General features: G+C 62.4%; 64 protein-coding genes (1 of these 64 only partly in view). 33 read left to right on the top strand and 31 right to left on the bottom strand.

Going from position 1 to position 53,577, the window contains the following annotated elements; genetic code table 11:
• Window positions 1-384: 384 nt before the first annotated feature.
• From DEVEQU_RS13320 to DEVEQU_RS13330, 3 genes are all read left to right on the top strand, one after another.
• Window positions 385-735, top strand: coding sequence for a hypothetical protein (locus tag DEVEQU_RS13320; RefSeq protein ID WP_126151088.1), 351 nt, complete (start codon window positions 385-387; stop codon window positions 733-735).
• A 100-nt stretch (window positions 736-835) separates the two neighbouring features.
• Window positions 836-1,345, top strand: a complete 510-nt coding sequence (locus DEVEQU_RS13325; RefSeq protein ID WP_223214223.1) for a pyridoxamine 5'-phosphate oxidase family protein — start codon at window positions 836-838, stop codon at window positions 1,343-1,345.
• A gap of 92 nt (window positions 1,346-1,437) precedes the next feature.
• Window positions 1,438-1,794 carry an SH3 domain-containing protein gene (locus DEVEQU_RS13330; protein ID WP_126151089.1) on the top strand — a complete coding sequence of 119 codons (357 nt, stop codon included), beginning with the start codon at window positions 1,438-1,440 and terminating at the stop codon, window positions 1,792-1,794.
• A 6-nt stretch (window positions 1,795-1,800) separates the two neighbouring features.
• Here the strand turns inward: DEVEQU_RS13330 and hemH are convergent, their stop codons facing one another.
• The 3 genes from hemH to DEVEQU_RS13345 form a co-directional block, all read right to left on the bottom strand.
• The gene (gene hemH / locus DEVEQU_RS13335) at window positions 1,801-2,823 is read right to left on the bottom strand and encodes a ferrochelatase (RefSeq protein WP_126151090.1); all 1,023 of its coding nucleotides are present in this window, start codon (window positions 2,821-2,823) and stop codon (window positions 1,801-1,803) included.
• A 105-nt stretch (window positions 2,824-2,928) separates the two neighbouring features.
• The gene (locus DEVEQU_RS13340; RefSeq protein ID WP_126151091.1) at window positions 2,929-4,641 is read right to left on the bottom strand and encodes a HoxN/HupN/NixA family nickel/cobalt transporter; all 1,713 of its coding nucleotides are present in this window, start codon (window positions 4,639-4,641) and stop codon (window positions 2,929-2,931) included.
• Between the two features lie 46 nt (window positions 4,642-4,687).
• Window positions 4,688-5,587, bottom strand: a complete 900-nt coding sequence (locus tag DEVEQU_RS13345) for a LysR family transcriptional regulator (RefSeq protein ID WP_126151092.1) — start codon at window positions 5,585-5,587, stop codon at window positions 4,688-4,690.
• Window positions 5,588-5,802: 215 nt separating this feature from the next.
• Between DEVEQU_RS13345 and DEVEQU_RS13350 the strand changes: the two genes are divergently transcribed.
• Together DEVEQU_RS13350 and DEVEQU_RS13355 are read left to right on the top strand one after the other, a co-directional pair.
• Window positions 5,803-6,225: a MarR family winged helix-turn-helix transcriptional regulator gene (locus DEVEQU_RS13350; protein ID WP_126151093.1), complete on the top strand. Its 423-nt coding sequence runs from the start codon at window positions 5,803-5,805 to the stop codon at window positions 6,223-6,225.
• Window positions 6,226-6,352: 127 nt separating this feature from the next.
• The gene (locus DEVEQU_RS13355) at window positions 6,353-6,799 is read left to right on the top strand and encodes an SH3 domain-containing protein (RefSeq protein WP_164550395.1); all 447 of its coding nucleotides are present in this window, start codon (window positions 6,353-6,355) and stop codon (window positions 6,797-6,799) included.
• Between the two features lie 39 nt (window positions 6,800-6,838).
• Here the strand turns inward: DEVEQU_RS13355 and DEVEQU_RS13360 are convergent, their stop codons facing one another.
• The 3 genes from DEVEQU_RS13360 to DEVEQU_RS13370 all read right to left on the bottom strand — a co-directional run bounded on the left by DEVEQU_RS13360 (window position 6,839) and on the right by DEVEQU_RS13370 (window position 8,651).
• Complete coding sequence (locus tag DEVEQU_RS13360; RefSeq protein ID WP_126151095.1) at window positions 6,839-7,273, bottom strand: hypothetical protein; 435 nt, start codon at window positions 7,271-7,273, stop codon at window positions 6,839-6,841.
• Between the two features lie 67 nt (window positions 7,274-7,340).
• Window positions 7,341-8,264, bottom strand: coding sequence for a DMT family transporter (locus tag DEVEQU_RS13365; protein WP_126151096.1), 924 nt, complete (start codon window positions 8,262-8,264; stop codon window positions 7,341-7,343).
• Window positions 8,265-8,330: 66 nt separating this feature from the next.
• Complete coding sequence (locus tag DEVEQU_RS13370) at window positions 8,331-8,651, bottom strand: hypothetical protein (RefSeq protein ID WP_126151097.1); 321 nt, start codon at window positions 8,649-8,651, stop codon at window positions 8,331-8,333.
• Between the two features lie 152 nt (window positions 8,652-8,803).
• Between DEVEQU_RS13370 and DEVEQU_RS13375 the strand changes: the two genes are divergently transcribed.
• From DEVEQU_RS13375 to DEVEQU_RS13385, 3 genes are all read left to right on the top strand, one after another.
• Window positions 8,804-9,592 carry an SDR family oxidoreductase gene (locus DEVEQU_RS13375; protein ID WP_126151207.1) on the top strand — a complete coding sequence of 263 codons (789 nt, stop codon included), beginning with the start codon at window positions 8,804-8,806 and terminating at the stop codon, window positions 9,590-9,592.
• Window positions 9,589-11,469, top strand: coding sequence for an excinuclease ABC subunit UvrC (uvrC, locus tag DEVEQU_RS13380; RefSeq protein ID WP_126151098.1), 1,881 nt, complete (start codon window positions 9,589-9,591; stop codon window positions 11,467-11,469). Before DEVEQU_RS13375 ends, uvrC begins: the two co-directional genes overlap by 4 nt.
• Before the next feature lie 77 nt (window positions 11,470-11,546).
• Window positions 11,547-12,077 (top strand): DUF3060 domain-containing protein, encoded by a 531-nt coding sequence (locus tag DEVEQU_RS13385; RefSeq protein ID WP_126151099.1) that lies wholly within the window; start codon window positions 11,547-11,549, stop codon window positions 12,075-12,077.
• A 30-nt stretch (window positions 12,078-12,107) separates the two neighbouring features.
• On the opposite strand, the gene DEVEQU_RS13390 is transcribed toward DEVEQU_RS13385, so the two are convergent.
• On the bottom strand, window positions 12,108-12,452 hold the full coding sequence (locus DEVEQU_RS13390) for a hypothetical protein (RefSeq protein ID WP_126151100.1): 345 nt from the start codon (window positions 12,450-12,452) through the stop codon (window positions 12,108-12,110).
• Window positions 12,453-12,751: 299 nt separating this feature from the next.
• Between DEVEQU_RS13390 and DEVEQU_RS13395 the strand changes: the two genes are divergently transcribed.
• The 4 genes from DEVEQU_RS13395 (at window position 12,752) to DEVEQU_RS13410 (ending at window position 15,264) form a co-directional block, all read left to right on the top strand.
• Window positions 12,752-13,825 (top strand): 3-deoxy-7-phosphoheptulonate synthase, encoded by a 1,074-nt coding sequence (locus tag DEVEQU_RS13395; RefSeq protein WP_126151101.1) that lies wholly within the window; start codon window positions 12,752-12,754, stop codon window positions 13,823-13,825.
• A gap of 179 nt (window positions 13,826-14,004) precedes the next feature.
• Window positions 14,005-14,571 (top strand): CDP-diacylglycerol--glycerol-3-phosphate 3-phosphatidyltransferase, encoded by a 567-nt coding sequence (gene pgsA / locus DEVEQU_RS13400; protein WP_126151102.1) that lies wholly within the window; start codon window positions 14,005-14,007, stop codon window positions 14,569-14,571.
• Entirely contained in the window at window positions 14,568-14,819 is a 252-nt protein-coding gene (locus DEVEQU_RS13405; RefSeq protein WP_126151103.1) for a MoaD/ThiS family protein, read from the top strand. The genes pgsA and DEVEQU_RS13405 overlap by 4 nt, the downstream gene beginning before the upstream one ends.
• A gap of 1 nt (window position 14,820) precedes the next feature.
• Window positions 14,821-15,264, top strand: coding sequence for a molybdenum cofactor biosynthesis protein MoaE (locus tag DEVEQU_RS13410; RefSeq protein WP_126151104.1), 444 nt, complete (start codon window positions 14,821-14,823; stop codon window positions 15,262-15,264).
• A 191-nt stretch (window positions 15,265-15,455) separates the two neighbouring features.
• Here the strand turns inward: DEVEQU_RS13410 and DEVEQU_RS13415 are convergent, their stop codons facing one another.
• On the bottom strand, window positions 15,456-16,346 hold the full coding sequence (locus tag DEVEQU_RS13415; protein WP_126151105.1) for a branched-chain amino acid aminotransferase: 891 nt from the start codon (window positions 16,344-16,346) through the stop codon (window positions 15,456-15,458).
• 213 nt (window positions 16,347-16,559) lie between these two features.
• Between DEVEQU_RS13415 and DEVEQU_RS13420 the strand changes: the two genes are divergently transcribed.
• The gene (locus DEVEQU_RS13420) at window positions 16,560-16,997 is read left to right on the top strand and encodes a MarR family winged helix-turn-helix transcriptional regulator (protein WP_126151208.1); all 438 of its coding nucleotides are present in this window, start codon (window positions 16,560-16,562) and stop codon (window positions 16,995-16,997) included.
• A 137-nt stretch (window positions 16,998-17,134) separates the two neighbouring features.
• On the opposite strand, the gene DEVEQU_RS13425 is transcribed toward DEVEQU_RS13420, so the two are convergent.
• The 5 genes from DEVEQU_RS13425 to DEVEQU_RS13445 form a co-directional block, all read right to left on the bottom strand.
• Window positions 17,135-17,572 (bottom strand): hypothetical protein, encoded by a 438-nt coding sequence (locus DEVEQU_RS13425; protein WP_126151106.1) that lies wholly within the window; start codon window positions 17,570-17,572, stop codon window positions 17,135-17,137.
• A gap of 119 nt (window positions 17,573-17,691) precedes the next feature.
• Window positions 17,692-18,513 carry a pyrroline-5-carboxylate reductase gene (proC, locus tag DEVEQU_RS13430; protein ID WP_126151107.1) on the bottom strand — a complete coding sequence of 274 codons (822 nt, stop codon included), beginning with the start codon at window positions 18,511-18,513 and terminating at the stop codon, window positions 17,692-17,694.
• On the bottom strand, window positions 18,513-19,013 hold the full coding sequence (locus DEVEQU_RS13435) for a type III secretion system chaperone family protein (protein ID WP_126151108.1): 501 nt from the start codon (window positions 19,011-19,013) through the stop codon (window positions 18,513-18,515). Before DEVEQU_RS13435 ends, proC begins: the two co-directional genes overlap by 1 nt.
• A gap of 318 nt (window positions 19,014-19,331) precedes the next feature.
• On the bottom strand, window positions 19,332-20,054 hold the full coding sequence (locus DEVEQU_RS13440) for a metallophosphoesterase family protein (protein ID WP_126151109.1): 723 nt from the start codon (window positions 20,052-20,054) through the stop codon (window positions 19,332-19,334).
• A 3-nt stretch (window positions 20,055-20,057) separates the two neighbouring features.
• Window positions 20,058-20,312 carry an accessory factor UbiK family protein gene (locus DEVEQU_RS13445; protein ID WP_126151110.1) on the bottom strand — a complete coding sequence of 85 codons (255 nt, stop codon included), beginning with the start codon at window positions 20,310-20,312 and terminating at the stop codon, window positions 20,058-20,060.
• A gap of 125 nt (window positions 20,313-20,437) precedes the next feature.
• Between DEVEQU_RS13445 and lgt the strand changes: the two genes are divergently transcribed.
• The 5 genes from lgt (at window position 20,438) to DEVEQU_RS13470 (ending at window position 24,708) form a co-directional block, all read left to right on the top strand.
• The gene (lgt, locus tag DEVEQU_RS13450; RefSeq protein ID WP_126151111.1) at window positions 20,438-21,262 is read left to right on the top strand and encodes a prolipoprotein diacylglyceryl transferase; all 825 of its coding nucleotides are present in this window, start codon (window positions 20,438-20,440) and stop codon (window positions 21,260-21,262) included.
• A 49-nt stretch (window positions 21,263-21,311) separates the two neighbouring features.
• A complete protein-coding gene (locus tag DEVEQU_RS13455; RefSeq protein WP_223214225.1) occupies window positions 21,312-22,391 on the top strand; it encodes a class I SAM-dependent methyltransferase in 1,080 nt (359 codons plus the stop codon).
• Window positions 22,388-23,143, top strand: a complete 756-nt coding sequence (gene pgeF / locus DEVEQU_RS13460; RefSeq protein WP_223214226.1) for a peptidoglycan editing factor PgeF — start codon at window positions 22,388-22,390, stop codon at window positions 23,141-23,143. Before DEVEQU_RS13455 ends, pgeF begins: the two co-directional genes overlap by 4 nt.
• A 114-nt stretch (window positions 23,144-23,257) precedes the next feature.
• Window positions 23,258-24,190, top strand: a complete 933-nt coding sequence (locus tag DEVEQU_RS13465) for a ribose-phosphate pyrophosphokinase (RefSeq protein ID WP_126151112.1) — start codon at window positions 23,258-23,260, stop codon at window positions 24,188-24,190.
• Window positions 24,190-24,708, top strand: coding sequence for a GNAT family N-acetyltransferase (locus DEVEQU_RS13470; protein ID WP_126151113.1), 519 nt, complete (start codon window positions 24,190-24,192; stop codon window positions 24,706-24,708). Before DEVEQU_RS13465 ends, DEVEQU_RS13470 begins: the two co-directional genes overlap by 1 nt.
• Here DEVEQU_RS13470 and DEVEQU_RS13475 read toward each other — a convergent pair.
• Window positions 24,694-25,131, bottom strand: a complete 438-nt coding sequence (locus DEVEQU_RS13475) for a hypothetical protein (RefSeq protein WP_126151114.1) — start codon at window positions 25,129-25,131, stop codon at window positions 24,694-24,696. The two genes, DEVEQU_RS13470 and DEVEQU_RS13475, sit on opposite strands and share 15 nt — an antisense overlap.
• 239 nt (window positions 25,132-25,370) lie before the next feature.
• On the opposite strand from DEVEQU_RS13475, the gene DEVEQU_RS13480 reads away from it, so the two are divergent.
• The 3 genes from DEVEQU_RS13480 (at window position 25,371) to DEVEQU_RS13490 (ending at window position 28,921) form a co-directional block, all read left to right on the top strand.
• On the top strand, window positions 25,371-25,988 hold the full coding sequence (locus tag DEVEQU_RS13480) for a 50S ribosomal protein L25/general stress protein Ctc (protein ID WP_126151115.1): 618 nt from the start codon (window positions 25,371-25,373) through the stop codon (window positions 25,986-25,988).
• Between the two features lie 70 nt (window positions 25,989-26,058).
• Entirely contained in the window at window positions 26,059-26,781 is a 723-nt protein-coding gene (pth, locus tag DEVEQU_RS13485) for an aminoacyl-tRNA hydrolase (RefSeq protein WP_126151116.1), read from the top strand.
• 580 nt (window positions 26,782-27,361) lie between these two features.
• Window positions 27,362-28,921, top strand: coding sequence for a sensor domain-containing phosphodiesterase (locus DEVEQU_RS13490; protein ID WP_126151117.1), 1,560 nt, complete (start codon window positions 27,362-27,364; stop codon window positions 28,919-28,921).
• Between the two features lie 392 nt (window positions 28,922-29,313).
• Here the strand turns inward: DEVEQU_RS13490 and DEVEQU_RS13495 are convergent, their stop codons facing one another.
• Complete coding sequence (locus tag DEVEQU_RS13495) at window positions 29,314-30,102, bottom strand: CPBP family intramembrane glutamic endopeptidase (RefSeq protein WP_164550396.1); 789 nt, start codon at window positions 30,100-30,102, stop codon at window positions 29,314-29,316.
• 4 nt (window positions 30,103-30,106) lie between these two features.
• On the opposite strand from DEVEQU_RS13495, the gene DEVEQU_RS13500 reads away from it, so the two are divergent.
• Window positions 30,107-30,643 carry an AAA family ATPase gene (locus DEVEQU_RS13500; protein ID WP_164550410.1) on the top strand — a complete coding sequence of 179 codons (537 nt, stop codon included), beginning with the start codon at window positions 30,107-30,109 and terminating at the stop codon, window positions 30,641-30,643.
• A 272-nt stretch (window positions 30,644-30,915) separates the two neighbouring features.
• On the opposite strand, the gene melA (DEVEQU_RS13505) is transcribed toward DEVEQU_RS13500, so the two are convergent.
• The 5 genes from melA (DEVEQU_RS13505) to DEVEQU_RS13525 all read right to left on the bottom strand — a co-directional run bounded on the left by melA (DEVEQU_RS13505) (window position 30,916) and on the right by DEVEQU_RS13525 (window position 38,443).
• Window positions 30,916-32,283 carry an alpha-glucosidase/alpha-galactosidase gene (gene melA / locus DEVEQU_RS13505; protein ID WP_126151120.1) on the bottom strand — a complete coding sequence of 456 codons (1,368 nt, stop codon included), beginning with the start codon at window positions 32,281-32,283 and terminating at the stop codon, window positions 30,916-30,918.
• 19 nt (window positions 32,284-32,302) lie between these two features.
• Window positions 32,303-33,967 (bottom strand): ABC transporter ATP-binding protein, encoded by a 1,665-nt coding sequence (locus DEVEQU_RS13510; RefSeq protein ID WP_126151121.1) that lies wholly within the window; start codon window positions 33,965-33,967, stop codon window positions 32,303-32,305.
• 10 nt (window positions 33,968-33,977) lie between these two features.
• Window positions 33,978-35,165 carry an ABC transporter permease gene (locus tag DEVEQU_RS13515; RefSeq protein WP_126151122.1) on the bottom strand — a complete coding sequence of 396 codons (1,188 nt, stop codon included), beginning with the start codon at window positions 35,163-35,165 and terminating at the stop codon, window positions 33,978-33,980.
• A complete protein-coding gene (locus DEVEQU_RS13520) occupies window positions 35,162-36,172 on the bottom strand; it encodes an ABC transporter permease (protein WP_126151123.1) in 1,011 nt (336 codons plus the stop codon). The genes DEVEQU_RS13515 and DEVEQU_RS13520 overlap by 4 nt, the downstream gene beginning before the upstream one ends.
• Window positions 36,173-36,418: 246 nt before the next feature.
• A complete protein-coding gene (locus DEVEQU_RS13525; RefSeq protein ID WP_126151211.1) occupies window positions 36,419-38,443 on the bottom strand; it encodes an ABC transporter substrate-binding protein in 2,025 nt (674 codons plus the stop codon).
• 213 nt (window positions 38,444-38,656) lie between these two features.
• Here DEVEQU_RS13525 and DEVEQU_RS13530 point away from each other — a divergent pair, with 213 nt between their 5' ends.
• From DEVEQU_RS13530 to DEVEQU_RS13540, 3 genes are read left to right on the top strand one after another with little or no spacing between them, the layout of a single operon-like run.
• Window positions 38,657-39,577, top strand: coding sequence for a helix-turn-helix domain-containing protein (locus DEVEQU_RS13530; RefSeq protein ID WP_126151124.1), 921 nt, complete (start codon window positions 38,657-38,659; stop codon window positions 39,575-39,577).
• A gap of 48 nt (window positions 39,578-39,625) precedes the next feature.
• Window positions 39,626-39,862, top strand: a complete 237-nt coding sequence (locus DEVEQU_RS13535) for a ribbon-helix-helix domain-containing protein (RefSeq protein ID WP_126151125.1) — start codon at window positions 39,626-39,628, stop codon at window positions 39,860-39,862.
• On the top strand, window positions 39,862-40,149 hold the full coding sequence (locus DEVEQU_RS13540; protein WP_126151212.1) for a type II toxin-antitoxin system RelE/ParE family toxin: 288 nt from the start codon (window positions 39,862-39,864) through the stop codon (window positions 40,147-40,149). Before DEVEQU_RS13535 ends, DEVEQU_RS13540 begins: the two co-directional genes overlap by 1 nt.
• Before the next feature lie 314 nt (window positions 40,150-40,463).
• Here the strand turns inward: DEVEQU_RS13540 and ychF are convergent, their stop codons facing one another.
• From ychF to melA (DEVEQU_RS13575), 7 genes are all read right to left on the bottom strand, one after another.
• Window positions 40,464-41,561 (bottom strand): redox-regulated ATPase YchF, encoded by a 1,098-nt coding sequence (gene ychF / locus DEVEQU_RS13545; protein ID WP_126151126.1) that lies wholly within the window; start codon window positions 41,559-41,561, stop codon window positions 40,464-40,466.
• Between the two features lie 61 nt (window positions 41,562-41,622).
• Window positions 41,623-43,164, bottom strand: coding sequence for a tryptophan halogenase family protein (locus DEVEQU_RS13550; RefSeq protein WP_126151127.1), 1,542 nt, complete (start codon window positions 43,162-43,164; stop codon window positions 41,623-41,625).
• Window positions 43,165-43,284: 120 nt separating this feature from the next.
• The gene (locus DEVEQU_RS20320; protein WP_126151128.1) at window positions 43,285-43,575 is read right to left on the bottom strand and encodes a type II toxin-antitoxin system RelE/ParE family toxin; all 291 of its coding nucleotides are present in this window, start codon (window positions 43,573-43,575) and stop codon (window positions 43,285-43,287) included.
• Complete coding sequence (locus DEVEQU_RS13560) at window positions 43,563-43,835, bottom strand: CopG family ribbon-helix-helix protein (RefSeq protein WP_126151129.1); 273 nt, start codon at window positions 43,833-43,835, stop codon at window positions 43,563-43,565. The genes DEVEQU_RS20320 and DEVEQU_RS13560 overlap by 13 nt, the downstream gene beginning before the upstream one ends.
• 70 nt (window positions 43,836-43,905) lie before the next feature.
• Window positions 43,906-44,199 carry a HigA family addiction module antitoxin gene (locus tag DEVEQU_RS13565; RefSeq protein WP_126151130.1) on the bottom strand — a complete coding sequence of 98 codons (294 nt, stop codon included), beginning with the start codon at window positions 44,197-44,199 and terminating at the stop codon, window positions 43,906-43,908.
• Between the two features lie 7 nt (window positions 44,200-44,206).
• Entirely contained in the window at window positions 44,207-44,488 is a 282-nt protein-coding gene (locus DEVEQU_RS13570) for a type II toxin-antitoxin system RelE/ParE family toxin (protein WP_126151131.1), read from the bottom strand.
• 62 nt (window positions 44,489-44,550) lie between these two features.
• On the bottom strand, window positions 44,551-46,005 hold the full coding sequence (gene melA, locus DEVEQU_RS13575) for an alpha-glucosidase/alpha-galactosidase (protein ID WP_126151132.1): 1,455 nt from the start codon (window positions 46,003-46,005) through the stop codon (window positions 44,551-44,553).
• Between the two features lie 101 nt (window positions 46,006-46,106).
• On the opposite strand from melA (DEVEQU_RS13575), the gene DEVEQU_RS13580 reads away from it, so the two are divergent.
• From DEVEQU_RS13580 to DEVEQU_RS13610, 8 genes are all read left to right on the top strand, one after another.
• Window positions 46,107-46,973 carry an AraC family transcriptional regulator gene (locus tag DEVEQU_RS13580; protein ID WP_164550398.1) on the top strand — a complete coding sequence of 289 codons (867 nt, stop codon included), beginning with the start codon at window positions 46,107-46,109 and terminating at the stop codon, window positions 46,971-46,973.
• A gap of 58 nt (window positions 46,974-47,031) precedes the next feature.
• Window positions 47,032-47,505, top strand: a complete 474-nt coding sequence (locus DEVEQU_RS13585; protein ID WP_126151134.1) for a MaoC family dehydratase — start codon at window positions 47,032-47,034, stop codon at window positions 47,503-47,505.
• The gene (locus DEVEQU_RS13590) at window positions 47,502-48,059 is read left to right on the top strand and encodes a MaoC family dehydratase (RefSeq protein WP_126151135.1); all 558 of its coding nucleotides are present in this window, start codon (window positions 47,502-47,504) and stop codon (window positions 48,057-48,059) included. Before DEVEQU_RS13585 ends, DEVEQU_RS13590 begins: the two co-directional genes overlap by 4 nt.
• A 31-nt stretch (window positions 48,060-48,090) precedes the next feature.
• On the top strand, window positions 48,091-48,435 hold the full coding sequence (locus tag DEVEQU_RS13595) for a hypothetical protein (protein ID WP_126151136.1): 345 nt from the start codon (window positions 48,091-48,093) through the stop codon (window positions 48,433-48,435).
• A 383-nt stretch (window positions 48,436-48,818) separates the two neighbouring features.
• On the top strand, window positions 48,819-49,838 hold the full coding sequence (locus DEVEQU_RS13600) for a TerC family protein (protein WP_126151137.1): 1,020 nt from the start codon (window positions 48,819-48,821) through the stop codon (window positions 49,836-49,838).
• Between the two features lie 433 nt (window positions 49,839-50,271).
• Window positions 50,272-50,445: a hypothetical protein gene (locus DEVEQU_RS19925; RefSeq protein ID WP_164550399.1), complete on the top strand. Its 174-nt coding sequence runs from the start codon at window positions 50,272-50,274 to the stop codon at window positions 50,443-50,445.
• Between the two features lie 94 nt (window positions 50,446-50,539).
• Complete coding sequence (locus DEVEQU_RS13605) at window positions 50,540-50,935, top strand: VOC family protein (RefSeq protein WP_126151138.1); 396 nt, start codon at window positions 50,540-50,542, stop codon at window positions 50,933-50,935.
• A gap of 193 nt (window positions 50,936-51,128) precedes the next feature.
• Complete coding sequence (locus tag DEVEQU_RS13610; protein WP_126151139.1) at window positions 51,129-51,527, top strand: GFA family protein; 399 nt, start codon at window positions 51,129-51,131, stop codon at window positions 51,525-51,527.
• A 183-nt stretch (window positions 51,528-51,710) separates the two neighbouring features.
• On the opposite strand, the gene DEVEQU_RS13615 is transcribed toward DEVEQU_RS13610, so the two are convergent.
• The 4 genes from DEVEQU_RS13615 to DEVEQU_RS13630 all read right to left on the bottom strand — a co-directional run.
• Window positions 51,711-52,244, bottom strand: a complete 534-nt coding sequence (locus DEVEQU_RS13615; RefSeq protein WP_126151140.1) for an adenine phosphoribosyltransferase — start codon at window positions 52,242-52,244, stop codon at window positions 51,711-51,713.
• A 50-nt stretch (window positions 52,245-52,294) separates the two neighbouring features.
• Window positions 52,295-52,489 carry a hypothetical protein gene (locus DEVEQU_RS13620; protein WP_126151141.1) on the bottom strand — a complete coding sequence of 65 codons (195 nt, stop codon included), beginning with the start codon at window positions 52,487-52,489 and terminating at the stop codon, window positions 52,295-52,297.
• Window positions 52,490-52,650: 161 nt separating this feature from the next.
• The gene (locus DEVEQU_RS13625; RefSeq protein WP_126151142.1) at window positions 52,651-53,508 is read right to left on the bottom strand and encodes a cytochrome c1; all 858 of its coding nucleotides are present in this window, start codon (window positions 53,506-53,508) and stop codon (window positions 52,651-52,653) included.
• A gap of 14 nt (window positions 53,509-53,522) precedes the next feature.
• Window positions 53,523-53,577: the end of a cytochrome b gene (locus DEVEQU_RS13630; RefSeq protein ID WP_126151143.1), read on the bottom strand. Its footprint extends 1,196 nt past the window's final position; the window shows 55 of its 1,251 coding nt (coding positions 1,197-1,251); its start codon lies beyond the right edge, outside the window — the gene reads right to left on this strand; it ends in the stop codon at window positions 53,523-53,525.

The following is a 53,577-nucleotide window of genomic DNA, read 5'->3' on the forward strand; positions in this document are numbered from 1 at the left end:
GTTTTATTCTCCTCCCATCCCCGCCGGTTACGCGGCCCCGACGCAGGGCCGGGCGGGAAGGATCGGACGGGGAGGGCGCTCCCCTGCCGGGGTAGAAATTTGGCAGCCGGACCTGCAATATGGTGCCGCCTGAGACCAGACCCCTTAAGCAAGCCGATTTCCGTGACGGGCGGCCTTTGGCTCCCCACGTTACCAAAACGGCCTGGGTCAAAGGCCGCCCGTTACCCGTGCTCAGGCATCGGGTCCGCCCCGCGCCGGTTCGGTGCAACGGGGCAAGAGGAAAGCGCGACGCCAGCGGGCCGGGCGCGGTTTCGGCGCGTCCACTGGTCGGTCTTATCCCCCTGCTTGCCGATGCTGCGATAATGGCGGCAAAGGAGAGTGAGCATGACCAGACCTGAACTCGGCCCCCGTGCCATCGACGCCTATAATCGCCTCGCCCGCGAACTGGCGGCCTTCAATTTCGTGCTGCGCAAGACCAGGCCCGGCGGCACGGTGGCGGGCGAGACGCTGATGGCGCTCAACGGCCTCATCAATATCGCCAATCGCCTGTTTCGCCGCCACCCGGACCTGCCACGCTTCCTGCCGGTCGATGTCGGCATCCCCATGGCCATGGCCGATCTGTCGGTCATCATCGCGAGGCTGACCCTGGCGGCGCTGCTCTATCAGGAGCGCTATCGCCACCTGACCGCTTCGGCGCGTCCTTATGTGTTCAACCACGATCCGCCGGCCGATTGAGGCCGGTTCCGGTTTGGATCACCGGGCGCGCAAAAATATCGCGCGCAACCGGTGCCCCGGCTCCCCGTTACTCCTGCAATCCCAACGCAGGAGCCCATTCATGACCAAGGACCATCACGACGACACCGATATGACCCCGGCCGAAGTGCAGGATCGCATCTGGGAGCTCGCCAAGAAGATCGATATCTGCATGTTCACCACCTGGGATGGCGAACGCCAGCGCAGCCGACCTCTCTCGGCGCGCGTGCATCGCGACCAGCACGCCATCTATTTTCTCGTCGATATCGAGGGGCACAAGAATGGCGAGATCGAGCGCTATCCCTTCGTCTCGCTCGCCTGGGTGGACAGCGGCGGCCACAAATATGCAGTGATCTCCGGCAAGGCCAAGCTCAGCAACGATCGCGGCAAGATCACCGAGCTGTGGAGCGACTGGGACAAGGCCTGGTGGGAAGACGCCAACGACCCCGATATTCGCCTCATCACCGTCACGCCGGAGGATGGCGAACTCTGGGACAGCCCCAATCGCGCCGTTTCCCTCGCCAAGATGGCCTTCGCAGCCGTGACCGGCGCCACGCCCGATATGGGCGACAACGCCAAGGTCGACCTCTAGGGTTTTTCGGGCAGCGCGCTGCGGTTCGCTGCCCGCCTTTTCCTCGCCGCATGGACGGGTGATAGAATGGGCAAAACACTGGGAGAAAGCCGATGCGCGCCCTGATTCTCGCCGCCGCCGTGCTGGCCACAGCCTCCGCACCCGCCATGGCGGTCACCATCACCGCCCGTGTATCCGGCGGCAATATCGCCGTTCACACTGGCCCCGGCGATCGCTATGCCGTGGTGGGCCGCGTCGCCAATGGCACAGAAATCCCCATCGACTACTGCACGCAGGTGGACAGCGATTCCCGCTTCGGCAGCTGGGGCGATGCCGGTCACCCGCTCTGGGGCGCCGGTGCCAAGCAATGGTGCCGCATTCCCGATACCGGCTGGGTCGAGCGCAGCTGGATCGTCGGTCGTGGCCTGGTCAACGTCACCCCACCCGATTTCGCTGGCGCCGGTTGGTAACGTCGCTTAGAGCCAGCCGCTCAGTTCGCGGCGCACCATGGTCTCGACGAAATCCATGCCGCCGGCACTGTCATTGAGGCAGGGAATGTAGGCGAACTTCTCGCCACCGGCCTCGATAAAGGTATCCTTGCCGCCCATGGCGATTTCTTCCAGCGTCTCGATACAGTCGGCCGAAAAAGCCGGCGCCAGGATCGCCACCTTCTTGATGCCCTTGCCGGGCAGCGCTTCCAGCGTCTTGTCGGTATAGGGCTGCAGCCATTCCGTCGGCCCGAACCGGCTCTGGAAGGTGACCATCAGCTTGTCTTTCTCCCAGCCCAGATACTCGCGCACCAGCCGCGTAGTCTTGAAACACTGGCAGTGGTACGGGTCGCCCTTCTGCAGATACTCCACCGGCATGCCGTGATAGCTGGTAATCACCACGTCCGGCTCGAAATCCAGCTTGGCGACGCCGTCGCGAATGGAATCGCCGAGCGCGCGGATATAGGCGGGATCATCGAAATAGGCCGGTGCCGTACGCACCGCCGGCTGCCAGCGCATGGTCTTGAGCGCGTCGAACGCCTTGTCATTGGCGGTGGCGGTGGTCGTAGCAGAATATTGCGGGTAGAGCGGCACGAGGAGAATTTTCTGGCAGCCAGCCTTCTGCATCGTCTCCAGCACCGACTGGGTCGAGGGATTGCCGTAGCGCATGGCATATTCCACCATCACGCCATCACCGGATAGCCGCTGTGCCAGGTTTTCGGTCTGGGCGCGGGTGATGACGCGCAACGGGCTTTCGTTCCGCTCCTTGTCCCAGATCTGCTCATAGGCATGGCCGCTCTTCTGCGGCCGGAAGGAGAGGATGACGAGGTTGAGGATCGGCCACCACAGGAATTTGTTGGTCTCGATCACCCGCGGATCGGAGAGGAATTCCTTGAGATAGCGCCTGACGCTCCAGTAATCGGTGGCATCGGGCGTGCCCAGATTGAGCAGTAGCACCCCGACCTTCTGTGTGGGCACGGCAGGATGGTTCGGAGGCAGGACTTGCGACATCAATGGGCCAGTTTGGAGGAATTCCAGGGTGGCCGCACCATACCCGCTTCAGCTCTTATCGCAAGGCGGCGATGGGTCGCGCTGCAATTTGAGCCTGATCAAACCCTAGAGGCTGGCAATCAGCAAGAGGACGCCAAATCCCAACACCGCCACGGCGCCCAGCAATTCGGCCCACCACACCACATGCCCGGCCAGGGCGCTGCCGGCGCCGCCGATGCGGCTGACGAGACCCTTGGCGGTGACGGCCAGCGTCGCCAGTGTGGCCACGGTGATCGCCGTACCCAGCGCCATCAGCAGCACCGAGACGATCCCAGCCGCCAGCAGACCCTGCGACAAGGCAAAGACCAGCACCACCAGGGCGCCCGAGCAGGGCCGCAGGCCAACCGCCAGCACCACGCCCAGCTGTTCGCGCCAATTGCCCTTGAGATCGGCCGGGCCGATGGCGTGATGCATATGCTCATGGCCATGCGCACCATGGTCATGATGAGCGCAGTCGTGATGGTCGTGGTCGCGATGCTCATGGCCATGGTGATCCTCAGGATCATTCCAATGGTCGCGGCGGCGGTGGCCATGGTCATGCTGCGCTGCGGGACCGTGGTGATGGTGCCCCCAGCCGAAAATCTTGCGCAGCACCAGCCAGAGACCCAATAGCGCCACCAGCGCATAGGAGATCACGCCGACCCAGTGGGCAGCATCGCCCAATGCCGTGCTGGTGAGATTCAATATGCCGGCCAGCACCAATACGAAGGCAACAGCCACCACGGCCTGGATCAGCGCTGAAAGCCCGCTGAGCACGATGCCCTGGCGCAATTGCCGCTCATTGGCCAGCACATAGGACGAGATCACCACCTTGCCATGCCCGGGGCCCGCGGCGTGGAAAATGCCATAGAGAAAACTCAGGCCACCCAGCATCCAGAAGGCATTCCCATCGGTGCGCAACCCATCGAGCGCCGCCGTCAGTGCAGCGTAGAAATCGCGTTGCTGCTGTTGCAGCCAGCCGAAAAAGCCGGTGCGCGGCAGGTTGAGGCCCACTTCCGGCGGCGGTCCACCAAACGGGGTCGCAGGCTTGGCCTGTGCCATCTGCGTCACCGCCTCCATCGCCGTGGTCGGAACCGGCGCATGCGCGCAGGACAAGACCACAAGGCCCTGCGTGCCGCGCATCGCCGCCGCCAGGTCGGGCGGCAGTTCCAGAACTTCCGGGCCGAGAGCGTAGAGACGCTCTTCGGTGGTCCGATCCATCGGTTTCGGCGGTTCCAGCGTCACCGTGCAGGCATTTGACGCTTCCAGCAGATTGACATCGGCCAAGTCGGCCACGCTGATGGCGACATAGTATTCCGGGTCGTAAATGCCCAGTTCGAACCGGTGCCCGGGAGCCTGCGGCTGATTGGCGGCGATGGTGAATTCAAGCGTCACGCGATTGTTGTCGTAGCGCATGTGCTGGTCGCCGACGGCGGTGAAATCCATGTCGTCACCGGCATAGGTGTAGAAATGGAAATCAGCGAGCGCGGCCATGTTTTCGTCGGCCAGCTCCTGCATTTCCTCAGGGCTGACACTGCCATCGCCATTGGTATCCAGCCCCTGCACCATCCACACCGAAAAGGCGGTGTCGAAGGTCCAGCTATGGTGCAGGCTCTGCACGCGCCCCTCGGCGTCGAAGCCGATATCGACCTTGGCATCGATGAAGATATGCGGATGGGCGATCGCTGGTTGCACCAGACCCAACAGGACCATGCCGGAAAGTACAAGGCCAGCGCAGGATCGTAGGAAATTCAAAGCCAGCCCCTTGCGCACCCCAGCGGGGCGCAGTTCGTCAGTCATGCGGTGTAGGCACCATTGCGCGTGCTTCGCCCAGCAATGCGGCAATCTAGTGAATGGGATGGGTCGCAAACCAATCGACCAGATGGTCGATCAACGCCCTCACCTTACCGGCAAGATGGCGGCGATGCGGATAAACCGCCTGCAGAGTCTGGCCAGTCGGCAGGTAGTCTGCCAGCACCGGCACCAGCTCGCCGGCTGCGATGGCCGGATCTGCCAAATAGGAGGGCAGCATCACAAAGCCCAGACCCATCGAGGCAGCACTGCGCGCGGCCAGTGGCGAATTGACCCGCAGCGGCCCGTTTACCGGCACGGAAATGGTCTTGCCGTCTTCCACAAACCGCCAGTTGGACTGGCCTTGCAGATTGACGTCGACGATGCAGGGCATGTGGCGGAGATCTTCGGGGTGCGTTGGCGTGCCAACCTTCTGCAACAGACTCGGCGCCGCGCCGGTAACCACATGCATATCGGCGATCTTGCGGGCAATCAGCGAGGAGTCGGCCAGCGTCGAAATCCTCAGCGCCACATCGATCCCCTCATCGACGAGATCGACATAGCGATCCTCGAGCCGCAGATCGAGCGTCACCTTGGGATATTTGAGCAGGTAGTGATAGATCGCCGGCGCCAGTGTGGACTCGCCGAAATTGCGTGGCGCCGATACGCGCAACATGCCCCGCGGCTCGGCGGTCTGGTCAGTGATGGTGGCGTCAAGATCATCGAGCTGCTGCAACAGGCTCGAGGCCTCGCGATAATAAGCCTCCCCGGCTTCGGTGAGGCTGAGCTTGCGGGTGGTGCGGTTCATCAACCGCACGCCGAGATAATCCTCGAGATCGGTGACATATTTGCTGAGCAGCGCCTTGGAGCGCCCATGCTGGCGGGCTGCGGACGAGAACCCGCCGGAATCGAACACCTGCACAAAAGCGCGGATACGGGCGAGATCCTGAGTCATGTTCACCGCTCATCGCTGCATTCTGGGAGCAATCCGCGTTCCGCCGGGATCGTCTGCGGTGGCGCGTTCGCGTCCATTATGCCGTTTGCTACTGTCAATCGACGCATAACTCATCTGCATCTGCTGAACAATAACAGCCCTTGGTCGTTGTCCGATTAACGATAGGATAGAAGGCTCATCGACGCGCATAAGGAGTTCGGACTATTTTCCCGCCTATGTCCAGGCCATCCTCTCGTTCGGCGCTCTATCGGCTCATTGAAGCCGGCCAATTGGCGCACAAGGCTCTCTTGGTGCCGGTGCTCGAGAAAGGTCTCGAGCCTGGTGACGACGCCATTTTGTTCGAGCTTGGGCGCGCCGGCTCCACCGAACAGCAATTGAGCGACGAGCTGGGCCTGCCCCCATCTGCTCTCGCCACCCGCCTTGACCGCCTGACCGATCGCGGCCTCGTCACCCGCCAGGCCGTTGGCCCGGAGCTGGTTCCGGGAGTCGCCCTGACCGAACGCGGTGTGCGCATCCGCAACGCCCTCGCCGACCACTGGGCGCAGCTGGAAGAGGCCTTGCTGGGCGAACTCAAGTCCAAGCAGCGCAAGACCTTCGGCAAGACCCTTGCCCGCTTCGTGGAGCTTCTTCGCCTCTGACGCATTTCTGCCAAAGCCCCTTTTCCGCGCGCCGCAGCATTAAGACTTCATTCAGCTTCGGTTCATCCGCGATGCGCTTAGATGCGGGTTCAGAGCAAGAATGCCTCAACAGGGAAAGGAGACCCCCATGGCTCTCAATCGGAAGCTTATGGCATCCGGCCTTGCTGCATTGGCGGTATTGGTGACCACGGCGGCTGCTTCTGCCGCCCCCGCCTTCGCCACGGGCAATGTCAATGTGCGCAACGGGCCGGGCACCGGTTATCGCGTCGTCGATACGCTGCGTCGCGGCGAACAGGTCGACGTGCAATATTGCCAGGGTTCGTGGTGCTATGTGGAAAAGCGCGGTACCGATGGCTGGGTGTCGTCGAGCTACCTCGCCAGCGGCGGCAATGACTGGAACGACGGTTGGGAACGCCCGCGTCCACCCCGTCCTCCGCATTGGAACCCGCGTCCGCCGCGCCCGCCACACTGGAATCCGGGCCCGGTCTATCCGGTCTATCCCACTTATCCCAGCCGGCCTGGCGCCAGCTTCTGCTTCAACGGTCCCAACGGCTATTTCTGCGTCGGGAACTGAACCAATCCCCTGGCGCCGCCCCACTCGGGCGGCGCTGGCCTATTCGACCTTGAGACGCTCCACATCGATACCGTGCCGGGCCAGAGGCTCGCGCATACGCCGGATCAGGAACTCATTGAGTCCATAGGTAACGATGGCGCCCACGGCGAAGGCAATGCCGAAGCCCATCCAGCCTTCCTGATTGGCCACCACGATGGCCGCCAGCAAAGTTGCGACACCGCAGCCGAGCAGCACCCAGTTCTTCTTCTGCTCGGCCACCTGCATGTTGCGGGCACCCGAATGCAACAGGTCGCGCAACTCGCTATCGCTCATCGCCGCGAGTTCTGGATTGTTGCGCTCTCGCCTGATGGTCTCGATATAGGCATCGACGCGGCGCATGGTCAGCGCATCCTTGCGGTCGGTGCGGCGCCCACGCGTCAGCATCGTCCAACCGCCGCCGACCAGCAGCAAAACCAGCGCGATCTGTAACAACATGCCCATCAATACCTCCGCAGACGCTGTATATGCGGTCTGACCGGCGCGATGGCAACCTAGCCGACTGCTATTCGTGCCCCGCCTGCAGCGGTGCCGGCGGTGGCACCACCTTTCGTGCCCGCTCGCGCGCCATCACCACCAGCCCGGCAGCCACGATGATGCCGGCCCCTAGCATGGAGATGGGGTCGATCCATTGGCCGAACAGCGCCACGCCGAGGAAAATCGCCCAAGGCAGAGAAAAATAGTTGAACGGCTGCAAGACGCTGGCCGGCGCCATGGATAGCGCGAACACCATCACGCCATGGCCGGCGCAGGTGGTCAGCGTGATGAAGGCCACCAGCGCTACATCCCGCCAGCCCATCGGCTCGATGAAAAACACGCCGACGACGCTGGATAGCGCCAGCCCCACCAGGGCGACATAGGTCATGCTCGTCGCCGCGCTATCGACCTGGCTCACCTTGCGGGTGATGACGATATAGAAGGCGTAGAGCGTTGCAGAGGCCAGTGCACAGAGCGCGCCCAAATCGAGCGGCACGCCACCGGGGCGCATGATCACCATTGCGCCGAGGAAGCCAGCGCCAACGGCGACGAAGCGAAAGATGCCGACCTTTTCGCCCAGCACGGGGATGGCGAACAGTGTTACCAGCAGCGGATAGACAATGACGATGGCCTGCAATTCACCGAGGGACACGGTCTTGAGCGCAATGGCGAAAAACCAGATATCGCCGATCAGCAACACGCCGCGCAGCACTTGCCAGCCGGGCATGCGCGAACGAAAGGCCTGCCGCAGCGGGGCCTGGCGGGCCACCAGAACCAGCGCGAACAGGGCAAAACCCCAATAGCGCAGCATGGTGATGAGGAAGGGCGAATAGTCCTGCACCAGCATTTTCGACACGGCATCCTGAACCCCAAACACGCCAACCGTGATCAGAGTGAGAAGAATGGCGCGGCCGGTCGTATCGGCGCGCGGCGTGTCGGGACGAGATTGCATTGTGGAACTGACCAGGACGAAAAGCCCCGCAGCCTTGGCCGCGAGGCGCCTTGCTTAGCGCAGGGCCTAGCGCTTTGCCATGGCCGATTTGATCAGGCCGGCAATGGCGGTGAGGACGCCGCCGCCGGCCAGCCCCGTCACTCCCTGCCCGGCCAGGGCGCCGAGATCGATGCCACCGGCCGTGCCGGCTGCGCCCGCCGCTGCACCGACCAGGGAATCAAGGCCCGGAATCTGGCTGGCCAGCCAGGTCCCGATCAGACCGCCGATAGCACCGACAATCGAATTGCCTGCGGTCCCCAGGTTGAGCGATTTAACCAATTGCCCGATGACATTGCCGCCGGCGCCGCCGGCAACCAGCTGCACCAGTAAAGGCACGATGACTTCCATGTGGTCCCCTCCCAATGAACAAGGCCCTCCGCCTTGCAACGGAGAAAGGCTACGCCCGTTTCCACCAGCGTGAAAGAGCCATCCTGCTGTCGCAGCCTGTCAGCACTTTGCGGCAATTGAAGAAACCACCCGAACCAGCCTATGTTCTGCCCATGTCAAATCACCCGCTCGATGTATCCGCTCCACAAGGTGCCGTCGCTCTGGTCACCGGGGCCTCGGATCGCATCGGCGCCACCATTGCCCAGGCTCTGGCGCGCGCGGGCTATGCGGTGGTCATCCACTATCGCAGCAATGCCGAGGGCGCCCGGGCCCTGCGCAAGGCCATCCAAGCAGATGGCGGCCGCGCGGCATTGGTGCGGGCCGATCTGGGCAAACGCCGCCAGCGCCAGACCCTGGTCGAAAAGGCCGCCGCCTGCTTCGGGCCGCTGACGCTCCTGGTCAACAATGCCTCGCTATTCGATCCTGACAGCGCCCTCGATATCGACGAAAAGCTCTGGGACCAGCATTTTGCCATTCACGCAGAAGCCCCGATTTTCCTCGCCCGCGACTTCGCCAATCAGCTGCCCAAGGGCGCTGAAGGCAATATAATAAATATCGTCGACGAGCGGGTGCTCCACCCCAGCCCGGCCTATTTCAGCTACACCCTATCCAAGTCCGTGCTGTGGACGGCCACGCAGACCCTGGCGCAATCGCTGGCGCCCGATGTTCGCGTCAACGCTATCGGCCCCGGCCCCGTCCTGCCGCATTCGCGCCAGAGCGAGGCGGAGTTCAAACGCGGCGTCAAAGCCCTGCCGCTGCAGCGCAATGCCGGGCCGGACGAGATTGCACAGGGCGTGCTGGCCATTCTGGCCCTGCCATCCATGACCGGGCAGATGCTGGCGCTGGATGGCGGCAAGCATCTCGAATTTTCGCCGAAACGCGGCCCTACACCCCGACAATGACTGAAGACCAGACCCCGCCCAAATCCGGCCCGGACGTGATCCGTGCCTTTGTCCGCACCCTCCCCGCAGCGCCGGGGGTCTATCGCATGCTCGATGCCGAGGGCGAGGTCATGTATGTGGGCAAAGCCCGCAATCTCAAGGCGCGCGTCACCAATTATACCCGTCCCGACGGGCTGGAACTGCGCCTGCAGCGCATGATCGCTTCGACCGTCAGCATGGAATTCGTCCGCACCGAGACGGAATCCGAGGCGCTGCTGCTCGAAGCGAACATGATCAAGCGCTTGAAGCCGCGCTACAATGTGCTGCTGCGCGACGACAAGAGCTTCCCCTATATCCTGATTGCCACCGATCACGAGGCGCCGGAGCTGACCAAGCATCGCGGCACCCGCCGCCGGCCTGGCCATTATTTCGGCCCGTTTGCTTCAGCAACCGCGGTGGGCCGCACCATTGCCAGCCTGCAAAAGGCGTTCCTGCTGCGCAACTGCTCGGACAGTTTCTACGCCGCCCGCACAAGGCCGTGCCTGCAATATCAGATCAAGCGCTGCGCCGGCCCCTGCACCCGCGAAATCAGCCTCGAGGCCTATGGCGAGCTGGTGGAGGACGCGCGGCAGTTTCTCTCCGGCAAATCGCGCAGCGTGCAGGAGCATTTGCAGGCCGACATGAACAAGGCGGCCGAGGACCTCGATTTCGAGCGCGCCGCCCTGATCCGCGACCGCCTCTCCGCATTGGCGCTGATCCAGTCGCAGGGTGACGCGACCGCTCGTTCGGTGGAAGAGGCCGATGTCTTTGCCATCCATCACGAAGGCGGGCAGTTCTGCGTGCAGGTGTTCTTCTTCCGCGCCTATCAGAACTGGGGCAATTACCCCTATCGCCCCCGCGCCGATGCCAGTCTCACCGATGCCGAGGTGCTGGAAGCCTTTATCGGCCAGTTCTACGAAAACCGCACTCCGGCCCGCCTGATACTGATTTCGCATGAACTCAGCGAGCCGGACGTGATGGAAGAGGCTTTGAGCTCCCGCGCCGGGCGCCGGGTCTATATCGAACAGCCCAAGCGCGGCGAGAAGCGCGACCTGGTCAATCACGCCCTCAACAATGCCCGCGAAGCCCTCAGCCGCCAATTGGCCGAAGGCGCCTCCCACCGCACGCTCCTCGAAGGCGTTGCCGAAACCTTTGGCCTCGAAGACGTCCCGCGCCGCATCGAGATCTACGACAACTCCCACATATCAGGCACGAACATGGTCGGCGCCATGGTCGTCGCAGGCGAGGAAGGCTTTTCGAAAAAGCACTACCGCACTTTCAACATCAAATCCGACATCTCGGCCGGCGATGACTTCGGCATGATGCGCGAAGTGCTGACCCGTCGCTTCGCCCGACTGGCTGCCGAAAGCGAAACCGATGCCGAGGATGAAAATACCGGCATGCCCGACTGGCCCGATGTGGTGTTCATCGATGGTGGCGCCGGCCAGATGAGTGCAGTGCGCGGCGTCATCGCCGAATTGAATCTGCCCAAGGAAGTCACCTTCATCGGCATCGCCAAAGGCGAAGACCGCGATGCAGGTCGCGAAAAATTCTTCATGGAAGGCAAGGACGCCTTCATGCTGCCGCATCGCGATCCGGTGCTCTATTACGTGCAGCGCCTGCGCGACGAGGCCCACCGCTTCGCCATCGGCACCCACCGTGCCAAGCGCAAGAAGGACGTGGTGAAGAACCCGCTGGACGAAATCGAAGGCATCGGCCCGACCCGCAAGCGCTCGCTGCTCAACCATTTCGGTTCGGCCAAGGCTGTCGGCCGGGCATCCCTGGCCGACCTCGAGGCCGTTCCGACCATCTCCAAGGCCATGGCGCAGCTGATCTACGATCACTTCAACCGCAGCTAGAAAGTCGCGCCCTGCCGCATTGATGCCCAACTCGGCGGCACATTGGCCCTTGTCATTCACAACAAGGTGTTCACCGCATGCGTTACCTGCTGCCCCTCGCCGTCCTTCTCGCCCTGCCGATGGCCGCCCATGCCCAGACTGCTGATGCGCCGGCCGAAGACGAAGTCGTCATCGAAGGCATCGGGCTTTCCCAAAACATTCCCTGCGAGGGACGCGATATCGGCATCTATGGTTCGGGCAACAAGATCGACCTCACAGGGACCTGCGGCAATGTCGTCGTCCATGGCGACAGTCACCAGGTATCGATCGAGAAGGCCAAGGCCCTGACGCTGTCGGGCGCCGATCACACCGTGTCTTCGGCAAACATTGCCGATCTCTCGGTGCAGACAACCGGCCATGTCGTGACCGCCACGCTGGATGGAAACGGGGCACCGGCCAAGGTTCAGGTCAATGGGGCCGAACAGACGCTCAACCTGACCCTGGCCTCCGAAACCAGCATCGACATTGCCGGCACCGATCAGGTGGTGAACTGGTCGCTGGCCGACGGCGTCGCCGAGCCGAAGATCGAGATCGGCGGCATCGACAACGCCGTCAATCGCATCCCGTGATATCCGACTGGGCTGGCCGAGCGCCGGCCCTTACATCTCGATGCACGCATTGATATCGAGTCGCAGCGCATCCGGGTCGCTGCTGACGAGATAATCCGGCAGCTGCATCGATAGCTCATCATTATAACTGCTAACCAAAGCGGCGACTGCGTCTTCCGAGAGACCGAGCCTGTCGAATTCCCGGAAGGCCGGCTGCAACCAGAGACGCGACATGGCAATGGCATCGGGCGCGCTATCCGGATAGACGCCCATGGCATCGAGCAGGGTAATCGCCGTCGCACACCACATCGCCTGGTCCGTTTCGGCACTGAGCTGCTGCGCCGACACCGGTGAGAGCATGGCCGTCGCCGCCAGTGCAATCGTAAGTCGCCTCATTGCCGCTCCTCCCTTTCTGCCTTTCGACGCATAGGGGCTGGGGTCAGCGACATCAGCCCCCGATCAGGGGCGAATGCGACCAAAGTCGGGACTCGACATCCATGAAACGGCCCGCTAGGGTTTGCGCCATGATCAACGCAGCGACCTTTTATTGGTACTTTAGCTATCCGCTCCCGGCGGAGGCTATTGCGCGCGCGTCCTGATCCCGACAAGACCAGACCAAATCGCAAGCCAGCCGCCCGACTTCCGAGGCGGCTTTTTTGTGGCCCCTCGTGTCAGACCTACCGAGGACCACCAGAATGCTCAAATCCACCGACGACCTGCGCATTACCGAAATAAAACCGCTGACCACCCCCATCGAGGTGATGCGTCAGCACCCGCGCACCGATGCTGCGACCCGCACCGTGCTGGCGGCCCGCCACGCCTTCCACAATATCTTGACCGGCCAGGACGACCGCCTGGCCGTTGTCGTAGGGCCCTGCTCCATCCATGACCCCAAGGCGGCCATGGACTATGCCCACCGCCTTAACGCCCTGCGCGCAGAGCTTGGCGATCGGCTCGAAATCATCATGCGCGTCTATTTCGAAAAGCCGCGGACCACGGTCGGCTGGAAGGGCCTGATCAACGATCCCGACCTCGACGGCAGCTTCAACATCACTCAGGGCCTGCACACGGCGCGCGCTTTGCTGCTCGACATCAACAATCTCGGCCTGCCCGCCGCAGCCGAATTCCTCGATATGACGACGCCGCAATATATTGCCGATCTCGTCTCCTGGGCTGCCATCGGCGCCCGCACCACCGAGAGCCAGATCCACCGCGAGCTGGCCTCGGGCCTCTCCTGCCCGGTCGGCTTCAAGAATGGCACTGATGGCAATGTGAAGATCGCCTTCGACGCCGTCCTGTCGGCCTCGCATCCGCACCATTTCCTCGCCGTCACCAAGGATGGGCGTTCCGCCATCGCTGCCACCACGGGCAACGAAGACGGGCACATCATCCTGCGCGGCGGCAAGACCACCAATTACGATGCCCAAAGCGTCGACGCTGCCGCCCAGGTCGCCATCAAGGCCGGCCTCAACCCGGCCATCATGGTGGATGCCAGCCACGCCAATTCCTCGAAAAATCCGGAAAACCAGCCGCTGGTTCTCGCCGATATCGGCAGCCAGCTGGCCAATGGCGACAAGCGCATCATCGGCGTGATGGTGGAGTCCAACCTCGTGGCCGGACGGCAGGATCTGGTGCGGGGCAAGGCGCTGGTCTACGGCCAGTCCATCACCGATGGCTGCATCGACTGGGACACCACGGTCACGGCACTACGCGCTCTGGCCGAAACGGTAGAACAGCGCCGCAGGGTCAATGCTCAGGCGGTTGCGTAACCCCCACCTAACCTCCCCCTGAAACAGGGGGAGGGACCGATCGCGTATGCGGGCCTCTCAGCGTGCAGCTCTGCTCCTCCCCCTGTTTCAGGGGGAGGCGGGGTGGGGGCCGGCGCAAACCCAAACTGCATCGCTCGTCGCCCCTTGACCCCTCGCGCCCATTCCTGTTCTGTCCCCTCATGGCCAGAAACCCGCTCTTTCTCATCCCGAACATCATCACCATTGCCCGCATCCTTTCGATCATACCGATCGTCTGGCTGGTGATGGATGGCAGCATCACAATGCGCATCATCGCGCTGGTGCTCTATGTCCTGGCGGCCGCCAGCGACTGGGTGGATGGCTATCTCGCGCGGGCCCTGGGGCAGTATTCCGACCTGGGGCGCATGCTCGATCCCATTGCCGACAAATTGCTGGTGGGCATTCTCATCACCGCCCTCGCCTGGGACGGCAGCCTTTCCGGCTGGGACATGATTCCAGTCGTCGCCATTCTGTTCCGCGAATTCTTCGTCTCCGGGCTGCGCGAATTTCTCGGCAATACCGCCGTGGTGCTGCCGGTCAGCCAGTTGGCGAAGTGGAAGACCACCATCCAGCTGATTGCCCTGGGCATCATTCTGCTCGAACGCATCGTGCCGGGTCTTGGCCTTGTCTCCGATGTAGTGCTGTGGGCCGCTGGCCTGATCACGCTCTGGACCGGCTGGAATTACCTGCGCGCCTCCTGGCCGCATCTGTCGGGAACCGGCAAGTGAAGATCCTTTATTTCGCCTGGCTGCGCGAACGCCTGAATCGCGCCAGCGACGAAGTCGATCCGCCACCTGAAGTGGTGACGCTGGCCGATCTGGTGACCTGGTTGCGCCAAAACGACGAAACCCTGGACATGGCCATGGAAAACCCAGCCATCTTCAAACTCTCGATCGACGCCCATATCCGGCCCCTGGATACACCCATCGCCGGCGCGCGCGAAATCGCTATCCTGCCCCCGATGACCGGCGGATAGGATGATCCGGGTCACGGAGGACAGGTTCGATCCCGGCCAGGAAGCCAATGACTTTCAGGCGGCTCATCTCGAGGCCGGGGCCATGGTGACCTTTACCGGTCTCGTGCGCTCACATCCGGAGGCTCCGATCTCGGCGCTGATCCTCGAATGCTATCCGCAACTGGCCGAAAACCAGATCGCGGCTCTGCGCGAGCAGGCGATGCAGCGCTTTGGCCTCACCGATGCCGGCATCATTCATCGCTATGGCCGCCTGGTGCCGGGGGAGCCGATCATGATGGTGATGACGCTCGCGCCCCACCGCCAGGCCGCTTTCGAGGCCGCGCAATTCCTGATGGACTATCTCAAGACCGACGCGCCCTTCTGGAAACAGGAAGAGACTGCGACGGGCCTGCAATGGGTGGAGGCGAAGGGCGAGGACGACAATGCGCGGCAGCGCTGGTCGTAATAACCCCCTCATCCGGCGCTACGCGCCACCTTCTCCCCAAGAGGGAGAAGAATGGACCGCTGCCCGCTCTGTTCCGCTCCTCCTTGGGGAGAGGGTGGATCGGCCATAGGCCGAGACGGGTGAGGGCGCGCCGTCAATAAACAAAAAAGCCGGGCACGACAGCCCGGCCTTTCAAACTCAATGGCGCGACCTTACTCCGCCGCTGCCCGCTTGGGCTGGACCGCGGCCGAATAGGCGTCGATCAGGGTGCGGCAGCCATCGGCCGGAGTGAACTTATAGTCGCCGATCACCGAGACCGGCGTCACTTCCGCGGCCGTGCCGGTCAGGAAGCACTCGTCGAACTGGCTCAGTTCCTCGGGCATGATATGGCGTTCGGTAACGGTGAAGCCATTTTCCTTGGCCAGCGCGATCAGCGTCTGGCGGGTGATGCCGTTGAGGAAACAATCCGGCTTGGGCGTGGTGATGTCCTTGCCCTTGATGAAGAACACATTGGCGCCGGTGGCCTCGGCCACATAGCCCCGATAGTCGAGCATCAGCGCATCGGCATAGCCATTGGCCATGGCCGCATCCTTGGACAGGGTGCAGATCATGTAGAGGCCGGCGGCCTTGGCCGAGGACGGGATAGTCTCGGGCGACGGGCGCTTCCACTTGCTCCATTCGAGGCGGATGCCCTTGAGCTTTTCCTCGACCGAGAAATAGCTGGGCCAGATCCAGGCGGCGATCGCCACATGCACCTTGTTGTTGCGGGCAGGAACGCTCAGTTCCTCCGAGCCGCGCCAGGCGACAGGACGGATATAGGCATCGACCAGGCCGTTCTTTTCCAGAACCAGACGCTTGGCGGCCTCGATCTCGTCAACGCTATAGGGGAACGGCATGTCGAGCGTCGCGGCCGAGCGAATCAGGCGCTCGGTATGCTCGCGCGACTTGAAGATCTCGCCGCCGTAAGCGCGTTCGCCTTCGAATACCGAAGAGGCATAATGCAAGCCGTGCGTCAGCACATGGATCTTTGCATCTTTCCACGGTTTGAGTTCGCCGTCGAACCAGATCCAGCCATCACGCTGGTCCATGGGCACGCCTGCCATGTTCCTCTCCAGAGTTTAGATTTTACCGCCATGTCGAAATGGCTATTTGCTCAATCATGCCCCAGGGCCGTACCCTTGGCAAACCAGAATGGCTTTGGGATAAGACAACGAAGCGGTGATTTTGGAGAGACAATGACAGCGCAGCAGAAAAATGTCAACAAAGCTGACATAAATCCGGCTGTGCATGGCCATCCCGATCTCCCGCTCGACGTGATGGGACTGTTTTTCTTCGCCTATCGCGATTTCACCGGCGATGCCGATGCCCTGCTCGACCGCCAGGGCTTCGGGCGAGCCCACCATCGCGTGCTCTATTTCGTCAATCTGCGTCCCGGCATGCCGGTGGCCGATCTGCTCGACATTCTAAAGATCACCAAACAAAGCCTCGCCCGCGTTCTCCGCCAACTGATCGACAACGGCTATATCGAGCAATTGCCCGGTCATGCCGACCGCCGTCAGCGCCTATTATACGCCACCGACAAGGGGCGGGAGTTTTTTGCCCGCCTGTCTGCCAGTCAGGCGAGCCGCATCGATGCATCGTTTGCCACCTTGCCTCCGGAAGCGGCCGAAATGGTGCGGCGCTTCCTCGTCGGCATGGTAAATGCCGATGACCACACCGTGCTGGATCGACTGAGCCTCACCGCCAATCTCTAATGTCGGCCCGGCTAAACTCCCGACACATCGAGAAAATGTGACAGGGCCGGCGCGGCGAAAACCGCAAAAATCTGTAGATTGCTGCACGCTTAGGGTAAAAATCCCAATACCTTCCCCCTCGGGATAGAGACCACCCTTCACCGGTCGAACAGGCTGTTCACCAGTGCATACCAGGGGGCTCTAAAATTCCACATCGTTCTATAGAACTGGAGAGACTGCGGCTGGAAACGGCAAAACTCTTTCAGGCCGCGCGACAGGAAAGCGCCGCCGGACGGGATGCCGATGCCATCGCGCTGCTGCGTTCGGCCCTGGCGCTGGCAACGCTGACCGGAGACGATGATCGTCTCGGAGACCTCAATGCGGCAATCGGTGCCGCCTTCATCCGCGAGGATATCCGCCAGTCGGACACGACGCAGGACCATCTGGGGGCAGCGATCGAGACCCTGCGTGCGGCCCTCGAAATCACCTCGACAACCGGCGCCAGCGCCGATGCCGCCACCATGATCAATCTGGCGATCGCCTATGCGCGCCGCTTCCGCCGCGATGGCAATCGAACCGACCTGATGGCGGCCCATATCGAGCTGGACAGCGCCGAGCAGGAAATCCGAAAAGCTGGCGATAGCGCGCTGAGCACACAGATCAGGGCCATCCGCTCGAGTTTGGGGGCGCGGGATAAGGTGATGAACTAAGCCCCTTAGCCCCGACCCAACTCCTCGCTGCGCTGCCGGGCGGCGGCAACCGCCTTTTCCATCAATGGCGTCAGCCCATCGGGCGCCATCAGCACGGCCAGAGCGGCAGCTGTGGTGCCATTGGGGGAGGTCACGTTCTGGCGCAATACGCTGGCCGGCGCCGGATCGGCTTCGAGCAGAGCCGCAGCGCCGATCACCGTCTGACGCGCCAGTTTCATGGCGACATGCTCGGGCAGACCCTGTGCCTGCCCGGCCGCAGCCAAGGCCTCGACGAGATTGAACACATAGGCCGGGCCAGAACCGGAGACCGCCGTGACGGCATCGAGATCGCTCTCGGCGTCGAACCAGACCACCGGCCCGGCAGCAGCCAGCAAGGCATCGGCATTGCCGCGATCATCGTTCCCAACCTCTGGACCGGCGACGGCGCCGGTAATGCCCTTGCCCAGCTGGGCGGGCGTATTGGGCATGGTGCGAACGATGCGGCCGGTGCCCAACCCTTCGGAAAGCCGGGCGATGGAAATGCCGGCGGCGATGGAGAGCACCAGCGTCTGCGGGCCCACGACCGGCAGCAGCCCTGCCATCACTGGCCCGATGATCTGCGGCTTGACTGCCAGCACCAGGACGTTGGGGACAAGGCCCGAGGCCTGACTGTTGATGACGAGATCATAATCGTCGGCCAGCGCCCTGGCATCGTCGCTCGGTGCCGGATCGACCAGCACCAGACTGCTGGGCGGCAGGCCGGCATCCAGCCAGCCGCGGGCCATGGCCAGACCCATTTTCCCGGCCCCGACGAGCATGACCGGTCCGAGATTGCGCAAGGAAGACATCAGGCTTCACCCACTGTTTCGAACATCACATGGCTGAGAGCGTCGGCCGCCGACTTGCCGGCCCACACCACGAACTGGAAGGCCTGGTAATAGAGGTCGCAGCTATCAGTCGCAGAACGCAGCAGGGCCTCGCATTGTTGCGGGGAAACGTCGGCGCCGCCGGTCAAGAGATGCGAGTTGCGGAACAGCACCACGCCCTCCTTGTTCCAGATGTCGAAATGGCCGATCCAGAGCTGTTCATTGATCAGGCTGATCAACTGTCTTACTTCGGAACGCCGGGCATCGGGCACCTTGAGGTCGAAGGCACAGGCGATGTGGAGCGACTCGAGGTCTTCCATCCAGTTGAAGGAGACGTGGTAATCGCTCCAGCCGCCGCGCACCGAGATGGAGATTTCGTCGGCATCCTGGCGCTCGAATGTCCAGTCGTTGATCGATGCGATGTGCTCGACAAGGTCCACCGGATGGGACGACCGATCGGGCTCGTATTCAATCAATGACATAAGCGGATTCCGTCCTCGTAGGCGCTGTTGATCTGCTTGCGGCAAGAATGCGCCGCGCGATACTGGCGTGTAAGCGGGGAACAGGTCGCGCCCCCCTCCGGGGTCTACGAATCGTCCACGAGGACAAATCTACACCGCGTTCCTGATTCAGGGGACGCGAGCGGACACGATGAGGGCAATCTCTTGTGGATGACGATGGGCCGCAAAGTCTTAACAGGCCGTTAAGCCCAAGAGCGGCGCCGATTTAGCGGCGTTTACAATTATTAGGCTGCATCAGCCAGGCAGCGCCAGAACCCAACCACCCCGGGACTGGGAGGCCTAAAACAAATGCTCGGGGCCGGCCCAGCCGAAGCGGATGGCCTCGCCCCATTGCGAGAAGCCGTTGGCTTCGGCCATGCGTGCCGCAGATTCGGTATCATAGGGGATGGCGATCAATGCCGTCTGCCACCCGGCGCGACGCTGTTCGAGGATGGCATAATGGGCATCGGGGGAGCCGCGCACCAATTGCATGCCCACCGAGCCGGGATTGACGATCAGCCTTCCGTCGCGGAGCCGGACGGTCCGGGGCACATGGGTGTGACCGCACAGCATGACGGCCGCGGTGAGGCCCTGGGCTGCGCGGGTCACTTCGGCTTCTGACGGCAGGGTGGTGGTGCGGCCCTTGTAGAAATTGTCGAGCCAGGGAATTTCGTCGCCCTGTGGCGCGCCGTGACAAAGATAGATGTCGGTGCCCAGACGAGCCTCCGCGCCCTGCCCCGCCAGCCACTCGATTTGCGTCGGCGTCAGCAGGTTGCGGGCGAAAATATCGACGGCGCCGGCGCGTGCACCCTGTGCGTCCAGCACCCAGCGGTCATGATTGCCCTGGATGCAGAGGGCGCCCAGCCCCATCAGCCGCTCGGCGGCGCCGGCCGGATCGATGGGGCCGCTGACATGGTCGCCGAGGCACAGGACGGCATCGAAACTGTGCCGCGCCAGATCCTCGAGCACCGCATCGAGTGCCGGGCTGTTACCATGGACATCGGAAAGAACGGCGACCCGCAAGGATCAGACCGCAGGCTTGTCGCCACCGCGCAGCGCGGCGAGTTCCTTGCGCAGCGCATCGATTTCTTCGCCCTGCACCTGGACGAGTTCGCGCAAGGCGTCGAATTCCTCGCGCTTGACCAATTCCATGTCGTTGATGATTCTCTGGGCCTGAGACTTGACCACCGTCTCGACTTCACGGCGAACGCCATCGGCAACGCCTGCGGCCTCGTTCATCACCCGGCCCAGCCCGTCGAAAATCCTGTTGTTCTGGTTCATGGCAGTTCCAATTCCTTGAGAGGCGGCCCGCAGGGCTCAGCAATGCTTGATATGTAGGCCAGCCATCCCGACTTGACCAGACCAGGCGAAGCGGCAATGGTCCGCGCCAGCACAGAGGACCGCCCTTGCCCTTCCCCAATATTCACCCCATCGCCTTTTCCATCGGCCCCGTGGATATCCGCTGGTATGCGCTGGGCTATCTGTTCGGCGTGCTGCTGGGCGCCGCTTATGGCTGGTTGCTGCTGCGCAATGAGCGGCTTTGGCATCGGGGCACGCCGCCCTTCAAGGCCAATGACATCTGGGACTTCGCCTTCTGGGCCATGCTCGCCATCGTGATCGGCGGCCGCACCGGCTATGTGCTGTTCTACAATTTCTCCGAATATGCGCAGGACCCTATCCAGGTGTTCAACACGCTGGATGGCGGCATGTCCTATCATGGCGGCATGATCGGGCTAATGCTGGCAGCGATCCTGTTCACCCGGTCCAAGGGTGGCAATTGGCTCTCGGCGCTCGACCTGATGGGGGCCGTGGCCACTATCGGCATCTTCCTTGTGCGCATCGCCAATTTCATCAATTCCGAGCTCTATGGCGCACCCACCGACCTGCCCTGGGGCGTGGTGTTCCCGACCGACCCGCTGCAGGTCGCCCGCCACCCCAGCCAGCTCTATGAAGCGGCAATGGAGGGACTGCTGCTGTTCCTCATCATTCGCGTGGCGACACACGTGTTCTACGCCCTGCGCAAGCCGGGCCTCGTCGCCGGCATATTCGGCATCGGCTATGGGGTCTCGCGCATTCTTGTCGAGCTGGTTCGCCTGCCCGATATCCAGATCGGCTATCTCTATGGCGGTTGGCTGACCATGGGCATGGTCTTGAGCCTGCCCATGGTGGTCGCCGGATTGGGTCTCGTCATCTTTGCGCTGACCCGCCCGGAGAACAAGCTGCGCCCTTGAACGGCGGGATTTGAACACCCCTCCTGCCCGGCAAATCGGAATTATTGACGTGAACCAAACCCTTTCGCTCTCTGACCAGATCGACCTGCAGATCCGCACCACCGGGCCCATTTCGGTGGCAACCTATATGGGGCTCTGCCTGACGCATCCGACCAAGGGCTATTATCGCGCCCAGAACGCCGTCGGCGCCGATGGCGATTTCATCACCGCGCCGGAGATTTCGCAGATGTTCGGCGAGTTGATCGGGTTTTTCCTGGTCAATCTCTGGCAACAGATGGACGAGCCAAAGCCCTTCACCCTGCTGGAGCTGGGACCGGGCCGCGGCACGCTGATGGCCGATATTATGCGCGTCGCCTGCCGCGCGCCAGGCTTTCGCGAAGCGGTGCAATTGCGGTTGTTCGAAACCAGCCCAGTGTTGATCGCCCAGCAGAAGCAGCGCCTGGCTGCCTATGATGCGCAATGGATCGAGTCCTTCGACCAGTTGGGCGATACCCCGCTCATGGTGGTGGCCAACGAGTTCTTCGACGCGCTGCCGATCCGACAGTTCGTGCGCAAGGATGACGGCTGGCATGAGCGCCAGATCGGCCTGGCCGATGGCCAGCGCGTCTTCGGCCTGTCGCCGACGCCGATTCCAGCCGAGTCCATGCCGCCTGCGGCGGCGGATGCAGCGCCGGACAGTGTGTTCGAGGTGCATTTTGCCAGCGGCGAAGTGATGTCCCGCCTGTCCCGCGCCATTGCCCGCCAGGGTGGCGCCATGCTGGCCATCGACTATGGCTATGCCCACAGCCAGACCGGCGAAACGCTGCAGGGCGTGCGCAACCACGCTTTCGCCGATGTCCTCTCCGATCCCGGCGCGGTCGATCTCTCTGCCCATGTCGATTTTGCCGTGCTCGGCGGCGCCGCACGTCAGGCGGGGCTTGCGGCCCAGCCGCTGGTGACCCAGGGCGAGTTTCTGACCCGGCTGGGCATTGGCGAGCGCGCAAGCGCCCTGGCCCGGGCCAATCCCGAGGCCGCCGCCGATGTGCGCCTGGCCGAGGAGCGGCTGACCAGCGCCCAGCAGATGGGCGAGCTCTTCAAGGTGTTCTGCGCCCATAGTCCGGGCCTGGTGCCGCCGGGATTTGTGGCGTGACTGGGTTCAGTACCAGCACAGGGCTTGCTGCCGTGCCGCATGGCTTTTTCGGCCGCGACGGCGGGGTGTCGCTGGGCGATTTCGCGGGCAATAATATGTCGACCGCCGTGGGCGACGATGCCAAGGCGGTGGCGGCCAATCGCGCCGGGGCGCTGGCGGCGCTGGGTTTCGCCCCCGATGTGCTCTGCCTGTTGCGGCAGGTCCATTCGGCTCGAGTCGAGACCATTACCGGCCCCATCGCGCCCGGCACGATCGAGGCCGACGCCATGGTCACCGACCGGCCCGGTCTGGTGCTGGGCATTCTCACCGCCGACTGCACGCCGATTCTCTTGGCCGATGCCGAGGCCGGGGTGGTCGGGGCGGCTCATGCCGGCTGGCGCGGTGCGGTGGATGGCATCGCGGCGGCGACCGTAAAAGCCATGGTGGCGCTGGGGGCCGAGCCATCGCGGATCACGGCCGCGATTGGGCCCACCATCACCCAGCCCAATTACGAAGTGGGCGAGCAATTCCGCGCCGATGTGCTGGCCCTTCACCCCGATGCCGACCGCTATTTTGTGACGCCGCCGGGCGGCAAGCCGCATTTCGACCTGCCAGGGCTGGTTGAGGAGCAGTTGCGCGCCGCCGGAATCGCGACGGTCGAGCGCGTGGGTGGCTGCACCTATGGCCAGCCGGAGCGCTATTTCTCGCATCGCTTCGCCACCCATCGCGGAACGGGCACCGGGCGGCAGATTGCCCTGGTTGCAACCCGGTAACCCATTTTCTTCTGTCATCCATTTGTTGCGTTGTCAGGCAGGCAGCGACAAGCTAAAGCTGCCCGCGAAACTGGAAGGTCCTCCCCCAGGACCCGTTGAGACAGGATCGCGTCCATGAAGCTGGTGACCGGCAACTCCAACCGCCCGCTGGCTCAGGCTGTCGCCAGCTATCTCGAACTCCCCCTGACCGATTGCACGGTGAAACGGTTCGCCGACAACGAGGTCTATGTCGAGATCCACGAGAATGTGCGTGGCGAGGACGTCTTCATCCTGCAGTCGACGAGCTATCCGGCCAATGACAACCTGATGGAATTGCTCATCATCGTCGATGCGCTGCGCCGTTCCTCGGCCCGTCGCATCACCGCGGTGCTGCCCTATTTCGGCTATGCCCGCCAGGATCGTCGCGCCACCGGCCGCACCCCGATTTCGGCCAAGCTGGTGGCCAATCTGATCGTGGAAGCCGGCGTCAATCGCGTCATCACGCTCGATCTGCATGCCGCCCAGATCCAAGGCTTTTTCGATATTCCGACCGACAATCTCTATGCCGCGCCGATCATCACCCGGGACATTCTCGACAATTACAAGCTCGAGAACACCATGATCGTCTCCCCTGACGTTGGCGGCGTGGCGCGTGCCCGTGCCGTGGCCCAGCGCCTCGGCACCGATCTCGCCATTGTCGACAAGCGCCGTCCGCGTGCCGGCGTCTCCGAGGTGATGAACATCATCGGCGACGTGTCCGGACAGGCCTGCATTCTCATCGACGATATCGTCGATAGCGGCGGCACCCTGGTCAATGCGGCCGAGGCCCTGCTCAAGGCCGGCGCCAAGGAAGTTTCGGCCTATATCACCCATGGCGTGCTGTCGGGCGCCGCCTCCGAGCGTATCGCCGGCTCCAAGCTCAAGGAACTGGTGGTGACCGATTCCATCGTCGACACCGAAGCGACCAAGCTGGCTGCCAATATCCGGCGCATGAACATCGCCCCGCTGATCGGCGAGGCCATTGCCCGCACCGCCAGCGAACAGAGTGTGTCGAGCCTGTTTGACTGATGACTCCCCTGCCCGAGGCAGATCGCCTGGTCTTCCGCCGGTTCCAGACCAGCGACCAGGCGGACGTTAGGGCGATGTTTGCCGACGATTATGCGGCGCAGTTTTATCCAACCTATCAGGACCAAGCGGCCGCCCTGCGCTGGATCGACTGGAACCTCGACAATTATCGCGAATATGGCTTCGGCCTTTGGGCGATCTGCGACAAGTCCGGCGCGTTTGTCGGCGATTGCGGCCTCACCTGGCAGAACACTGACCGCGGACGCCAACTTGAACTCGGCTATCACGTCACCCAGAACCATCGCGGCCACGGCTATGCCATCGAGGCGGGGCGCGCCGTGCTCGCCTGGGGCTGGGACAATACCGACGCCCCGGACATCGTCTCGATCGTGGCGCCGGAGAATATGGCCTCGATTCGCAGTGCCACGAGATTGCACCAGGGCTGCCGCAGCTATACCAAAGCCGACGGCAGCCGCCGGCTGCTGTTTTATACGACGCGACCAGGCTTACTTGAGGATTAACTGCAGCTTGCCGGCCGCATAGGCGGTGCCGCAATCGGTGGCATCATGCATGATGTCTTCCTCGAGCAGCGGCGTGGCGGTCATGCCTTCGCCGGTGAAGCGCATGTCGTCGCACTCTCCGTCATTGGCATATTCGCCCTTGTCGTCGCCGAAATCGGGCACGCCATTGTCGTCGATGCCGCGCAACCTGATCGTGCCGGCCTCATAGGCGGCGCGGCAGTCGGTGGCGTCGTTGAGAATGTCGTCGCTCAACAGGAAGGTGCGCGTCATGCCCTTGCCCTCGAAGCGCGGGTCGTCGCATTCCCCATCATTGGCATATTCGCCATTATCGGTGCCAAAGGAGAATTTCGGCGCGGCCTGCGCCGGGATTGAAAACAGCGCAAGGCTCGCAAAGGCGACGGCAAAAGCGGCACTGGATTTCATTTTTAGTCCTGAATCGATAAAACAAGACCGCATCAGCGCCGCTGGTTCTGACGAAAATGTGACCCATTTTATCGCGCGGGGTGAAATCCCCGGATTTCGGCGATTGCGGGATGCTCAACTTCCTTGCCCAGCCAGGACAAATCCTCTATAGCCCAGCCCCATGAAGCGCTCGTCACCCCTGGAGGACGGGCGCGTATGTCGTTGTGATGACGCATACACCAACCCAATGGATGTTTTCCATGGCTGAGACCAAGGTGCTCAAGGCACAGGCGCGCAACGGAGTGGGCAAGGGGGCCGCTCGCGAAGCTCGTCGTCAGGGACTCGTTCCCGCTGTTATTTATGGTGACAAGAAGCCCCCCGTCACCGTGTCCGTCGCTTACAAGGACGCCCACAAGGCGATCTATGCCGGCGGCTTCAAGTCGCACGTCCTCAACCTCGACGTCGATGGCACCATCCACAAGGTGATCCCGCGCGATTACCAGCTCGACGTGGTCAAGGACCAGCCGATGCACATCGACTTCCTGCGCGTCTCTGGCAATGCCAAGCTGACCGTGGAAGTGCATGTGAACTTCGTCAACGACGAGAAGAGCCCCGGCCTCAAGCGTGGCGGCACCCTCAACGTCGTGCGTCACACCGTCGAAGTGCTGGCTCCCGCCAACGCCATTCCCGACGAGATCACCGTTGATCTCTCCGGCTATGAAATCGGCGACTCGATCCACATCTCGGCCGTGACCCTGCCCAAGGGCGTGACCCCGACCATCACCGACCGCGACTTCACCATCGCGACCGTCGTTGCTCCGTCGGCGCTCAAGTCGGCCGGTGACGAAGGCGAAGAAGAAGCCGCTTCCGAAGAGTAAGTCTTCCGGATTGGCAAACCTGTTTGAGGCGGCCCCACGGCCGCCTCAGTCATTTGTAAGGCTTGGACCCATGAAACTGCTCGTCGGCCTCGGCAATCCCGGCAACCAATATGCCGGCAATCGCCACAATATCGGCTTCATGGCTATCGACGCCATCGCCTCGGCCCATGGCATTTCCGGCTGGAAATCCAAGCATGCGGGCCTGATCGCCGAGGGCAATATCGGCACTGAGCGCGTGCTGCTGCTCAAGCCGCAGACCTTCATGAACAAGTCCGGCGACAGCGTGCAGCAGGTGACGCGCTTTTTCAAAATCCCGGTTGGCGAGGTCATCGTCTTCTACGACGAGCTCGACCTGGCGCCCGGCAAGGTGCGGGTCAAGATCGGCGGCGGCAATGGCGGCCATAATGGCCTCAGGTCCATCGATCCGCAGATCGGGCTCGACTATAAGCGCGTCCGCCTCGGCATCGGCCATCCCGGCAAGGAATTCGTCACCCCGCATGTGCTGGGCGACTTCGCCAAGTCAGACAAGGCCTGGCTCGATCCGCTGCTCGACGAGATCGCCCGGCAGGCGCCGCTGCTGCTCAAGGGCGACGATAACGGCTTCATGAACAAGCTGGCGCTGGCCGTGCAGGGTGGCGAGGAGGAAAAACCGGCTGCGGCCCCCAAGGCTTCGGCCTCCAAGCCCGCCCAAAGCCATATCCGCCAGGCGCGCCCCGCCAAGCCGCAGGCCGACCTCCCCAAGAGCGGCCCCATGGCCGACATGCTCAACAAGCTCTTCGGCAAGGGCGAGTAGCGCGCTTCCACGGATTCGCGGCTAGATTCCGGGCATGCCAAATACCCGCTTGGCCTCGTGGCCGAGCGGTTGCACGGTAACGGACGGCCAGTGGCCCAGAAAGTCGAACGTTCAAAGCATGAGCCACTGGCCGTTCGTCACGGTATCGGCTTGCTTAAGGGGTCTGGTCTCAGGCGGAACCAATATTGCAGGTCCGGCTGCCAAATTTCTACCCCGGCAGGGGAGCGCCCTCCCCGTCCGATCCTTCCCGCCCGGCCCTGCGTCGGGGCCGCGTGTGTAACGGGAATGAGCGGATTATGCCGCAGGGTTTTCGGGCGGGGATAAGTTTGCTCGCCACACATCAGGATGCAGGCAGCATAGTGCCGAGATGCGGGCCGCCCCGCCTTCAAAATTCAAATTTGCGATAATTCTGGAAACGACTGGAAATGGGAGCGGCACCATACTGAAGTTGCAATAACCGCCGCCTGCAGAGGCCAAGCCTGCACGAGGCCGATCGGACATCGCGCCCACACAACATATTTAAATTACGAGCAGGCCGGAGCGGAGTAGATCGGACTCTGCAGGCCAAACGGAGACCGACATGCGTGCCCGCGACAACTCAGCTCTTCTGATGTCGTTCCAGGCCGCTTTGCTGGATGGCGGCGTTTTTGCGGTCTTTCAGCCCATTGTCACGCCCATCAGCCGGTTGCTGGTGGGCTTTGAGGTTCTGGCACGCTGGCAGGACCCGGTGATGGGCCTTGTTTCTCCGGCCGAATTCATTCCCATGGCGGACGAGGCGGGCCTGCTCGATGCCATGCTTGCGGCACAGCTGCGGCAGAGCTTTGAGGCGGCCCGCGACTGGCCCGGCACGTTCTTTCTGGGTTTCAACGTCTCCCCAACGCAGTTGCGCAATGCCAGCGTCGCCGAAATCTTCCGCATCGAGGCGGAACGGGCGGGCTTTCCCTTCGGCCGCATTCACGTCGAAATCACCGAGACCGCCATTTTCAGCGACGATGCCGAGGCGCACGCGGTGCTCGAACAGCTGACCGATATGGGGTTTCACGTCGCGTTGGACGATTTCGGCACCGGCCATTCCAGCCTGAGCTGGCTGCAGACCATGCCCTTTACCAAGATCAAGATCGACCTCAGCTTCGTGCGGACCATGCTGGATGATCCCCATACGCGCAAAATCGTCGCCGCGGTGATCGGGCTGGGGCAGAATCTCGGCATGCCGGTGGTGGCCGAGGGCGTGGAGACGGAGGCGCAGGAGCGCCTTCTGGCCCGGCTTGGCTGCGACCTGGCACAGGGCTATCTGTTCGGTGCCGGCCTGCCCGCAGCCGATGTACCGGCAAAGGCCCTCGCAATCTTCCAGCAAGGCGCGCTATCGACCCTCGAAGCGCTGTCGCCCGAACGGCGCGCGGCGCAGCTCGATGCGCTCTATGGTTCGTCGGGCCTGTCGATTGCCTTCATCAACCCGGACATGCAGCTGGTTCGGGTCGGCGAGGCGCTGGCCGGACGGCTGGGCCTCGGCACCCATGAACTGCGCGGGCGTCCCATCGCCGACCTGCTGCCGGGCATTGTGCCGGTGCTGTCGCAGATGCAAGCCTCACCCACCGCGGCAAGGGATGTCGTGACCTTCGAATGCGCGATGCCGGCCGGGGGCACCGACCTGGTTTGGGTGCAGGGCGTGACCAATGAGCTCGACGAAATCATGGGCTATTCGATCGTCGGCATCGACATTACGCAACGCAAACAGACCGAAGCGCTGCTCAGGGAAAGCGCAGAACACTATCGCCACACCGTCGAGCTGATGCCCCACATGCCCTGGACCGCGGACGCGACGGGACAGCTGCTCTATCTCTCGCCGCAACACACCATGCTGCAGCATGCCCCGCTCGATGCCTTGCAGGGCGGCGGCTGGCTCGACCAGGTCCATCCCGACGATTTCGAGCAGGTGGAGGCGACATGGAACCGTGCCATCACCCACCAATTGGATATCGATGAAGAATTGCGGCTGCGACAGACTGACGGCAGCTATCGCTGGTTCTGGGTGTTTGCGCAGCCGCGGCGCGACAACGAGGGGCACGTCCTGCGGTGGTATGGCATCACCCAGGACATCGACTGCTACAAACGACCGGGCGCCCAGCCGGTCGAGGGCTAGCGCGAGGGCGAGGCGCTGCTGGAAGACAGCCCCTTTGCCTTTGGAAAGTTACCCTGGACGGCGAGTTGAGCGCTACCAATCAGCGCGGCAAGCACCGGATTGGTCTCAAAAGCGAAGACCTGCAGCACTGGCGCGACTACTTACACCCGGACGACCTGGAGCGGGTTGAGCGGGACTGGTCGTCATTTCTGGGCTGTCACCCCCCTTATTCGCCGTCCTTCGGGGCCTTGCCACGAGACGGATCATGGCAAGAGATCCATGCCTGCGCCTGGCCAAGGCGCGGCGCCACGGAGGCATTCTGCACTGGTTCGGGGCTTCCGAAACCCAGGATATACCTGGGGCAATCAACGGGGACGGGGCCGGCTGACGCGCGCTGGACAGGAGCACTAAGGCTAGATCAGACCCGATGCCGGAATGAGGATCGGCAGGTTGACCAGGAGGTGCAGCAGCATGCAAGCTGGCAGATTGCGCCGCCGCAGATAGAGCGCATAGATCATGACGGTGCCGCCACCATGATAGAGAAACCAGGTGGGGCCGAAAAAGGCCAGGTGCGGGGCCACAAAGATGGCAAAACTGATCGCTGGCCCGATCCAGCGCGATGACGTCAAGTCGTTGATCCGCTCGATCGGATAGCCGCGATAGAGGACTTCTTCGGTGATGGCCGCCGTGACGATCATGGCAACAAGAACCGGGACCGGCAGGGCCACGAGGCTCGCCGTGCCAGGATCGTCTGCTGGCGGCAAAAGGGTCATGGCGAGCCACGACCAGGCCATCGCGATGCCCCAATAGAAAAGGGCGGTCTCGATGTCCTTGCCATCCGGACGCCTGATCAGGATCGACGCCAGCGTCCGTCTTTCGACAAGGATAATGAACGCGACGACGGCGAGAACAGCCAGCCAATTCCACAGGATGATGGATGCCGGCCCCTCGGGCCCGACGTCAAGACCCCACCAGCGAAGCAGCGGGTTGACGTAGCTCGGGAAATAGCAAATCACCAATCCGAGCAGGATGATAGCCGATCTCTGTATCACCGGACGAGTGTCCGATAGATCGCATCGGGTGGCAATAGCCCAGCGCATATTCTTGGTGTCGCGGCCGTGGCATCGGGCGGAGGTCGCGCAACGGATCGCCGCCGTGACAAATTGGGTCGGCGTTGGTAAGTGCCGCAGCGGGAGGACCATGATGATCGATTTTCGAGGCCACATTCTGCTGCTGTCCGGCCATCCTGGCTCCGGAAAGACCACGACGGCCGAGGCGCTGGCGCACCTGCCCGGCGGGCCCAAGGTGCATCTGCATTCCGATGACTTCTGGGGCTATATCAAGCATGGCCATATCGACCCCTGGCTCGAAGAGGCGCATGAGCAGAACCGCATGATCATGCAGATCGCAGCTGACGTCGCTGGCCATTATGCCCGCCACGGCTATTTCGTGGTGCTCGATGGCGTGGTGCGGCCGAGCTGGCTGCCGGCCTTTCAGGCATTGGGCCTGCCGCTGCACTATATCGTGTTGCGCACGACTGCCGCCGAGGCGATCGATCGGTGCGTTCTGCGGGGCGGCGATAGTTTGAGCGACCCGAATGTGGTCGCAGACCTGCATGCCGAATTCATGGCGCTGGGGCCTTACGAGGCGCATGTCCTCTCGGTTTCCGGGCAGGATCGAGATGGAGCGTTGAAGTCGGTCGTGGATGCGCTGCAGTCGGGCCGGTTCGGGGTTGCGGAATAGAGGCGGCGGGGGCGTGTTGAGAACCGCCTTAACTGCTCTTTCGCCTCCCTCCCCCTTGTGGGCCTGGGAATGAGGGGGCAGGCGCTGATCCATCCAGGACTTCGTTCATTGATGGGAGTTGCTGAACCTGCAGCACCCCCACCTAACCTCCCCCTGTAGAAGGGGGAGGGAGAGCAGGAGCCGAAGCCGAAGCGCCTCCCAATGCGCTCAAAGTGAACACCTCCCTCCCCTTGTGGGGAGGGAGGACGAGGGCCGAGGGGCCGGATTATGGCCTACGCCACCTGCGCTTTGCGGGGGCCGCGGGCCCATTCGGGGAGCCAGGTGCCGTGGGCGGCGATGAGGTCATCGACGAGGTTCCAGATCTGGTCGAGATCGAGCTCGGCAGCGGTGTGCGGGTCCATCATCGCAGCGTGGTAGATGTGCTCGCGATTTTCCTCGATCAGCGCGCGGACGGTGAGTTCCTGCACATTGATATTGGTGCGGATCAGCGCGGTGAGCTGGGGCGGCAGCTCGCCGATATAGGTGGGTTGCAGGCCATTGTCGTCGACGAGGCACGGCACTTCGACGGCGGCCGCATTGGGCAGCGAGGTGATGACGCCATTATTGCGCAAATTGCCGTAGATCACCGAGGGTTCGCCGGTCCACACCGAATTGACGATGGAGCTGGCATATTCCTTTGAGGCCTTCACCTCGATGCGGTTGGCATTGCGATATTCCTCGCTGGTGCGCTTCCAGCTGGCGATCTGCTCGACGCAGCGCTTGGGATACTCGTCCAGCGGAATGCCGAATTTCTCGATGATGTCTTCGCGGCCCTCCTTGATGAAATAGGGCGTGTATTCGGCGAAGTGCTCGGAGCTTTCAGTGACGAAATAGCCCAGCCGCGTCATCATCTCGTAGCGCACCTTGTTGGGGCAGCGCGGGTTCCAGCCCGGCTTGGGCGCGCGGCCTTCGGCATAAGCGCGATGCAGGTCCGGATAGAGGTTCTTGTAGCTGCCATCGGGCTGGCGATGCTCGAAATTGAGGTAGAAGGCCATGTGGTTGATGCCGGCCGAGCGATAGCGGATTTCCTCGTAGGGAATGCCGAGATCATGCGCCAGTTCATGCGCCGTGCCCTGCACCGAATGGCAGAGGCCGACCTGCTTGATGGTCGGGTACTTTTCCGAAATGGCCCAGGTGTTGATGGCCATCGGGTTGACATATTGCAGCATGATGGCGTTGGGCGCGACCTCGAGCATATCTTCGCAGATGCTCCACAGATGCGGCACGGTCCTGAGGCCGCGCATGATGCCGCCGACACCCAGCGTATCGGCAATGGTCTGGCGCAGATTGTATTTCTTGGGCACGTCGAAATCGACGACGGTCGAAGGCTCGTAGCCGCCGATCTGGAAGCAGACGACGACGAAATTGGTGCCGTCCAGCGCCTGGCGCTGATTGTCATAGGTCTTGACCGTGGCGGGTACGCCCAGCGTGTTGACCAGCTTGCCGGCAATAACGGCGCTTTCCTCGAGCCGGGTCGGATTGATGTCCATGAGCCGGATTTCGGCGCCGGCAAGCGCCGGGCGCTGCAGGATGTCGCCGACAATGTTCTTCATGAACACCGACGAGCCGGCGCCGATGAAAGTGATTTTGGGATTTGCCATTTGGGGAATGCTCCGGGAGTTAGGCGGCAATTTCGAACGCGGCGCGCACAAGGCGACGCGTGTAATCGGTTTGGGGGTTAATCAGGACTTCGTTCACTGGCCCCTGCTCCACGATCTTGCCGTGTTGCATCACCATCACCCGGTGACAGAGGGCCCGCACGACTTTGAGATCGTGCGAAATGAAGAGGTAGGAGAGACCCTTCTCGTCCTGCAGCTTGCGCAAGAGGTCGATGATCTGGGCCTGGACGGACAGGTCGAGCGCCGAGGTCGGCTCGTCGAGCAGGATGAATTCCGGCTCGAGCGCGATCGCCCTGGCGATGGCGATGCGCTGCCGCTGCCCGCCGGAGAATTCGTGCGGAAAGCGCGCCAGGATATTGTCGGGCATGCCCGCATCCTTCAGCGCCTGCTGCACGCGCTCGCCGCGTTCACGCCCATTGGCACCGATGCCGTTGACGATCAGCCCCTCTTCGATGATCTGACGGATCGACATGCGCGGATTGAGCGACGCGAAGGGGTCCTGGAAGACGATCTGCATGCGGCTGCGCAGCGGGCGCATGGCCTTGCGGTCCTTGCCATCGATGCGTTCGCCATCAAACCAGATCTGGCCACCCTGATTGTTGATCAGCCGGATCAGCGCCTGCCCGAACGTGGTCTTGCCCGAGCCGCTCTCGCCAACGATCCCCAGCGTTTCATTGCGCATGAGCTTTATGTCGAGATTATCGACGGCCTTGAGCTCGAAGAAATCGGGTTTGAGGAAGCTGCCGCGTTTGAGCGTGAAGGCAACCTTCACCTCCTTGCCCTCGAGCACGGTGTCATGGACGCCCTCGGCCAGTGGCAGCGCCGTGCCGCGCGGCTCGGAGGCGAGCAGATGACGCGTATAGGCATGCTGCGGATTGGCGAACAGGGCCGCTGTCTCGTTATGTTCCTGCACCTTGCCGTTCTGCATCACATAGACATATTCGGAGAACTGCCGGACGATGGTCAGGTCATGGGTGATCAGGATCACCGCCATGCCGTACTTGTCCTTGAGGTCCTTGATCAGGTTGAGGATCTGCGCCTGCACGGTGACGTCGAGCGCCGTGGTCGGCTCGTCGGCGATCAGCACGTCGGGGCGATTGGCCAGGGCCATGGCGATCATGACGCGCTGGCGCTGGCCGCCCGAAAGCTGGTGCGGATAATTGTTGAGACGGGCGCGCGGCTCGGGGATCTGCACTTCCTCGAGCAGCTTCTCGGCCCGGCTCATCGCCTCCTGCCGCGACACGCGGTTATGCAGGTGGATGATTTCGCAGATCTGCTGGCCGATCGTATAGACCGGATTGAGCGAGCTCATCGGCTCCTGGAAGATCATCGCAATGTCATTGCCGCGCATCTTGCGCATGTCGCGATCGCTCATGGTGACGACATCCCGGCCCGCCAGGGTGATGCGTGTCTCCGGCAGGATGGTGGCGCGCTTGGTGAGGAGCTTCATGATGGTGCGGGCGGTCACCGACTTGCCCGAGCCGCTTTCCCCGACCAGGGCAATGGTCTCGCCCTTGTGCAATTGGAAGGACACGTCGCGCACGGCATTGACCACGCCGCCCTCGACCTTGAAATCGACCCCGATATTGCGGGCATCGAGGATCAGCTCGCGCCCATGGGTACCCAGATCGTGCCGTTCGGCGGGCGCCAGATTGGTGGTGCTCATCGCGCGCTCCTCAATAGGGGTCAACCGCGTCCCGCAATCCATCGCCCAGGGCGTTGAAGGCGAAGACGGTGATCAGGACGAAAATCACGGGGGTGAGGATCCACGGATAGGAACCGATCACCGAGAAGGTGCCGGTATCCTGCAGCATCAGGCCCCAGGAAATCAGCGGCGGTTTCACCGCAAAGCCGAGGAAGCCGAGGAAGCTCTCGAGCAGCACCACGGCCGGAATGGCGAGGGTGATCGAGACGATGATGTGGCTGAGCACATTGGGCAGGATGTGGCGCAGGATGATGCGCCGGTCGGACGCGCCGACGGCAATGGCCGCGCGCACATATTCGATCCGCGCCAGCGACAGGGTCTTGGAGCGCACTTCGCGGCTCAGTTGCGCCCAACCCAGAACCGCCATGACGAAGATGACGAAGGTGAGGAACACATTGGAGGGGGCGGTGACCGGGATCAGCGAGGTCAGCGCCAGATAGAGCGGCAATTGCGGGAAGGCGAGGACGAATTCGACGAAGCGCTGCACCCAGGCATCGAGCCGCCCGCCAATATAGCCGGAGGTAATGCCGACCAGCGTGCCGACAATGGTGGTGATGGTGACCACGGCCAGGGCGATCATCAGCGATATGCGCGAGCCGATGATCCCGCGCGAGAGAATGTCGCGCCCGAACTTGTCGGTGCCCAGAAGCTGCAGCGGCCGGCCATCGGTCGAGCCGAAGAAATGGATGTTCGAGGGGATCACCCAGAGGATGTTGTAGCTATAGCCCTCGACGAAGAAGCCGACCGGGGTGGGATCGTCCTTTACCGGCCCGGTCAGGGGCTGGAAGGTGATGGGGTCGAACTCGCCGGTATCGCCGATGGGATAGATATGGGGGAGCAGGCTGAAATTGCCGGCTGCGTCCTCGAAGGCGATCATGTCGGGCGGGGCGAAAGGCAGATTGGTCTGCTTGGGGTCCATCGGCGCGAAGAAATCGGCGAAGATCGACATGATGAGCAGCGCTGCGACCAGCACCAGGCCGATCATGCCCATGGGCGAGCGGCGGAAGCGGCGCCAGACCAGCGTGGCATAGGTCTCGTTGCCCGAGCCGTGACGGCCGACGACAGGCGCCACATCGGACTCTTCGGCCGGCGTCGGCTGGGGGCCACCGGCGACATCGGTGGGCAGGGGAATGGACGAATGGGTGTCGGTGCGGCTCATTCCGTGCCTCCTCCGAGACGAATACGCGGATCGAGGGCGACCAGCAGCAGGTCGGCGATGATGTTGCCGATGATGAGCGTGGTGGCGAGGACCAGCATGAAGCTGGCGGTGACGAAAACGTCGCCCACCGCCATGGAGCCGACAATGGCCGGACCGACAGTGGCAAGGCCGAAGACGATGGCCACTTCGATTTCGCCGGTGAGCATGTAGGGCAGGACAACGCCCTGATAGGCCACCAGGGGATGGAGCGCATTGGGCACGGCATGGCGCATGATGACGGCGCCTTCGGGCAGGCCCTTGGCGCGCGCCGTCTCGACATATTGGCTATTGAGCACATCGAGCAGATTGGCTCGCATGACGCGCATATTATAGGCGAGCCCACCGAAGGTGGCGATGAAGACAACCGGCCACACATGGGCGACCAGATCGACGAACCGCCCCCAGCCCCACGGCTGACCGCCCCAATAGGCCGAATTGAAGCTGCCGATCTCGTTCACGCCGATGCGGAATACCAGCACATACATGATGATGATGGCGAAGAGGAAACGCGGGATGGTCATGCCCAGGAAGGAGATGATGCCAAGCAGCGTATCGACCCAGCTATATTGGCGGGTGGCGGCGATGATGCCGAGGCCGATGCCGAGCAGCGAGGCCAGGATATGGCAGACCAGCGCCAGGAGAATGGTCGGCGGCAGGCGCTCGGCGATCACATTGCCGACCGGCTTGTTGTAATAGAGCGAATGGCCGAAATCGAAACGGGTGACGATGCCGGTGATCCAGCGGAAATACTGGATGATCAGCGGATCGTTGAGACCATTGGCCTGCCGATAGGCTTCGGCCTGGATCTCGGCGAGGTCGGGCCGCACGCCGCCCTGATTGATCAGCATGGACCGGATATAGTCCGCATAGTCGCCCGGAGGCGCCTGGATGATGGCGAAGGTCACGATGCTGAGCAGGAACAGCAGCGGTATGGCGCCAAGAATGCGGAAGGTCAGAAATCGAAGCATTTGCGCCCCTTATATCGAGGTAAGTCCCTTACCCCTTGTCAGTGCCCCACCGGTTGTCATCCCGGACTTGAGCCGGGATCCATATCCAAATGTCAGGATGGGCCCCGGCCTCCGCCGGGGCGACTATCGAGTGAGTTCAGCGGCCTCTGCACTCTCGATGCGTATCGAGTTGGGTCAGCCTGGCCCGCCCCCGATGGAGGTCAGGAGGGAAGAGGGGCGGCGCGAACCGCCCCTCATGGATTGCGATCAGACGGCGCCGGCGCCGCCGGGCGCGCCCGGAAGCGTTTCCGGATGCAGTTCGTAATTGCCCTGCTTGTCTTCCGGCACGAAGACGCGTTCGCGGATGATGTTGTCTTCAGCCCAGTTGAACATGAAGATCGGCGCACCGGCCGGGATATTGGCAAAGCGCTTGTTGATGATCAGCGCACCCGGATATTGGGTGAGGCCCACCGAATAGACATTTTCGGTGAAGATGTGCTGGTACCGCTTCATCAACTCGGCACGTTCGGTATTGTCGCTCGTGGCAATGAACTTGTTGACCACGTCAACCAGCTCCTGCTCGAACGGCAGCAGATCGAGCGTGCCGTCGGAACCCGCACGATGGAACGGGAAGATGCGCGGACCGGTCGGCGCGAGTGCCGCCGTGTTCTGCACCACCGCGACCATTTCAGCGGTCTGGCGTTCCACCGACCAGTCGAAGGTGCCGGCCTGCGCCATGTCGTCACGCGCCGTGCCCTGCTGCAGATTGCCGATGACGCGCAGCCCCAGCGGCTCCATCTGGGCGATGACGCCCTCGGCCAGATTGCTGTCGGTGCCATAATCGGAATTGGCGAGGACGGTGATCTCCACATCGGCGCCATTGGCGGTGCCGGCGGGGAAGTTGCGGATGCCATTGCCATCGGTGTCGATCAGCCCGAGATCGTCGAGCAGCTTGTTGGCCGCTTCCAGATTGTAGGGATAATAGACGGTCGAGTCCTTGTCGTAATAGGTGGTGCCGGCATAGAGGCCGCCCGGATAGATGGCGGTGAACGGACCACGCACCAGCGAGTCGCCCAGCCGCTGGCGATCCAGCGCGATGGAGACGGCCTTGCGGAAGTCGAGATTGCGGTTGAGCTCGCGCACGGCCTGGGCACGGGCATCGGGCTCACCCCAGCCATTGGCCGAGAAGTTCATGCGCAGCGCATAGCCGATGGTGCGGGCACCGAACTGCAGGCGGGCCGGAGCGGTTTCCTCGGCCGAGCGGCGCAGGGATTCCACATAGCTTTCAGCCTGTTCGAGATTGGAGAAGTCGCCCGAACCGGCAACGGCCTGGACGTCACGATCGGCCCAGGTCGAGAGGCGATAATGCATCTCGTTGAGATAGGGCAGCTGGTTACCGTTCTCGTCGACCTTCCAGTAATAGGGGTTGCGGCGCATGACGATGATGTCGTCCGGCCGGTATTCCACCGGCACCCAGGCGCCCATCACCGGCATGTTCATATATTCGGGCGGGAAAGCGTTCTTGTACTGCTCGTAGGTATTGCTCGAATATTTCGGATGCTGCGGCTTCAGCATGTGGCTGGGGCCCGGGCAGAAGGTGCCATAGGCCATAGTGTAGAGATATTGGGTGGGGAAGGCTTCCTGGAACGTCCACTTGATGGTGTAGGCGTCAATGGCCTCAAGCGTCGTGCCCACGCCGAAGGATTCGGGCGTCGCGCCGTTGAGCGGGGTGACATTGGGATCGTTGACGTTGTCGTTCCAGTAGAACATCACGTCTTCGCTGTCGAACGGATCGCCGTCGGACCATTTCGCACCCTCGATCAGGTGCATGGTCAGTTCCTTGCCGTCCTCGGACCATTCCCAGCTCTTGGCCAGGTTCGGCATCGGCTCAAGCTCGTCGGCCTTGACCATGAACAAAGGACCGGTGCGCGTCAGACATTCGGAAAGCCCGATATCGATGCCGCCCCAGCCCTGGCTCTGGCCGCCAATATAGTTCCAGCCTTCCGGCCGGCCGCCGATGACGTGGCGCATGGTGTCGCCATAAACACCAATGCCGTCGGGCATATTGCCGGCCTTGTAGACCAGCGGCTCCTTGGGCAGGCGCTCGGCGACGGGCGGCAGCGTGCCGGCATCGACATATTTCGAGGTCACCCAATCGGGCTCGTGATATTCCGGCAGCGCCTTGTATTCCTGGATGTCAGAAATGCTGACAAAGACCGGCTCGCTCTGCGCGGCAAACTCCGGCGGATCGGGTAGCTCGCCGGTCAGCTCCTGCGCCGGCAGGGCCAGCATGGAAACGGACAGCAAAAGTCCTGCCCCGCCAAGGGCATAGATAGGCTTTCTCAATAGAACCTCCCATTTTTGCCGGGCTGGCGACATTGCTGTCGTGGCCGCTCACTCCCTCGGCCATTCCCCGTGCATGAGCAAAGCCTACGCCTTGCCACGCGGGAAACAATCCGGAATGATAGAGACTAGTTCCGGGTTTCTAAGATCGAGCGCAAAAGTATGATTGAAGAGGAAATCGGCAGGGCGCCCGCCTCGGCGCGCGAGAAACCGCCCCGCCCCACCCCAAGGCCGGACCGGCGCTTTTATGCCACCGGCAAGGCCTTCGGCCGCTTCGGCATTCGCGCCTTTGCGCCCCAGATCATGGCCCAGCCGCACACCCATGGACATATCGAATTCAACTGGCTGACCCAGGGCGAGATGGACTACGTCTTCGATGGCGGCCCGGTGACCGTGGGGCCGGACCGGCTCATCGCCTTCTGGGCCGGCATTCCGCACCAGACCACCGACCTGCGCGCGGTGGGCGATGGCAAGCAGCTCAATATCTACCTGCCCATGGACGCCTTTCTCGAAATGCCGCAACTGGGCCGGCTCACGGAAACGCTGATGGGCGGCGGCGTCATCCAGCTATCGCCCGAATGTATCGGCCTCGACACGCTCGAACGCTGGCATGCCGACTATCGCAGCGGCAATTCTCTGCGCACCGACCTGGTGCGCGCCGAGATCGGCACCATGTTCCGCCGCGCCGCCATTACCGGCTGGGACACGCTGTTGCCGGCCTGGGTGGAACGCTCGGGCACGCGCACCCGCACCTCGACCCCGGTGCGCTATGTGGTGCGCATGGTGCGCCATATTGTCGAGAACATCACCGATACGCTATCGGCCGAGGAAATCGCCAAGGTGGTGGGCCTGCACCCCAACTACGCTACCAACCTTTTCACCAAAGTGATGCACATCTCGGTGCAGAAATTCGTCACCCGCATGCGCCTGATCCGCGCCCGCTCGCTGCTATTCGATGGCAGCCTCTCCATCGCCAATGTCGCGTTTCAATCCGGCTTTGTCAGCCAGACCCAGTTTTACGAGCATTTCCGCAATGCCTATGGGATGACGCCGAGCCAGATGCGCAAGGACACGATTGGGTAGTCGGGCGGATGGCTTTCCAAAGCTGCTGAAACAGACCATATTCTCTTCATGAGCGTTACGGTCCATATCACGCCAGAACTTGAGGCCCGCGTCGCTGCGATCGCGGAGCGGACGCGGCTGAGCCCATCAGAAATCATCGCCGATGCACTGCAGAACGGTCATTCGCTGGAGTGGCAGGAGCGCTTTGTCGAGCGGGTGGCGGCCGGGATTGCTGCTGCCGATGCGGGAGAGTTCGCCCACGACAAGGATATCAACGCCGTGCTGGGCAAATTTCGTCCAGCATGATGCGCGTGCGCTGGACAATTCCGGCCCTGCGCGACCTTGAAGAGATCGGTGACTATGTCGCGGCGGAAAGCCCAACTGCGGCCTTCAGGCTGGTCAACGCTCTATACGAGCGCACGGAGCGCATTCGCGCCGACAATCCTTCGGCAAGCCGCATGGGCAGGGTGAAAGACACGCGCGAACTGGTCTTTGCCGACTTGCCCTATATTGTCGCCTATCGCATCCGGGACGATGTCGAAGTCCTGGCGGTGATGCACACCGCCAGGGACTGGCCAGAAGATTTCGGGTGAAAGGCTGCTGCTTGCTGCTTGCAGGCGGTCCGGTCCGTATTTGCTCAGCCTTCGTGCCATTCGAGCATAGCTCTCATGGCCTTGAGGTCTAAAAACGCTCCACCGGAGCGTTTTTCCGGCCGAAGGCCGGTTAGGTCCGTATTTGCTCAGCCTTCGTGCCATTCGAGCTGCCACTCGAGCGTAGTTCTCGCGGCCTTCGGCGTTTGCGCATCGCCACTGGCGATGCTTGTCCAAGCGGACACACGCCGAAGTCTCGTAGCCTTAAGCGCTAAAATCCCTCCACTGGAGGGATTTTGCCGCGGAGCGGCACGCGCTTAAGTATTAAACTTGAACAGCATCACATCGCCGTCCTTGACGACATATTCCTTGCCTTCATCGCGGGCCTTGCCGGCTTCCTTGGCCGCGACTTCGCCGCCAAGCGCGACGAAATCGTCATAGGCGATGGTCTGGGCGCGGATGAAGCCGCGCTCGAAATCGGTATGGATGACGCCGGCCGCCTGCGGGGCCTTGTCGCCCTTGTGGATGGTCCAGGCACGGCTTTCCTTGGGACCGACAGTGAAATAGGTCTGCAGGCCCAGAAGATCGTAAGCTTCGCGGATCAGGCGATTAAGGCCCGGCTCGTGCAGGCCGAGGCTTTCGAGATATTCGGCCTGTTCGGCATCGGGGAGCTGGGCCAACTGGCTCTCGATTTCGGCAGAGATCACCACGACACCGGCATCGTTGGCCTTGGCATAGTCGGCGACCTTGGCGCTCATGGCATTGCCGGCTTCGGCCGAGCCTTCATCGACATTGCAGACATAGAGCACTGGCTTGGAGGTGAGGAGCTGCAGCTCCTGGAAGGCCTTTTCCTCCTCGTTGGAGCGCTCGACGAAGCGCGCCGACTTACCGTCGCGCAGCAGCACCAGCGCCCGATCGATGAGATCGAGCGTGGTCTTGGCGTCCTTGTCATTGCCCTTGGCCTTCTTTTCGACGCCGGCACGGCGCTTTTCGAGGCTTTCGAGATCGGCCAGCATCAACTCGGTCTCGACCACTTCGGCATCGGCCAGCGGATCGACGCGATTGGCAACGTGGATAATGTTGCTGTCTTCAAAGCAGCGCAGCACATAGGCGATGGCGTCGCATTCGCGGATATTGGCGAGGAACTGATTGCCCAGGCCCTCACCCTTGGAGGCGCCCTTTACCAGGCCCGCAATGTCGACAAAGCTCATGCGGGCCGGCTGCACATTGATCGACTTGCCGATCTGGGCGAGCTTTTCCAGGCGCTTGTCGGGCACCGGCACCTCGCCCACATTGGGCTCGATGGTGCAGAAGGGGAAATTGGCGGCCGCCGCGGCGGCGGTGCGGGTCAATGCATTGAAAAGCGTCGACTTGCCGACATTCGGCAGGCCGACAATGCCCATCTTGAAGCCCATGGGTATCTCCGGAAACTGGTTGGGCTCCAATTGGGTCGGATCGGCGGCGATGTCAACCTAATCACCCCATCTCCTGCACGATCCGCAAAAACTCGGCATGGCCGAGGGCCTGATTGGCGGCGGCGCGGTATTCGCGGACGAGGCCATCGAAGGTCTGCTGGGCAAAACGGCGCAGTTTCGGATCGGCCTCCATTTCCCGCCGCGCCAGGTTTTGGTCGAGCAGGCCCAACCCATTGAGCACGGGATAATGCAGTTGGGTCTCGATATGCGGCAAGCCGCCGAGATAGTTGGGGAAGTGGTCATTGCGCGGCATTTCCCGCGACCAACGCGCCAGTCGCTCCCTGGTCTCGGGATGGATGCGGTTGGCGCGCACCTCGCGCCAGAACGGCGTGTCGTCGCGCTCGGTGACATAGTGCGTGTTGACGAAGGTGCGGAAGTCGTCGACCTGTCGGCCGACGCGGGCATTGTAATCGTCGCGGGCAGCAGGACTGATACGGTTGGGATGGTCCATGTAACGCTGCGCGAACAGCATCATCTGTACGATAGTGCCGTGAATAGAGGTGGATTCGAGCGGTTCGAGGAAGCTCGAGGAGAGCCCGACGGCAACGCAATTGCCGATCCAGGCCTTTTCCAGCCGGCCGATCTGGAAGCGGATATCGCCGCGCACCTCGATCTCGTGGCCCAGCACGCGCTCGACTTCGTCCTTGGCCTGCTCGGGCGTCGAGAATTCGTCGGAATAGACATAGCCGCAGCCATAGCGGGTGCGCGTCGGGATCTGCCACATCCAGCCCGAGCTCTGCGCCCAGGCGCGGGTATAATTGGCCAATTCCTCGCCGCGCTTCACATCCACCCAGAACGGCAGCGCCCGGTTGACCGGCAATTCATGGGCATAGCTGACCCAGGGCGCCTCGAGCGCCTTGACGATGATCTGCTTGCGAAAGCCGGTGGCGTCGATGAAGAAATCGCCCTCGAGGCGTGCATTGTCGTCCAGCACCAATGCGGTGATATCGCCGGTTTCTCCATCCCGCTCGACGCCTGCCACCTGCGCATCGACCTTGTCGACGCCGTTGGATTTGGATGCGAAGAATTTGCCCACCAATGCCTGATCGAAATGGAAGGCGTAATGAAACGGCCCCAGCGGGATCAGCGAGCCATCGTGTTTCTGGGCATAGGGCGCTTTCTTCTGTTCGAGCAACGGCTGGAACAGGTGCATGTCCTGCACCGCCCGGCCCGCCGCCACAGCATAGACGTTGAGGTAGTCACTGGGTGCGCCCGGCGGCGCCAGCACCACCTGGTGCGGATCATCGATGGGGCCGTAATAGGTAAACCCCTTGCGGCGCCAGTCTTCGTGGCGAATGCCCAGCTTAAAGCTGGCATCGGTCTTGCGGAAGAACTCGAACTCGTCGATGCCGAAATGTTTCAGCAGCACGCGAAAGGCCGCGGTGGTCGCCTCGCCAACGCCGACCGTGGGAATGCGCGAACTTTCGACCACGGAAATCCGGAAATTCAGCCCGCGCCGCCGCGCCTCGTCCTGAATGATGAAGGCCGCGATCCACCCGGCCGTGCCGCCGCCGACGATGACAAAATGGGCTGGTTTATCCATGCCGCGGTCCTCCCCGCAGTGAAGCTATGGGGCGGCGGGATGGGGGACAAGCAGGCTGGGCGTGCGGAAACGAGGTTTCTTAGGAAACCGGAGGAAAGACCGTGAAGGCCGGACGACGCCCTACCCGCCGCTGATTTCGTTCTGGTGACGAATGGACTGGACCACGATCAGATTCTCCAACGGGAGATACTCGTATAGAGCGACGTAGCCCCCATTCGAAAACGGAATGACGAGCTCGCGGCGCTTGGCGTCCAAAGGCCGCCCAATTTCCGGCGCTGTCTCGAGAGCGTCCAGATAAGACAATATAGTTTCGCCGGCGCGCGCCGCCGCCCTGAGATTTTTGACTAGCAGAAACGCACGCAACCGCTGCAGATCCCGAAGTGCCTGATCAGTGTAGGCTAGGTGTGGCACTGCGGCGGCTCTAGCTCGTCATCGCTTCCCCAGCTTTTGAGCCAATGAGCAACCTCTGCATGGGTGACGTGAAGACCGGTTTCGCGATAATGTTCCATTGCTGCATCAGCATCAGCAATGAAGCTGGCACGCGCCTCCTCGCGCTCCACATAACCCCGGATGGCTTCGCGCATGATCCAGTGCGCCGAACGCTGCTTGCTCTCGGCCAGCGCCTGGATGCGCTCGCGCATATCGTCGTCAAGTTTGACAGAAACGGCCATGGCGACCTCCGGTATTACCTTTTGATACCCTAGTGTTTCCTGGCCACCGCGTCCAATCAAACTACAGGCACTATGCCGCGCGCGGCGAGACCTGATCGGCAATCGTGGCGCCGAGCGTGCTGCGGGCAAGCTCCAACTCATAAGCAGCCTGCATATTGACCCAGAATTCGGCACTCGTCCCGAAATAGCGCGCCAGCCGCAAAGCCGTGTCGGGCGAAATTGCGCGTTTGCCGTGTACGATTTCACCAATGCGCACCTGAGTAACCCCCAAGGCTTTCGCCAGGGCGTAGCGGGTCAACCCCATGGGCCTCATGAAATCCTCCAGCAGTACTTCTCCGGGATGAATTGGATTAAAGTCAGCCATTCGAACCTCAATGATAGTCGACCAGTTCGACATCGACGGCATTGCCATCTCGCCACAAAAAACACACGCGCCACTGATCATTGACACGGACGCTATGCTGACCGCGGCGGTTACCCGCCAGGGCCTCCAACCTGTTTCCCGGCGGCACACGCAAATCATCCAGCGACACGGCGGCATTGATCTGCATGAGCTTGCGATATGCAACTCTCATGACATCATTGGGCACGCCCTTGCGAAAGCGACGTTCCCAACAGGACCGAGCAGCGTCATTGCCGAACGTCTGGATCATGAAAAACAATACCGCCTCGCGAAAGCAATCGCAAGGCGGTACTAAAAGCTAGCAATGCGAGGTCAGCTATGGGCGCTGCCCAGTTCGCGGAGTTCTTCGACCGAGCGGACGCGCTTGCGGGCGGCGCCGTCCCAGTCGCGGGTCTTGACCGTGGACTTGGCAACGCGCTCCCTGGCCGCAGGCACGGCGTCGGCGAATTGCGGCAGCCACTCGGCCTGCGCCACCACCATTTCATCGACCATGGCCCAGACTTCGTCGGGCGTGCAGATGGCGCCGACCAGCGGATCGTGCAGCACGGCCAGCTTGAGCGTCTCGATATCGCCCGTCATGGCGGCCTCAACCGACAGACGCTGCACCGAAACCGACACCGAGCAGGTGGCGGCGCAGGCGGTCGGCAGGGTGATGCCCTCGATCATGTTGATGCCGAAGCGGTCGACATAGCCGGGGCTCTCGATGATGGCGTCGTCAGGCAGATTGGTGATGATACCGTTGTTGCGGCGATTGAAGTGGCCGCGATAGGGGCGGCCGGTTTCGATGGCCTCGATGATGTAGCTGGCATGCTCGCTGGTGCGCTTGTATTCGCTCAGCGGCTTAGCGGCTTCCTGCTTGAACACCGGGAAATCGGTCTCGAACCAGTTGCGGCGCTCGGTGGAGTAGCGGAGATAGCCGCCGGTTTCGCCATGGATCCAGTGGCTCATATCGATCCAGCGATTGATCTCGTCCGGACGCTTACGATACCAGGGCAGGTATTCGGAAAGGTGGCCATTGCTCTCGGTGGAATAGACGCCGAAGCGCTTGAGCACGTCGATGCGCACCTTCTCGGTCTTGGAATAGACCGGATGCGCCTCGAAGCCGGCGATCAGCTCGTCCTTTTCGATCTTCCGGCCCTTGGCGCGGATATCGATATACCAGGTCTGGTGATTGATGCCCGAGCAGACATAGTCGAGCTCGTCATCGGTGACACCAAGCACCTCGGCAATCTGATGCGCGCCGTGCTGCACGCCGTGGCAGAGACCGACGACATTGACGCCGCCATAGAGATCGGCAGCCCAGGTGTTCATCGCCATGGGATTGGCATAGTTGAGGAACAGCGCGCCAGGCTCGGCGACCTCGCGAATATCCTTGCAGAAGTCGAGAATGACCGGAATGTTGCGCTGGCCATAGAGAATGCCGCCGGCGCAGATGGTGTCGCCCACGCACTGGTCGACGCCATATTTGAGCGGGATTGAAATGTCGGTCGCGAAAGCCTCGAGGCCGCCGACGCGGACGCAGCTCATGATATAGCGGGCGCCGGTGAGGGCGGCGCGGCGATCAGTGGTGGCGGTGACTTTGGCCGGCAGCTTGTTGACCGAGACGATGGTCTCGATGATCTGCTTCACCATGTCCAGATTGTGCGGGTTGATATCGGTGAGCGCGAATTCACACCCGGCGAATTCAGGAACTTTCAAGAGGTCGGAAATCAGGGTCTTGGTGAACCCCACCGATCCCGCGCCGATGACTGTGACCTTGAACGACATGCAAACCTCCCATGGTGCCGCGCACCCTGACTTCTGTCGCTATTGCTAGCGTCAACGCGGCGGACGGTGTAGAGAAAGCTTGTGCGAACCCGGGTAATTTTGTGCTCAAACATCTTCTCGATCACGGTCATGACCTGCGCCGCGTGGAGCTGCCGCGCAGCGTCGCGCCGCTGCATTGCATGGCCGTCAGCGCCGGCTATGAGCAGCGCATGAACGAGGTCTATTCCTGGGACGGGCTGGCCCGCGGCACCGCGCCTTTCCTCGTGATCCAGCACACCACGGTGGGCGAAGGACGGCTTGATTATGCCGGCACCCAATTCCGCCTGACGCCGGGCGACACCATGCTGGTGACCATGCCGCACGCCCACCGCTATTGGCTCGATCGGGGCGGGCATTGGGAGTATTTCTGGCTGCTGCTCAATGGCCGCGAAGCCCTGCGCCTGGCGCGGGAAATACTCGACGGCGCCGGGCCGGTGCTCAAACCCTCGCCCGCGCTGATCGACCGCCTGGCCGGCGCCTGTCTCGATATTCTCACTTTGTCAGACCCGACGCCGGGCGCCGCTTCGTCCGCCGCTTATGCCGCCATGTCGGCGCTGCACGACGCCGCCTTTGCGGCGCGGCCCCTGCCCGAGCGGGAACTGTCGGCGGCAATTGCAAGAGTCACCGCCTATATCGACGCCAATCTGTCAGCGCCGCTGCAGGTCGAGCGCCTTGCATCGCTGGCCGAAATGTCGCGCGCGCATTTCGTGCGGCGCTTCTCGGCGGCCACCGGGATATCGCCATCGGACTATGTGCAGGCCCGGCGGCTGGACCGCATCGAGCGCCTGCTGCTGGCAACGGAAATGACGGTGACCGAGATTGCGCGCGCCACGGGCTTTGCCGATGGCAATTATCTGGCTAAAGCCTTTCGACGCGCGCGCGGGCTGTCGCCGCTGCAGTTTCGCGCCACCCGCCAGGAAGCAGGCTAGCGACTTGCCCTGCGCGGGCCAGCATGGCAAAACCACGGTTGACGTATAGGGCAAGACAATGACCAATGCTGTAACCAAAGATCGCCGCCATTTCGAAGACCTCGCCATTGGCGAAGTGATCACCCTTGGCCGCACCACGGTTACCAAGGACATGATCGTCACCTTCGCGCGCGAATTCGACCCCCTGCCCTTTCACCTCGACGAGGCGGCGGCTAAGGCGAGCCTGTTGGGCGGTTTGGCCTCGAGCGGCTGGCAGACGGGCGGGCTCAGCCTGCGTATGCTGGTCGACAGCTTTCTGTCCAGGATCGCGTCCTGCGGCGGGCTGGGATTTACCGACCTCAAATGGAAAAAACCGGTCATGGTGGGCGACACCATTGGCGGCACGGTCACCATCGTTGATCTCCGGCGGTCGGGCAGTCAGCCACAATGGGGCATTGTCACGCTCGACTTCGACATCCGCAACCAGAAGAACGAGCCGGTGATGACCATGCGCCTCGCCAATCTGGTCGAATGCCGGGAGATCGCCGCATGACCCGCTGGTTCGAGGATATCGTCATCGATGAAGAGTTTGCGCTGGGCGACCATACATTCACCCAGGACGAAATCATCCGCTTCGCCACCCAATATGATCCGCAGTATTTCCACATCGACCCCGAGCTGGCCAAGGAGAGCCATTTCGGCGGGTTGATCGCCAGCGGCTGGCACACGGTGAGCATCGGGCATCGCAAGATGGTGGACGCACTCGACGCCGAAGCCGAGCGGCTGCGGGCCGAGGGGCGCTCGCCGGGCGTCTCGGGGCCCTCCCCCGGCGTCAATTCGATGGAATTCAAGGCGCCGGTTCGGCCGGGAGACACGGTCAGCTACCAGCTGGTGGTGACGAGCAAGCGGCCATCCAATTCGCTGCCGGGCTGGGGACTGCTGATCAATCGCCTGACGGCAGTGAACCAGCGCGACGAACTGGTCTACCAGGCCGAGATTGTCGGCTTCTCCAAGCTGCGCGACTATCGCATGCCGCTGGGACTGCGGCTGATGTTGCTGCTGGCCAAGGTGCCTGGAATGGCGCGCATATTGCAGCGAGGCTCTTGAAAGCCCGGGGCCGCATCGGCACTCTGCATCCATGCGCCGATTCGCCCTTTGCCTTGCCATCACCGCCCTCTCCGCTGCGCCTGCTCTGGCCCAGACCTACCAAGGCAATTGGAGCTGTCGCGACGCGACCACCAATCGCGCCGGCATCCTGACCATCTATGGCAATGTCTATGGCTGGGCCTCACGCACCGTCGGCGATCCCAATTCCGGCACCGGCACGCTGACCCCCTACCAGGATGGCGTCGGCCTCAATGATGGCAATCTGCGCGCCAATGCCGGTATCCAGGCCGGCCGCACCGTCAGCGACCCCACCTATGGCGTCGCCCTGCAGCTGGAAACCGCGCAGGCCATCGTCATGCTCTGCACGCCGCGCTAAATCGCTTCAGGTTCTGATTGATGCGGCCTTGGCGGCCCATTGAGCGCTCTGCACACCCCCACCCAGCCTCCCCCTGAAGGAGGGGGAGGAGCCGCATCGCGTACTGAGCCAGATATTGCCAAAAAACAGCCTTGGGACAGGATGAGCGATCTGCTGATGACCCATGCTGACGTCAAATCTTGTTGTGCGCCAGTATTTTGGCCCGAACGTCCTGGCCAGATCGGCGCATTGGCAGTAGGCGGAAACCGCTTCGCACAGCGAGGGGGCTTGAAACTTTCGGCGATTTCGCGCATTTTCATCTCGTAACGCCGGGCCCCTCTGGTCATGGATTCTCCATGGCGATGTCGGAGTTACTCCACCTATTACATGGAGAAGGTCCGGCGATGGAATCGCTACTTGCCGCCCTATCGGGCGATTTTCTCGGTACCCCCGTCTATTTCTGGGTCGCGTTCATCGCGATCGTTATCGGCCTGCTTGTTTTCGACCTCGGCGTGCTGCATCGCGATGAGCACGAGATCGAAGCCAAGGAGAGCCTGCTGCTCTATGGCTTCTACGTCACCATTGCCCTGTTGTTCGGCGTCTGGGTCTGGTTCCAGCGTGGCGCGCAGGCCGGTCTCGAGTTTTATACCGGCTATCTGATCGAGCAATCATTGGCGATGGACAACATGTTCGTCATCGCCACCATTTTCGGTTTCCTCGGTATTCCAAGGCTTTACCAGCACCGCGTGCTGTTCTGGGGCATTCTGGGCGTGATCCTGTTCCGCGCTGTGCTCATCGGCGTCGGTGCAGCCCTGGTGCATCAGTTCGACTGGATCCTCTTCATCTTCGGCGCCTTCCTGGTGTTCACCGGCATCAAGATGTTCAGCCACCAGGACGAGGAGCCGGATCTCGAAAAGAACGGCATCTTCAAGTTCCTGCGCAAGCGGTTCCGCATCACCGATGCGCTGCGCGGCCGCAATTTCATGGTGCGCGAGCCCGACAAGAAGACCGGCAAACTGGTGCTGTGGCTGACCCCGCTCGGCGTGGCGCTGATCATGGTCGAGATCGTCGACCTGATCTTTGCCGTCGACTCCGTGCCGGCGGTGTTCGCGGTCACCCAGGACACTTTCATCGTCTATACCTCGAACATCTTCGCTATCCTGGGCCTGCGCGCGCTCTATTTCGCCCTCGCAGCGGCCATGAACCGCTTCCGCTACCTGCAGGTATCTCTGGCGGTGATCTTGGTGCTCATCGGCATCAAGATTTTCCTAGTGCCGCTCGACATCAAGATCGACACCATGCTGTCGCTGGGCGTGACCATCGGCATCCTGGCCGCCGGCGTGCTCTACTCGCTGTGGAAGACCCGCAACGAGCCCAATATCAGCGCCGAGGACGAGCCCAAGACCGGCCAGCTCGAGCCCTGATCGGCTCGACGACAAGGCTGATCACAATAGGGGGCCGGCGGTTGACGCCGGCCCCTTGGCTTGTCTAGTCTTTGCGGACCACACGGAGGTTCTGCACGAAAATGATCTGAAAGCCCGCTCCAGACGTCTATGCCACGCTCGCCCCGCGCCTTGTGCGCGACGCTGTCGTGGTGGCTGATTGGATGCGAGAGCATTTGTGGATCACCGTGCACCGGTTCGCCTGAGGCATTTCAAAATCTGTTGAAGCCGAAGCTCTTTCGTCTCTCGCATTGTCGAGGGGGATCGAGAGCATCGAATTGACCTTAGAACACCTCGGTATCGCGCTCCGTCTTTCCACCAGCCCGACGTCTTTTCCCGCAGTCACCGCGCGTATTTGCGCGCCCATTTCGATCGGACCAGCCCGCGCCATCTGCCGGGCGGGAAAGGATAATTCATGCCTAAAAACCAGTTCCAGCGCCCCCTCCCCGTGCGTCACAGCCATGATGTGCCGCGCCACGGCAAGCCGATACCGCCGCCGGCGAAAGCCAAGGCCAATCCGCTCGTGCGGCCGCCGGAGGCGAGCCTGCCTCCTTTGGCCGCGTTGTTGGAAAAGCCGCAGCAGAAATGATGGAAAAGAGGCCCGGCGCGACTGTGTCGGGCCTCGCGCCACTCTTGCCGCAATTGCTTATTAACGAATTGGGGAACGACAGAGGAGATCGGCAATGGGTGCCATCCACGAAATCGTCTTCGACTGCGAAGAACCAACAACCTTGGCCGCTTTCTGGGCCAATCTGCTCGAAGGCTATTCCGTCCGCCAGAGTGACGCCGCCACCAATGCCGCCCTGAGCCTGGCCCTGGGGCTGGATCCGGAAGCCCCGACCACGGTGATGATCGACGGGCCCGGCCCCTCGATCTGCTTCCAGAACGTCGATGGCCAACGCCCCGACAATAATCGGGTGCATTTCGACGTCGACGTCTCCGACCGCGCCAGTGAGGTGGAACGCCTCAAGGCGGTGGGCGCCAGCGTCGACCGCGTCCTGCCCACCTATACGGTGATGCGCGATCCCGAAGGCAACCAGTTCTGCCTGATCGACCGCCGCGAGGCCATGGCCGCCTGAGGCGGTGGGGCCCGCATTGCTTAGGCATCTGACTATCCCGCATCACGATGCCGCCCTCGGACTTGATCCGAGGGCGGGCGGGGGTGCCTCCAGGCGCTGATGCGTCTCAGGTTCTGGTTGCCTTCGGGATCGTGCTGACAGGCGCTGTCACGAGGCGAGGCTAGGGTTAATCCGTCCCGAGAGGAGAGACGCCATGCCCCTGATTGCCACCTGCCATTGCGGCGCGACGAAAATTGCGCTCCCGGCGCAGCCGAGCCAGGCAAAATCCTGCAATTGCAGCTTCTGCGCCCGCACCGGCGCGGTCTGGGCCTATTACAAGCCCGGCGAGCTGCGTTTCGTGTCGCTTGATGGCGACGCAACCTATTCGGCCAGCGGGCTCAACCACCATCACTTCTGCAGCAAATGCGGCATGCAGACCTGGGGCGACTCGCCGGACTGGGCGTCGATGTATAATGCCGATGGCACGCCCAAGGACGGCAATGCCGGCGGCATGCCGACCGAGCGCATCTATGCGGTCAATCTCAACACCGTTGACGATCTCGACTGGTCGGCCGTGGTGGTGGAAGCCGTGGACGGCCGCAGCAGCTGGTAGGCTGCGCTTTGCGCTTAGTGCGTTTCACGTTCTGGTTGATGAGGACCTATCGCCCCCTCCCCCTTGAGGGGAGGGCCGGGGTGGGGGTCATTTAGTGATCACTGATGGACCCCCTCCCTCAATCTCTCCCCTCAAGGGGGAGGGAGGCGAAAGTGCCCAGAAACCAATTCAGGTTGAAATGGTCTAGTGCCCTTCAAAGGCGATGAGGGACTGTACCCTGACGCCTTCGGCCGCCAGTTTCGCGGCACCGCCAATATCTGGCAGATCGATGACGAAGGCGGCGTCATCGCAGCTGGCGCCGGTGCGGCGCAGCAAGCCCACCGCGGCAATGGCGGTGCCGCCGGTGGCGATCAGGTCATCGACCAGCAGCACCTTGTGGCCGGCGCTCACCACATCGGCGTGGATCTCGATGGTATCGACACCATATTCGAGCGCGTAGTTCTGGCCGATGGTTTCGCCGGGCAGCTTGCCCTTCTTGCGGATCGGGATGAAACCGACGCCCAGCGCGATGGCCACCCCAGCCCCGAAGATGAAGCCGCGCGCCTCGATACCGGCGACATGGGTGATGCCCTGCCCGCGATAGGTGGCGGCCAGTCGCTCGACGCTTTCCTTGAACCCCTCTGGATGCTCGATCAGCGTGGTGATGTCGCGGAACAGAATGCCCTTCTTGGGATAATCCGGGATGGTGCGGACGAGCGACTTGAGATCGAGAGACATCGACGGCCTTGCGGTTGGGCAGCAGGGAACAAAGGGTCCGGCGGACAGCGTCAGGGCTTGTTGCGGCCCAGCACGTGTCGGGCAATCACGCCGGCATTATAGGCGACATTGCGCGTGGTGGTGATCGCGGTTTCGCGCGCCTTGGGATTATTGACCACAGCCTGCATGCCCGCCCGCACCACCGGATGGCGGCTGACGGTAATCGCAGCGCTGACAACGGTGACCGCAAGGCGAATGGCCGACATGGCATGATCCTTTGTGACTAACCCAAATATCACGGCAGGAGCCGGTGATGACAAGACCCTAAGGACAAATGGCGCGCCAAATTTGTCGGTCGGCGCAAATCGGGCGCCGCAAATGCATCAGGGGCCCGCAGGCCCCTGACAGAATTCGATTTGCACTGAACTTAGTGCTCGATGCCGGCCCAGATTTTGCGCTTGGTGGCGTACATGAGACCAGCGAACAGGACGAGGAACAGCAGCACGACAAAACCGGTCTGCTTGCGGCTCACCAGGTGCGGCTCGGCCATCCACATCATGAAGGCAGAGACGTCACGCGAATACTGGTCCAGCGTCTCGGGGACGGTCACGCCATCTTCGCCCGGTGTATAGGTGATCGCACCATCGGACAGCGGCGGTGCCATGCCGATGGCGTGGCCGGGGAAGTAGTCGTTGTAATACTTGCCGTCGGCCAGCTCGAAGCCTTCCGGAGCATTCTCGGGGACCTCCTCGTGGTAGCCGTTGAGCAGCGCGTGGATATAGTCCGGGCCGCCTTCCTGGTAACCGGTGAAGTAGTTGAAGATCCAGGTCGGGAACGGGTCGGAGACGCCGCGGGCCTTGGCCAGCACCGAGAAATCAGGCGGCAGCGCGCCACCCATGGCATCGCGGGCTTCCTGGTCGCTCGCAAAAGGCGAAGGCCAACGATCGGCCGGAACGGCAGTACGCTTGCCGCCTTCAGCGGTCGGATCGGTCACTTCATATTCGGCGGCCAGCGCCTTGACCTGGGCTTCCGAGAAGCTCGGGCCGCCCTCTTCACTCAGCGTGCGGAAGGCGATGAGGTGGGCACCATGGCAGCTGGAGCAGACTTCCCGGAACACCTGGAAGCCGCGCTGCAGCTGGTTCTGGTCATAGGTGCCGAAAATGCCTGCAAAGCTCCAGTTGACGCGCTCGGGGTGTGCACCACCCTCTGCGGCCTGGACCGAAGCCGCGGCGGACATGCCCATCACGGCGGCGAGAGCGGCGATGATGATCTTGTTCTTGAACATGACAGTCGCCCCAATCACGCTTTGGACTTGCCGAGAACGCTCTCGGAAATGCTGGTCGGCAGCGGCTTG

Source organism: Devosia equisanguinis (genome assembly GCF_900631955.1).
Lineage (GTDB): Bacteria > Pseudomonadota > Alphaproteobacteria > Rhizobiales > Devosiaceae > Devosia > Devosia equisanguinis.

Bases quoted from the DNA above. Each gene is read 5' to 3' on its own strand.
- melA (WP_126151132.1), bottom strand. From the start codon at position 46,005: ATGTCGTTCAAGGTCACAGTCATCGGCGCGGGATCGGTGGGGTTCACC.
- melA (WP_126151120.1), bottom strand. From the start codon at position 32,283: ATGGCAAATCCCAAAATCACTTTCATCGGCGCCGGCTCGTCGGTGTTC.
- pth (WP_126151116.1), top strand. From the start codon at position 26,059: ATGAAACTGCTCGTCGGCCTCGGCAATCCCGGCAACCAATATGCCGGC.
- DEVEQU_RS13350 (WP_126151093.1), top strand. From the start codon at position 5,803: ATGTCCAGGCCATCCTCTCGTTCGGCGCTCTATCGGCTCATTGAAGCC.
- DEVEQU_RS13445 (WP_126151110.1), bottom strand. From the start codon at position 20,312: ATGAACCAGAACAACAGGATTTTCGACGGGCTGGGCCGGGTGATGAAC.
- DEVEQU_RS13490 (WP_126151117.1), top strand. From the start codon at position 27,362: ATGCGTGCCCGCGACAACTCAGCTCTTCTGATGTCGTTCCAGGCCGCT.
- DEVEQU_RS13330 (WP_126151089.1), top strand. From the start codon at position 1,438: ATGCGCGCCCTGATTCTCGCCGCCGCCGTGCTGGCCACAGCCTCCGCA.
- DEVEQU_RS13395 (WP_126151101.1), top strand. From the start codon at position 12,752: ATGCTCAAATCCACCGACGACCTGCGCATTACCGAAATAAAACCGCTG.
- DEVEQU_RS13435 (WP_126151108.1), bottom strand. From the start codon at position 19,013: ATGTCATTGATTGAATACGAGCCCGATCGGTCGTCCCATCCGGTGGAC.
- DEVEQU_RS13620 (WP_126151141.1), bottom strand. From the start codon at position 52,489: ATGTCGGCCATTCGCCTTGCGGTCACCGTTGTCAGCGCTGCGATTACC.
- DEVEQU_RS13495 (WP_164550396.1), bottom strand. From the start codon at position 30,102: ATGGTCCTCCCGCTGCGGCACTTACCAACGCCGACCCAATTTGTCACG.
- DEVEQU_RS13355 (WP_164550395.1), top strand. From the start codon at position 6,353: ATGGCTCTCAATCGGAAGCTTATGGCATCCGGCCTTGCTGCATTGGCG.
- DEVEQU_RS13345 (WP_126151092.1), bottom strand. From the start codon at position 5,587: ATGACTCAGGATCTCGCCCGTATCCGCGCTTTTGTGCAGGTGTTCGAT.
- DEVEQU_RS13565 (WP_126151130.1), bottom strand. From the start codon at position 44,199: ATGGCTGACTTTAATCCAATTCATCCCGGAGAAGTACTGCTGGAGGAT.
- DEVEQU_RS13525 (WP_126151211.1), bottom strand. From the start codon at position 38,443: ATGCTGGCCCTGCCGGCGCAGGAGCTGACCGGCGAGCTACCCGATCCG.
- DEVEQU_RS13320 (WP_126151088.1), top strand. From the start codon at position 385: ATGACCAGACCTGAACTCGGCCCCCGTGCCATCGACGCCTATAATCGC.
- DEVEQU_RS13340 (WP_126151091.1), bottom strand. From the start codon at position 4,641: ATGACTGACGAACTGCGCCCCGCTGGGGTGCGCAAGGGGCTGGCTTTG.
- DEVEQU_RS13570 (WP_126151131.1), bottom strand. From the start codon at position 44,488: ATGATCCAGACGTTCGGCAATGACGCTGCTCGGTCCTGTTGGGAACGT.
- DEVEQU_RS13560 (WP_126151129.1), bottom strand. From the start codon at position 43,835: ATGGCCGTTTCTGTCAAACTTGACGACGATATGCGCGAGCGCATCCAG.
- DEVEQU_RS13530 (WP_126151124.1), top strand. From the start codon at position 38,657: ATGATTGAAGAGGAAATCGGCAGGGCGCCCGCCTCGGCGCGCGAGAAA.
- uvrC (WP_126151098.1), top strand. From the start codon at position 9,589: ATGACTGAAGACCAGACCCCGCCCAAATCCGGCCCGGACGTGATCCGT.
- DEVEQU_RS19925 (WP_164550399.1), top strand. From the start codon at position 50,272: ATGCCTAAAAACCAGTTCCAGCGCCCCCTCCCCGTGCGTCACAGCCAT.
- DEVEQU_RS13480 (WP_126151115.1), top strand. From the start codon at position 25,371: ATGGCTGAGACCAAGGTGCTCAAGGCACAGGCGCGCAACGGAGTGGGC.
- DEVEQU_RS13325 (WP_223214223.1), top strand. From the start codon at position 836: ATGACCAAGGACCATCACGACGACACCGATATGACCCCGGCCGAAGTG.
- DEVEQU_RS13595 (WP_126151136.1), top strand. From the start codon at position 48,091: ATGCGCCGATTCGCCCTTTGCCTTGCCATCACCGCCCTCTCCGCTGCG.
- DEVEQU_RS13375 (WP_126151207.1), top strand. From the start codon at position 8,804: ATGTCAAATCACCCGCTCGATGTATCCGCTCCACAAGGTGCCGTCGCT.
- DEVEQU_RS13360 (WP_126151095.1), bottom strand. From the start codon at position 7,273: ATGTTGTTACAGATCGCGCTGGTTTTGCTGCTGGTCGGCGGCGGTTGG.
- DEVEQU_RS13425 (WP_126151106.1), bottom strand. From the start codon at position 17,572: ATGGGCCGCCATCAGGTCGGTTCGATTGCCATCGCGGCGGAAGCGGCG.
- proC (WP_126151107.1), bottom strand. From the start codon at position 18,513: ATGTCTTCCTTGCGCAATCTCGGACCGGTCATGCTCGTCGGGGCCGGG.
- pgsA (WP_126151102.1), top strand. From the start codon at position 14,005: ATGGCCAGAAACCCGCTCTTTCTCATCCCGAACATCATCACCATTGCC.
- DEVEQU_RS13605 (WP_126151138.1), top strand. From the start codon at position 50,540: ATGGGTGCCATCCACGAAATCGTCTTCGACTGCGAAGAACCAACAACC.
- DEVEQU_RS13600 (WP_126151137.1), top strand. From the start codon at position 48,819: ATGGAATCGCTACTTGCCGCCCTATCGGGCGATTTTCTCGGTACCCCC.
- DEVEQU_RS13515 (WP_126151122.1), bottom strand. From the start codon at position 35,165: ATGAGCCGCACCGACACCCATTCGTCCATTCCCCTGCCCACCGATGTC.
- DEVEQU_RS13540 (WP_126151212.1), top strand. From the start codon at position 39,862: ATGCGCGTGCGCTGGACAATTCCGGCCCTGCGCGACCTTGAAGAGATC.
- DEVEQU_RS13535 (WP_126151125.1), top strand. From the start codon at position 39,626: ATGAGCGTTACGGTCCATATCACGCCAGAACTTGAGGCCCGCGTCGCT.
- DEVEQU_RS13465 (WP_126151112.1), top strand. From the start codon at position 23,258: ATGAAGCTGGTGACCGGCAACTCCAACCGCCCGCTGGCTCAGGCTGTC.
- DEVEQU_RS13475 (WP_126151114.1), bottom strand. From the start codon at position 25,131: ATGAAATCCAGTGCCGCTTTTGCCGTCGCCTTTGCGAGCCTTGCGCTG.
- DEVEQU_RS13585 (WP_126151134.1), top strand. From the start codon at position 47,032: ATGACCAATGCTGTAACCAAAGATCGCCGCCATTTCGAAGACCTCGCC.
- DEVEQU_RS13615 (WP_126151140.1), bottom strand. From the start codon at position 52,244: ATGTCTCTCGATCTCAAGTCGCTCGTCCGCACCATCCCGGATTATCCC.
- DEVEQU_RS13610 (WP_126151139.1), top strand. From the start codon at position 51,129: ATGCCCCTGATTGCCACCTGCCATTGCGGCGCGACGAAAATTGCGCTC.
- ychF (WP_126151126.1), bottom strand. From the start codon at position 41,561: ATGGGCTTCAAGATGGGCATTGTCGGCCTGCCGAATGTCGGCAAGTCG.
- DEVEQU_RS13390 (WP_126151100.1), bottom strand. From the start codon at position 12,452: ATGAGGCGACTTACGATTGCACTGGCGGCGACGGCCATGCTCTCACCG.
- DEVEQU_RS13410 (WP_126151104.1), top strand. From the start codon at position 14,821: ATGATCCGGGTCACGGAGGACAGGTTCGATCCCGGCCAGGAAGCCAAT.
- DEVEQU_RS13520 (WP_126151123.1), bottom strand. From the start codon at position 36,172: ATGCTTCGATTTCTGACCTTCCGCATTCTTGGCGCCATACCGCTGCTG.
- DEVEQU_RS13625 (WP_126151142.1), bottom strand. From the start codon at position 53,508: ATGTTCAAGAACAAGATCATCATCGCCGCTCTCGCCGCCGTGATGGGC.
- DEVEQU_RS13590 (WP_126151135.1), top strand. From the start codon at position 47,502: ATGACCCGCTGGTTCGAGGATATCGTCATCGATGAAGAGTTTGCGCTG.
- DEVEQU_RS13385 (WP_126151099.1), top strand. From the start codon at position 11,547: ATGCGTTACCTGCTGCCCCTCGCCGTCCTTCTCGCCCTGCCGATGGCC.
- DEVEQU_RS13510 (WP_126151121.1), bottom strand. From the start codon at position 33,967: ATGAGCACCACCAATCTGGCGCCCGCCGAACGGCACGATCTGGGTACC.
- DEVEQU_RS13370 (WP_126151097.1), bottom strand. From the start codon at position 8,651: ATGGAAGTCATCGTGCCTTTACTGGTGCAGCTGGTTGCCGGCGGCGCC.
- DEVEQU_RS13550 (WP_126151127.1), bottom strand. From the start codon at position 43,164: ATGGATAAACCAGCCCATTTTGTCATCGTCGGCGGCGGCACGGCCGGG.
- DEVEQU_RS13470 (WP_126151113.1), top strand. From the start codon at position 24,190: ATGACTCCCCTGCCCGAGGCAGATCGCCTGGTCTTCCGCCGGTTCCAG.
- hemH (WP_126151090.1), bottom strand. From the start codon at position 2,823: ATGTCGCAAGTCCTGCCTCCGAACCATCCTGCCGTGCCCACACAGAAG.
- DEVEQU_RS13415 (WP_126151105.1), bottom strand. From the start codon at position 16,346: ATGGCAGGCGTGCCCATGGACCAGCGTGATGGCTGGATCTGGTTCGAC.
- DEVEQU_RS13420 (WP_126151208.1), top strand. From the start codon at position 16,560: ATGGGACTGTTTTTCTTCGCCTATCGCGATTTCACCGGCGATGCCGAT.
- DEVEQU_RS13365 (WP_126151096.1), bottom strand. From the start codon at position 8,264: ATGCAATCTCGTCCCGACACGCCGCGCGCCGATACGACCGGCCGCGCC.